Origin of the sequence: Curtobacterium sp. 22159 (assembly GCF_052045775.1) — a bacterium.
Taxonomy (GTDB): domain Bacteria; phylum Actinomycetota; class Actinomycetes; order Actinomycetales; family Microbacteriaceae; genus Curtobacterium.
Map to the genome: position 1 here is coordinate 57,449 of NZ_JBQEPN010000009.1, position 55,784 is coordinate 113,232.

57 protein-coding genes (2 of these 57 running past the window's edge) are annotated in these 55,784 nt (G+C 71.3%); 35 read left to right on the forward strand and 22 right to left on the reverse strand.

From position 1 onward, the window contains the following. On the reverse strand, positions 1–74 hold the 5' end (the start) of the coding sequence (locus tag ACTJKO_RS11685; protein WP_440688826.1) for a PucR family transcriptional regulator. The gene continues 1,462 nt to the left of window position 1, outside the view; only the first 74 of its 1,536 coding nucleotides appear in the window; its start codon is at positions 72–74; its stop codon lies beyond the left edge, outside the window. Between the two features lie 92 nt (positions 75–166). Here ACTJKO_RS11685 and gabT point away from each other — a divergent pair, with 92 nt between their 5' ends. The 4 genes from gabT to ACTJKO_RS11705 all read left to right on the forward strand — a co-directional run bounded on the left by gabT (position 167) and on the right by ACTJKO_RS11705 (position 4,707). Continuing rightward, positions 167–1,528 carry a 4-aminobutyrate--2-oxoglutarate transaminase gene (gabT, locus tag ACTJKO_RS11690; RefSeq protein WP_440688828.1) on the forward strand — a complete coding sequence of 454 codons (1,362 nt, stop codon included), beginning with the start codon at positions 167–169 and terminating at the stop codon, positions 1,526–1,528. Next, positions 1,525–3,087, forward strand: a complete 1,563-nt coding sequence (locus ACTJKO_RS11695; protein WP_440688830.1) for an NAD-dependent succinate-semialdehyde dehydrogenase — start codon at positions 1,525–1,527, stop codon at positions 3,085–3,087. The genes gabT and ACTJKO_RS11695 overlap by 4 nt, the downstream gene beginning before the upstream one ends. Continuing rightward, positions 3,084–4,451, forward strand: a complete 1,368-nt coding sequence (locus ACTJKO_RS11700; RefSeq protein ID WP_440688832.1) for a flavin monoamine oxidase family protein — start codon at positions 3,084–3,086, stop codon at positions 4,449–4,451. Before ACTJKO_RS11695 ends, ACTJKO_RS11700 begins: the two co-directional genes overlap by 4 nt. Before the next feature lie 94 nt (positions 4,452–4,545). Continuing rightward, positions 4,546–4,707, forward strand: coding sequence for a hypothetical protein (locus ACTJKO_RS11705; protein WP_440688834.1), 162 nt, complete (start codon positions 4,546–4,548; stop codon positions 4,705–4,707). A 20-nt stretch (positions 4,708–4,727) separates the two neighbouring features. Here ACTJKO_RS11705 and ACTJKO_RS11710 read toward each other — a convergent pair whose 3' ends face one another. After that, positions 4,728–5,180 (reverse strand): hypothetical protein, encoded by a 453-nt coding sequence (locus ACTJKO_RS11710; protein ID WP_440688836.1) that lies wholly within the window; start codon positions 5,178–5,180, stop codon positions 4,728–4,730. Positions 5,181–5,201: 21 nt separating this feature from the next. Then, positions 5,202–5,783: a TetR/AcrR family transcriptional regulator gene (locus ACTJKO_RS11715; RefSeq protein WP_440688838.1), complete on the reverse strand. Its 582-nt coding sequence runs from the start codon at positions 5,781–5,783 to the stop codon at positions 5,202–5,204. Positions 5,784–5,859: 76 nt separating this feature from the next. Between ACTJKO_RS11715 and ACTJKO_RS11720 the strand changes: the two genes are divergently transcribed. Next, positions 5,860–6,594, forward strand: a complete 735-nt coding sequence (locus ACTJKO_RS11720; RefSeq protein ID WP_440688840.1) for an SDR family NAD(P)-dependent oxidoreductase — start codon at positions 5,860–5,862, stop codon at positions 6,592–6,594. 64 nt (positions 6,595–6,658) lie between these two features. On the opposite strand, the gene ACTJKO_RS11725 is transcribed toward ACTJKO_RS11720, so the two are convergent. Continuing rightward, entirely contained in the window at positions 6,659–8,029 is a 1,371-nt protein-coding gene (locus ACTJKO_RS11725) for an NAD-dependent succinate-semialdehyde dehydrogenase (RefSeq protein ID WP_440688842.1), read from the reverse strand. 9 nt (positions 8,030–8,038) lie between these two features. Beyond that, entirely contained in the window at positions 8,039–9,451 is a 1,413-nt protein-coding gene (locus tag ACTJKO_RS11730; RefSeq protein WP_440688844.1) for an APC family permease, read from the reverse strand. A gap of 515 nt (positions 9,452–9,966) precedes the next feature. Between ACTJKO_RS11730 and ACTJKO_RS11735 the strand changes: the two genes are divergently transcribed. Next, entirely contained in the window at positions 9,967–10,884 is a 918-nt protein-coding gene (locus tag ACTJKO_RS11735) for an alpha/beta hydrolase (RefSeq protein WP_440688846.1), read from the forward strand. On the opposite strand, the gene ACTJKO_RS11740 is transcribed toward ACTJKO_RS11735, so the two are convergent. From ACTJKO_RS11740 to ACTJKO_RS11775, 8 genes are all read right to left on the reverse strand, one after another. Continuing rightward, positions 10,881–11,900, reverse strand: coding sequence for an agmatine deiminase family protein (locus ACTJKO_RS11740; RefSeq protein WP_440688848.1), 1,020 nt, complete (start codon positions 11,898–11,900; stop codon positions 10,881–10,883). The two genes, ACTJKO_RS11735 and ACTJKO_RS11740, sit on opposite strands and share 4 nt — an antisense overlap. Continuing rightward, positions 11,897–12,928 (reverse strand): nitrilase-related carbon-nitrogen hydrolase, encoded by a 1,032-nt coding sequence (locus tag ACTJKO_RS11745; RefSeq protein ID WP_440688850.1) that lies wholly within the window; start codon positions 12,926–12,928, stop codon positions 11,897–11,899. The genes ACTJKO_RS11740 and ACTJKO_RS11745 overlap by 4 nt, the downstream gene beginning before the upstream one ends. 58 nt (positions 12,929–12,986) lie before the next feature. Next, positions 12,987–14,753 (reverse strand): hypothetical protein, encoded by a 1,767-nt coding sequence (locus tag ACTJKO_RS11750; protein ID WP_440688852.1) that lies wholly within the window; start codon positions 14,751–14,753, stop codon positions 12,987–12,989. 130 nt (positions 14,754–14,883) lie between these two features. Beyond that, entirely contained in the window at positions 14,884–15,537 is a 654-nt protein-coding gene (locus ACTJKO_RS11755) for a hypothetical protein (protein ID WP_440688854.1), read from the reverse strand. A 48-nt stretch (positions 15,538–15,585) separates the two neighbouring features. Beyond that, a complete protein-coding gene (locus tag ACTJKO_RS11760; protein ID WP_440688856.1) occupies positions 15,586–16,926 on the reverse strand; it encodes a flavin monoamine oxidase family protein in 1,341 nt (446 codons plus the stop codon). Then, positions 16,926–18,290 (reverse strand): NAD(P)/FAD-dependent oxidoreductase, encoded by a 1,365-nt coding sequence (locus ACTJKO_RS11765; RefSeq protein ID WP_440688858.1) that lies wholly within the window; start codon positions 18,288–18,290, stop codon positions 16,926–16,928. Before ACTJKO_RS11765 ends, ACTJKO_RS11760 begins: the two co-directional genes overlap by 1 nt. 1 nt (position 18,291) lies before the next feature. Further along, on the reverse strand, positions 18,292–19,722 hold the full coding sequence (locus tag ACTJKO_RS11770) for an aspartate aminotransferase family protein (protein WP_440688862.1): 1,431 nt from the start codon (positions 19,720–19,722) through the stop codon (positions 18,292–18,294). Further along, positions 19,719–20,189 (reverse strand): Lrp/AsnC family transcriptional regulator, encoded by a 471-nt coding sequence (locus ACTJKO_RS11775; protein ID WP_440688864.1) that lies wholly within the window; start codon positions 20,187–20,189, stop codon positions 19,719–19,721. The genes ACTJKO_RS11770 and ACTJKO_RS11775 overlap by 4 nt, the downstream gene beginning before the upstream one ends. Before the next feature lie 125 nt (positions 20,190–20,314). On the opposite strand from ACTJKO_RS11775, the gene ACTJKO_RS11780 reads away from it, so the two are divergent. The 12 genes from ACTJKO_RS11780 (at position 20,315) to ACTJKO_RS11835 (ending at position 33,635) form a co-directional block, all read left to right on the forward strand. Then, positions 20,315–21,760 (forward strand): gamma-aminobutyraldehyde dehydrogenase, encoded by a 1,446-nt coding sequence (locus ACTJKO_RS11780; RefSeq protein WP_440688866.1) that lies wholly within the window; start codon positions 20,315–20,317, stop codon positions 21,758–21,760. 34 nt (positions 21,761–21,794) lie between these two features. After that, positions 21,795–22,982, forward strand: a complete 1,188-nt coding sequence (locus tag ACTJKO_RS11785) for an ABC transporter ATP-binding protein (protein ID WP_440688867.1) — start codon at positions 21,795–21,797, stop codon at positions 22,980–22,982. After that, a complete protein-coding gene (locus tag ACTJKO_RS11790) occupies positions 22,979–24,190 on the forward strand; it encodes an ABC transporter substrate-binding protein (protein WP_440688869.1) in 1,212 nt (403 codons plus the stop codon). Before ACTJKO_RS11785 ends, ACTJKO_RS11790 begins: the two co-directional genes overlap by 4 nt. Then, the gene (locus ACTJKO_RS11795; protein ID WP_440688871.1) at positions 24,187–25,125 is read left to right on the forward strand and encodes an ABC transporter permease; all 939 of its coding nucleotides are present in this window, start codon (positions 24,187–24,189) and stop codon (positions 25,123–25,125) included. Before ACTJKO_RS11790 ends, ACTJKO_RS11795 begins: the two co-directional genes overlap by 4 nt. Continuing rightward, positions 25,122–25,991, forward strand: a complete 870-nt coding sequence (locus ACTJKO_RS11800; RefSeq protein ID WP_440688873.1) for an ABC transporter permease — start codon at positions 25,122–25,124, stop codon at positions 25,989–25,991. Before ACTJKO_RS11795 ends, ACTJKO_RS11800 begins: the two co-directional genes overlap by 4 nt. A gap of 139 nt (positions 25,992–26,130) precedes the next feature. Next, the gene (locus tag ACTJKO_RS11805) at positions 26,131–27,186 is read left to right on the forward strand and encodes a LacI family DNA-binding transcriptional regulator (RefSeq protein WP_440688875.1); all 1,056 of its coding nucleotides are present in this window, start codon (positions 26,131–26,133) and stop codon (positions 27,184–27,186) included. A gap of 113 nt (positions 27,187–27,299) precedes the next feature. Then, complete coding sequence (locus ACTJKO_RS11810) at positions 27,300–28,619, forward strand: ABC transporter substrate-binding protein (RefSeq protein WP_440688877.1); 1,320 nt, start codon at positions 27,300–27,302, stop codon at positions 28,617–28,619. Positions 28,620–28,734: 115 nt separating this feature from the next. After that, positions 28,735–29,589: a carbohydrate ABC transporter permease gene (locus ACTJKO_RS11815; protein ID WP_440689061.1), complete on the forward strand. Its 855-nt coding sequence runs from the start codon at positions 28,735–28,737 to the stop codon at positions 29,587–29,589. Then, positions 29,589–30,497 carry a carbohydrate ABC transporter permease gene (locus tag ACTJKO_RS11820; protein WP_440688879.1) on the forward strand — a complete coding sequence of 303 codons (909 nt, stop codon included), beginning with the start codon at positions 29,589–29,591 and terminating at the stop codon, positions 30,495–30,497. Before ACTJKO_RS11815 ends, ACTJKO_RS11820 begins: the two co-directional genes overlap by 1 nt. A 53-nt stretch (positions 30,498–30,550) precedes the next feature. Further along, on the forward strand, positions 30,551–31,648 hold the full coding sequence (locus ACTJKO_RS11825; protein WP_440688881.1) for a glycoside hydrolase family 172 protein: 1,098 nt from the start codon (positions 30,551–30,553) through the stop codon (positions 31,646–31,648). 31 nt (positions 31,649–31,679) lie between these two features. Then, a complete protein-coding gene (locus ACTJKO_RS11830; protein ID WP_440688883.1) occupies positions 31,680–32,579 on the forward strand; it encodes a carbohydrate kinase family protein in 900 nt (299 codons plus the stop codon). A gap of 141 nt (positions 32,580–32,720) precedes the next feature. Further along, complete coding sequence (locus ACTJKO_RS11835) at positions 32,721–33,635, forward strand: GNAT family N-acetyltransferase (RefSeq protein WP_440688885.1); 915 nt, start codon at positions 32,721–32,723, stop codon at positions 33,633–33,635. A 45-nt stretch (positions 33,636–33,680) separates the two neighbouring features. On the opposite strand, the gene ACTJKO_RS11840 is transcribed toward ACTJKO_RS11835, so the two are convergent. Further along, the gene (locus ACTJKO_RS11840; RefSeq protein WP_440688887.1) at positions 33,681–34,796 is read right to left on the reverse strand and encodes an NAD(P)/FAD-dependent oxidoreductase; all 1,116 of its coding nucleotides are present in this window, start codon (positions 34,794–34,796) and stop codon (positions 33,681–33,683) included. A gap of 143 nt (positions 34,797–34,939) precedes the next feature. Here ACTJKO_RS11840 and ACTJKO_RS11845 point away from each other — a divergent pair, with 143 nt between their 5' ends. From ACTJKO_RS11845 to ACTJKO_RS11885, 9 genes are all read left to right on the forward strand, one after another. Then, entirely contained in the window at positions 34,940–35,947 is a 1,008-nt protein-coding gene (locus ACTJKO_RS11845) for a matrixin family metalloprotease (protein ID WP_440688889.1), read from the forward strand. A 34-nt stretch (positions 35,948–35,981) separates the two neighbouring features. Further along, the gene (locus ACTJKO_RS11850) at positions 35,982–36,698 is read left to right on the forward strand and encodes a GntR family transcriptional regulator (RefSeq protein WP_440688891.1); all 717 of its coding nucleotides are present in this window, start codon (positions 35,982–35,984) and stop codon (positions 36,696–36,698) included. 89 nt (positions 36,699–36,787) lie between these two features. Then, a complete protein-coding gene (locus ACTJKO_RS11855; protein ID WP_440688893.1) occupies positions 36,788–37,786 on the forward strand; it encodes a sugar phosphate isomerase/epimerase family protein in 999 nt (332 codons plus the stop codon). Continuing rightward, entirely contained in the window at positions 37,783–38,736 is a 954-nt protein-coding gene (locus ACTJKO_RS11860) for a 3-hydroxyacyl-CoA dehydrogenase family protein (protein WP_440688895.1), read from the forward strand. Before ACTJKO_RS11855 ends, ACTJKO_RS11860 begins: the two co-directional genes overlap by 4 nt. Before the next feature lie 17 nt (positions 38,737–38,753). Beyond that, on the forward strand, positions 38,754–39,515 hold the full coding sequence (locus ACTJKO_RS11865; RefSeq protein WP_440688897.1) for an SDR family NAD(P)-dependent oxidoreductase: 762 nt from the start codon (positions 38,754–38,756) through the stop codon (positions 39,513–39,515). A 125-nt stretch (positions 39,516–39,640) separates the two neighbouring features. Then, on the forward strand, positions 39,641–41,020 hold the full coding sequence (locus tag ACTJKO_RS11870; RefSeq protein ID WP_440688899.1) for an MFS transporter: 1,380 nt from the start codon (positions 39,641–39,643) through the stop codon (positions 41,018–41,020). Further along, positions 41,017–42,744 (forward strand): dihydroxyacetone kinase family protein, encoded by a 1,728-nt coding sequence (locus ACTJKO_RS11875; RefSeq protein WP_440688901.1) that lies wholly within the window; start codon positions 41,017–41,019, stop codon positions 42,742–42,744. The genes ACTJKO_RS11870 and ACTJKO_RS11875 overlap by 4 nt, the downstream gene beginning before the upstream one ends. Then, a complete protein-coding gene (locus ACTJKO_RS11880; protein WP_440688903.1) occupies positions 42,741–43,220 on the forward strand; it encodes a ribose-5-phosphate isomerase in 480 nt (159 codons plus the stop codon). The genes ACTJKO_RS11875 and ACTJKO_RS11880 overlap by 4 nt, the downstream gene beginning before the upstream one ends. Continuing rightward, positions 43,217–43,975, forward strand: a complete 759-nt coding sequence (locus ACTJKO_RS11885; protein ID WP_440688905.1) for a triose-phosphate isomerase family protein — start codon at positions 43,217–43,219, stop codon at positions 43,973–43,975. Before ACTJKO_RS11880 ends, ACTJKO_RS11885 begins: the two co-directional genes overlap by 4 nt. Here the strand turns inward: ACTJKO_RS11885 and ACTJKO_RS11890 are convergent. From ACTJKO_RS11890 to ACTJKO_RS11905, 4 genes are all read right to left on the reverse strand, one after another. Further along, complete coding sequence (locus ACTJKO_RS11890) at positions 43,972–44,646, reverse strand: response regulator (protein WP_440688907.1); 675 nt, start codon at positions 44,644–44,646, stop codon at positions 43,972–43,974. The genes ACTJKO_RS11885 and ACTJKO_RS11890 overlap by 4 nt on opposite strands. Next, a complete protein-coding gene (locus ACTJKO_RS11895; protein WP_440688909.1) occupies positions 44,643–45,911 on the reverse strand; it encodes a sensor histidine kinase in 1,269 nt (422 codons plus the stop codon). The genes ACTJKO_RS11890 and ACTJKO_RS11895 overlap by 4 nt, the downstream gene beginning before the upstream one ends. Positions 45,912–46,125: 214 nt before the next feature. After that, entirely contained in the window at positions 46,126–46,749 is a 624-nt protein-coding gene (locus tag ACTJKO_RS11900; RefSeq protein ID WP_440688911.1) for a M15 family metallopeptidase, read from the reverse strand. Positions 46,750–46,913: 164 nt separating this feature from the next. Further along, positions 46,914–47,600, reverse strand: a complete 687-nt coding sequence (locus tag ACTJKO_RS11905) for an SDR family NAD(P)-dependent oxidoreductase (RefSeq protein ID WP_440688913.1) — start codon at positions 47,598–47,600, stop codon at positions 46,914–46,916. A 141-nt stretch (positions 47,601–47,741) separates the two neighbouring features. Here ACTJKO_RS11905 and ACTJKO_RS11910 point away from each other — a divergent pair, with 141 nt between their 5' ends. After that, a complete protein-coding gene (locus tag ACTJKO_RS11910) occupies positions 47,742–48,575 on the forward strand; it encodes an SDR family oxidoreductase (protein WP_440688915.1) in 834 nt (277 codons plus the stop codon). 31 nt (positions 48,576–48,606) lie between these two features. Then, the gene (locus ACTJKO_RS11915; RefSeq protein WP_440688917.1) at positions 48,607–49,488 is read left to right on the forward strand and encodes a manganese catalase family protein; all 882 of its coding nucleotides are present in this window, start codon (positions 48,607–48,609) and stop codon (positions 49,486–49,488) included. Positions 49,489–49,569: 81 nt separating this feature from the next. On the opposite strand, the gene ACTJKO_RS11920 is transcribed toward ACTJKO_RS11915, so the two are convergent. Together ACTJKO_RS11920 and ACTJKO_RS11925 are read right to left on the reverse strand one after the other, a co-directional pair. Further along, a complete protein-coding gene (locus ACTJKO_RS11920; protein ID WP_440688919.1) occupies positions 49,570–49,890 on the reverse strand; it encodes a hypothetical protein in 321 nt (106 codons plus the stop codon). Between the two features lie 10 nt (positions 49,891–49,900). Beyond that, complete coding sequence (locus tag ACTJKO_RS11925; protein WP_440689063.1) at positions 49,901–50,341, reverse strand: Hsp20/alpha crystallin family protein; 441 nt, start codon at positions 50,339–50,341, stop codon at positions 49,901–49,903. Between the two features lie 219 nt (positions 50,342–50,560). Between ACTJKO_RS11925 and ACTJKO_RS11930 the strand changes: the two genes are divergently transcribed. Further along, on the forward strand, positions 50,561–51,298 hold the full coding sequence (locus ACTJKO_RS11930; RefSeq protein WP_440688921.1) for an NYN domain-containing protein: 738 nt from the start codon (positions 50,561–50,563) through the stop codon (positions 51,296–51,298). Positions 51,299–51,351: 53 nt separating this feature from the next. Here ACTJKO_RS11930 and ACTJKO_RS11935 read toward each other — a convergent pair whose 3' ends face one another. Continuing rightward, a complete protein-coding gene (locus tag ACTJKO_RS11935) occupies positions 51,352–52,560 on the reverse strand; it encodes an MFS transporter (RefSeq protein ID WP_440688923.1) in 1,209 nt (402 codons plus the stop codon). Between the two features lie 55 nt (positions 52,561–52,615). Between ACTJKO_RS11935 and ACTJKO_RS11940 the strand changes: the two genes are divergently transcribed. The 5 genes from ACTJKO_RS11940 (at position 52,616) to ACTJKO_RS11960 (ending at position 55,522) form a co-directional block, all read left to right on the forward strand. Beyond that, positions 52,616–52,930, forward strand: coding sequence for an ArsR/SmtB family transcription factor (locus ACTJKO_RS11940; protein WP_440688925.1), 315 nt, complete (start codon positions 52,616–52,618; stop codon positions 52,928–52,930). 165 nt (positions 52,931–53,095) lie between these two features. Then, positions 53,096–53,278, forward strand: a complete 183-nt coding sequence (locus tag ACTJKO_RS11945; RefSeq protein WP_440688927.1) for a hypothetical protein — start codon at positions 53,096–53,098, stop codon at positions 53,276–53,278. A gap of 50 nt (positions 53,279–53,328) precedes the next feature. Continuing rightward, positions 53,329–53,886: a MarR family winged helix-turn-helix transcriptional regulator gene (locus ACTJKO_RS11950; RefSeq protein WP_440688929.1), complete on the forward strand. Its 558-nt coding sequence runs from the start codon at positions 53,329–53,331 to the stop codon at positions 53,884–53,886. Positions 53,887–53,954: 68 nt separating this feature from the next. Continuing rightward, positions 53,955–54,566: a TetR/AcrR family transcriptional regulator gene (locus tag ACTJKO_RS11955; RefSeq protein ID WP_440688931.1), complete on the forward strand. Its 612-nt coding sequence runs from the start codon at positions 53,955–53,957 to the stop codon at positions 54,564–54,566. A 35-nt stretch (positions 54,567–54,601) separates the two neighbouring features. Continuing rightward, positions 54,602–55,522 (forward strand): NAD(P)-dependent oxidoreductase, encoded by a 921-nt coding sequence (locus tag ACTJKO_RS11960; protein WP_440688933.1) that lies wholly within the window; start codon positions 54,602–54,604, stop codon positions 55,520–55,522. Between the two features lie 95 nt (positions 55,523–55,617). On the opposite strand, the gene ACTJKO_RS11965 is transcribed toward ACTJKO_RS11960, so the two are convergent. Next, positions 55,618–55,784: the 3' portion of a Gfo/Idh/MocA family protein gene (locus ACTJKO_RS11965; RefSeq protein ID WP_440688935.1), read on the reverse strand. The gene runs 937 nt beyond the window's last position; 167 of the gene's 1,104 nt are visible here — the last part of the coding sequence; its start codon lies off the right edge, out of view; it ends in the stop codon at positions 55,618–55,620.

Here is a 55,784-nt window from a genome sequence, read left to right on the forward strand (position 1 = left end):
GCGGCGTCGGTGCCGGTGAGCAGTCGGAGGTGCAGGTCGGCGCGGTGCAGCAGGGATCGGAGGGTCGCGGCCATGGAGGCACCCTATCCGCAGAGTCGATCAGCGACGGGATCGATGTACACGGTGGACAGTGGGGGGCGTCCTCGGACGCTCCTACCATCGCGGCATGTCCTCCACCGCTGCACCCTCGATCAGCGCCGCTGCCGGCGGCCCTGCGCTGCCCCAGGAACGACGGCTCGTCACGGCCGTGCCCGGCCCGCGCTCCCGCGAGCTGTTCGAACGGAAGACCGCCGCCGTGGCGTCCGGCGTCGGTGTCGCCGTCCCCATCGCGGTCGTCGCGGCGGGGGGCGGTGTCGTCGTCGACGCCGACGGCAACTCCCTCGTCGACCTCGGCTCCGGCATCGCCGTCACGAGCGTCGGCAACGCCCATCCCGGTGTGGTCGCCGCCGTGCAGGACCAGGTCGCCGCGTTCACGCACACGTGCTTCACGATCGCCGCCTACGACGGGTACGTGGCCGTGGCGGAAGCCCTGAACCGGCTCACGCCCGGGGACCACGAGAAGCGGACCGCGCTGTTCAACTCGGGTGCCGAAGCGGTCGAGAACGCCGTGAAGATCGCCCGGAAGCACACCGGACGGCAGGCGGTGGTGGTGTTCGACCACGCGTACCACGGGCGCACCAACCTGACGATGGCGCTCACCGCGAAGAACCAGCCGTACAAGAACGGCTTCGGTCCGTTCGCCCCCGAGGTCTACCGCGTCCCGATGTCGTACCCGTACCGCGACGGGCTGTCCGGCCCCGAGGCGGCGAAGCGCGCGATCTCCCAGATCGAGAAGCAGGTGGGCGCCGAGAACACCGCCGCCGTGCTCATCGAGCCGATCCAGGGCGAGGGCGGCTTCGTCGAGCCCGCCCCGGGCTTCCTCGCGGCCCTGTCCGAGTGGACGACGGCGAACGGCGTCGTCTTCATCGCGGACGAGGTGCAGACCGGGTTCGCGCGGACGGGCGCGATGTTCGCGAGTGAGCACGAGGGCATCGTGCCCGACGTCGTCACCACCGCGAAGGGGATGGCCGGAGGCCTCCCGCTCTCCGCCGTGACCGGCCGCGCCGAGATCATGGACTCCGTGCACGCCGGCGGCCTCGGCGGCACCTACGGCGGGAACCCCGTCGCGTGCGCCGCGGCGCTCGCCGCGATCGAGGCGTTCGAGCACGACGGACTGGTCGACCGCGCCGCCGCGATCGGCGACCTGCTGCTCGGTCGTCTCCGCCAGGCGCAGGCGAGCGACCCGCGCATCGGCGACGTCCGTGGTCGCGGGGCGATGGTCGCGATCGAGCTCGTCGACCCCGCCACCGGTGAGCCGGACGCCGCGCTCACGGGCAGCGTCGTCCGGTACGCCTACGAGCACGGCGTGATCGCGCTCACCGCGGGCACCTACGGCAACGTCGTGCGCTTCCTGCCCCCGCTCGCGATCAGCGACGAGCTGCTCCGCGAGGGACTCGACATCGTGCTGGAAGGACTGGCCGCCGCATGAGCACCACGACCCCGACGGCCCTGGGAGCGACCGCCTGGCCCACCGTCCCGGACGCGACCGGACCAGCCGCCGAGCAGGCGGTGCTCGACCGGGTCCCCACGGGCCTCCTGATCGACGGGACCTGGCAGCCGGCCAGTGTCGACGTGACCTTCCCCGTCGTCGACCCGGCCACGGGCGAGACGCTCCTCCGCGTCGCGGATGCAACCCCCGAAGACGGTCTCCGTGCCCTCACCGCCGCGGATGCGGCCCGTGCGGGGTGGGCGACCACCCCACCCCGTCAGCGCGCCGAGGTGCTGCGCCGGGCATTCGACCTGCTGCAGGAACGCCGGGAGGAGTTCGCGCTCCTCATGACGCTCGAGATGGGCAAGCCCCTCGCCGAGGCCCGTGGCGAGGTGACGTACGGCGGCGAGTTCCTCCGCTGGTTCTCCGAGGAGGCCGTGCGCATCGGCGGCTCGTACGGCCCGAACCCCGAGGGCTCCGGCCGGGCGATCGTCTCCCACAAGGCGGTCGGACCCGCGTTCCTCATCACCCCGTGGAACTTCCCGCTCGCGATGGCCACCCGCAAGATCGCGCCCGCGCTCGCCGCCGGGTGCACCGTCGTGGTGAAGCCCGCCGAGCTCACCCCGCTGACCACGCTGCTGTTCGCGGACCTGTTGCTCGAGGCGGGCGTCCCGGCGGGCGTCGTCAACGTCGTCCCCACCACGCACGCCGCGGCCCTCTCCGAGCCGCTGATCGCCGACCCGCGCCTGCGGAAGCTCTCCTTCACGGGTTCTACCCCGGTCGGCCGGACCCTCCTGCGCCAGGCGGCCGGGAACGTGCTCCGCACCAGCATGGAACTCGGCGGCAACGCCCCGTTCCTCGTGTTCGAGGACGCCGACCTCGACCTCGCCGTCGAGGGTGCGATGCTCGCCAAGTTCCGGAACACCGGTCAGGCCTGCACGGCGGCGAACCGGTTCCTCGTGCACGAGGACCTCGCCGACGAGTTCGCCCGGCGGATCACCGAGCGCGTCGCAGCGATGCCGGTCGGACGCGGGACCGAGGACGGCGTCGCGATCGGTCCGCTCATCGACTCCCGCGCGGTCGACAAGGCCCACCGGCTCGTCACCGACGCGCTCGACCGCGGTGCCACGCTCCGGACCGGCGGCCACCCCGTCGACGGGCCGGGCACGTTCTACGCGCCGACGGTCCTCACGGACGTGCAGCCCGACAGCGACCTGCTGCGGGACGAGATCTTCGGCCCGGTCCTGGCGATCCGGACCTTCCGAACCGAGGACGAGGCCGTGACGGCGGCGAACGACACCGAGTACGGTCTCGTCGGCTACGCCTTCACCGAGGACCCGGCCCGCGGACAGCGGCTCATGGAGCGGCTCGAGACGGGCATGCTGGGACTCAACACCGGCGTCGTCTCGAACGCGTCGGCGCCGTTCGGCGGCGTGAAGCAGTCCGGCCTCGGGCGCGAGGGCGGCGGCGAGGGCATCGCCGAGTACCTCGAGACCATGTACACGCTGACCCCGGACCCGTTCCGCAGCACGAGCACCACGACAGGAGCAGCACGATGATCGAGAGAGACGTCGTCGTCATCGGAGCCGGCGTGACCGGCCTGACCGCCGCGAACCGGCTGGTCGCCGAGGGCCGGACCGTCGCCGTGCTCGAGGCCCGCGACCGGGTCGGCGGTCGCACCTGGACGAACGACATCGAGGGCGTCACGCTCGAGATCGGCGGCCAGTGGGTGTCACCGGACCAGACCGCGCTGCTCGAGACCCTCGACGAACTCGGGCTCGAGACGTACGACCGCTACCGCGAGGGCTCCAGCGTCTACATCGACGAGCACGGCACCCGCACCGAGTACACGGGCGACATCTTCCCGCTGCCGGAGGCCACCGCGGCCGAGATCGAACGCCTCGTGGCGGTCGTGGACGAGTACGTCGCGAAGGTCGATCCGGCACGCCCGTGGGAGACCGAGGGAGCGGCAGCCCTCGACGAGACCTCGTTCCGTGCGTGGCTGCACACCCTCAGCAACGACCGGGTCGCGACCGACAACGTCGAGCTGTTCATCGCCGGCGCGATGCTGACCAAGCCCGCCCACGCCTTCTCGGCGCTGCAGGCCCTCCTCATGGCGGCGTCCGCCGGGAGCTTCTCGAACCTCGTCGACGCGGACTTCATCCTCGACAAGCGCGTCGTCGGCGGCATGCAGCAGGTCTCCGAACGGCTCGCGGCACGGCTCGGCGACGACGTCCACCTCGACGCGCCCGTGCGGACGCTCCGCTGGGACGACGAGGGCGTGGTCGCACTCGCCGACGGCGGCATCGAGGTCCGGGCCCGGCAGGCGCTCGTCGCCGTCCCGCCGCCCCTCTACTCGCGCATCTCGTACGAGCCGCCGCTGCCGCGCCGCCAGCACCAGCTGCACCAGCACCTGTCGATGGGCTTCGTGATCAAGGTGCACGCCGTCTACGACCGCCCGTTCTGGCGCGAGGCCGGGCTGTCCGGCACCGCGTTCAGCCCGTACGAGCTCGTGCACGAGGCGTACGACAACACCTCGTTCGGCAAGGAGCAGGGCACGCTCGTCGGATTCGTGTCCGACGTGCACGCCGACGACGTCTTCACGCTGTCCGCGGAGGAGCGCAAGGCCCGGGTCCTCGCCTCGCTCGCGCACTACTACGGCGACGAGGCGCTCCGGCCCGTCGTCTACTACGAGAGCGACTGGGGCACCGAGGAGTGGACCCGCGGCGCCTACGCGGCGAGCTTCGACCTCGGCGGTCTCGTCCGCTACGGCGCCGACCAGCGCGCTGCCGTGGGTCCGATCCGGTTCGCGTCGAGCGACCTGGCCGGGCACGGGTACCAGCACGTCGACGGAGCGGTCCGGATGGGCCGTGCAGCGGCCGCGGAGATCCTCGCTGCCCTGCCACAGCCGGCGGTGCAGTAGCGCCCGAGCACGGTGGACGCCAGGCGCGGTGCGATCCGGCACCGCGCCTGGCGTCCTGTGTGTGCCCGGCTCGGCCGCGCGTACCGTCGCGGCCATGAGCGACACCACACCCAACGGGACGAACGAGCCGACCGACGACGAACGGCAGTACACCGAGGACCTGCCCGACGGTTCGTCCACCGGTGACGCGACCGAGGACCCGGAGCAGGACAGCGACCGCGACTCGGGCGGCGAGCCGGTCGACCCGCAGCAGTAGCGGATCCGCCGAGGCGGCGGTCAGTCGCTCGCGCGGATCGGCTCCCCGGTCTCCGGGTCCCAGCCGACGACGCGGGGCGCCTGGGCCCCGGCCGCCCGTGGCACCCGCGGCGGGAAGAACCCGCGCGCCGCGGGGAGGTACGGCAGCGCCGCCGCGACCCCCGCGAGCACCGCGATCAGCGTGTGGAGGCCGTACGGCGGGGCGAAGCCGCCGATCACGGTGAGTGCGCCGAGCACCGCCATCCAGAACCGCGCGCGGCCAGAGCCGCGACCGACGCGGAACGCGCCGAACACGAACCACGCCAGGAACGCCAGGCCGACGAGGCCGGGCAGGACCATCCACGGGCCGTCGGCCGACACGCTGCGTGCGATCTGCACGGACGACGACACGAGCTGGAACGCGAACAACGCCAGCCAGAGCACGACGGCGGCCGTCACGACGGCGGGGCGGGGGCGTGGAGCACCTGTGGTCACGTCGTGATCCTACGGCCGGGCTCAGCCGGCGGCGATCACGCGCTCCGCTGCTGTCCGGGCCGCCGCGGCCCAGGGGCGGGAGGGGTCCGCCTGCGCACTCGCCATCGCGCCGTCGTAGAGCAGGCAGAGCTGCAGCGCCGTCCCTCCGGCGTCCGTGCTGCCGGCTTCGGCGAGCAACGACTCGAACAGTTCCCGTACCCAGGTGCGGTGTTCGAGGGTGACCACGTGCGTCGAGTGCCCGGCGCCGTACTCTGCCTCGACGTTGATGAACGGACAGCCGCGGTACCCCGGTTCCGCGAACCACTCCCCGAGCAGGTCGAAGACGGCCAGGATCCGCTCCCGCGCAGCGTCGCCGCGGCCGGGGAGCTCCTCGGCGACGTGCTCCTGCCATGACCGACTGCGCCCGCGGAGGTAGCCGAGCACGAGGTCGTCCTTCGTCCGGAAGTGCGCGTAGAGACTCGCTTTCGAGATCCCCGCTTCAGCGGCCACCTGGTCCACCCCCACGGCGTGGATGCCCTGCTCGTAGAAGAGCCGGTCGGCTGTCGCGACGGCGCGCTCGTACGCGGGACGTCGACGGGTGCGAGGTTCGGAGCTGTCGGGCACGGATTGACATTACTGCACTGATCTGTACAGTTACCAGCGTCAAACCAAACCGATCTGTTCAGTTAGGACATCGACCATGACCAAGACCGCACTCGTCACCGGTTCCACCAGCGGCATCGGGCGCGCCGCCGCCGAGCAGCTCGCCGCCCGGGGGCTGCACGTCGTCGTCTCGGGCCGCAACACCGAACGCGGGCAGGACGTGGTCCGTGCCATCCGCTCCGCAGGAGGGAGCGCCGACTTCGTGCGGGCAGACCTGGGGGACGCGTCGAGCGCGCGGGAACTCGCCAGCGAGGCACTCCGGCTCGGCGGCGGTCGGGTCGACGTGCTCGTGAACAGCGCTGGCATCTTCCCGTTCGGGGCCACCGCCGACACCACACCCGAGGGGTTCGACGATGTCTTCGACGTCAACGTGAAGGCGCCTTACTTCCTCGTCGCTGCACTCGCGCCCGGGATGGCCGAGCGCGGTGATGGTGCGATCGTGAACGTCACGACGATGGTCGCCGAGTTCGGCGCCGCTGGCATGGGTCTGTACGGCTCCACTAAGGCAGCACTCGTCCTGCTGACGAAGTCGTGGGCGGCGGAGTTCGGCCCGTCGGGCGTCCGCGTGAACGCCGTGAGCCCGGGGCCGACGCGCACCGAGGGGACCGCGGCGATGGGGGAGGGCCTCGACCAGCTCGCCGCGGCCGGCCCCGCAGGCCGTCCGGGCACGGCCGACGAGGTCGCCGAGGCGATCGTGTTCCTCGCGACCGACGCCGCGTCGTTCGTGCACGGGGCGGTGCTGCCGGTCGACGGCGGGCGCATCGCCGTCTGACGCGACGACGGAACGGACGGGAGGCGCGGTGCCGGGCCGCACCGCGCCTCCCGTCCGGCGGTCGTCAGCCGATGCGGATCAGCTTCTTGTTGACGAACTCGTCGGCCCCCAACGGGCCGAGTTCGCGGCCGAAGCCGCTCGCCTTGACCCCGCCGAACGGCAGCTCCGGGCTGTCCGCGCCGACGATGTTCACGTAGACCATGCCGGCCTCGATGCGGTCCGCGACGCGGAGCGCCTGGTCGGCGTCGGTCGTGAACAGGTACGAACCGAGGCCGTACGGGGTGTCGTTGGCGATGGCGACGGCGGCGTCCTCGTCGGCGACGCGGTACACGGCGGCGACCGGACCGAAGAACTCCTCGCGGTACGCGTCGTTGTCGGGCGTGACCCCGGTCAGCACGGTCGGCGTGAAGGCGTTGCCCCGGCGCTCGCCGCCGGTGACGACGGTCGCTCCCTGGGCGGTGGCGGCGGCGAGCTGCTCCTGCAGACGGTCGGCGGCGGCCGGCGACGAGAGCGGACCGAGTTCCGCGCCCGGCGTCGTCGGGTCGGTCGGGGAGACCGCTGCCATCGCCGCGGTGAACTTCGACAGGAAGTCGTCGTAGAGGTGGTCCGCGACGAGGAAGCGCTTCGCCGCGTTGCAGACCTGTCCGTTGCCCTCGAGCCGGGTGGCGACGGCGGACTCGACCACGGCGTCGAGGTCGTCCGTGGACAGCAGGATGAAGGGGTCGGACCCGCCGAGCTCGAGGACGACCTTCGTGAGGTTCCGACCGGCGACCTCGGCGACCGCGGCACCCGCGCGCGCGGAGCCCGTGAGGGAGACGCCCTGCACGCGCGGGTCGGCGATGACGTCGGCGGCCTGGTCGTTCGTGGCGAAGACGTTCGTGTAGGCGCCCTCGGGGAAACCGGCGTCGTGGAAGACCGCCTCGATCGCGAGCGCCGACTCGGGGCACTGCGGGGCGTGCTTCAGCAGGACGGTGTTCCCGATGAGCAGGTTCGGGCCGGCGAAGCGGGCGATCTGGTACGCGGGGAAGTTCCACGGCATGATGCCGAGCAGGACGCCGATCGAGGACTTCCGGATGAAGGCACTGCCCTCGCTGCCCTCGGCCAGCGTGATGGGCTGGTCGGCGAGGAACTCCTCGGCGTGGTCGGCGTAGTAGTCGTAGATGTCCGCGCAGAAGTCGACCTCGCCGACCGCCTGGTCGATCGGCTTCGCCATCTCGCGCACGATCGTCGCGGCGAGGTCGTCCCGCCGCTCCCGGTACAGCTCGGCGACGCGGTGGAGCAGGGCGGCGCGGTCCGCGACGGTGCTGGTCCGCGACCACTCGGCGTGGGTGCGGTCCGCGCTGTCGATCGCGGCCCGCAGCTCCTCGTCGGTGATGGTGGGGAAGGTGCGGAGCACCTCGCCCGTGGTGGGGTCGGTGACGGCGTAGTCGGTCATGCGGTCCTCTCAGAGCTGGTCGGTCAGCTGCTTGTTCACGCCCGTCACGGGCTGGTTCTCGTCGAAGCCCCTCGGCTGGATCCGGAAGCCCTTCGTGATGACGAGCAGGTACACGAAGCCGATCGCAGCCCAGACGCAGCCGGCGATGAGGGCGTCGGCGTGCAGCTGCGTCCAGAGAACACCCGTCAGGAGCATCGCGACACCGGGCATCAGGATGTAGGTGAACCGGTCGCGGGCGGTGTGCCGACGGCCCTCGCGCCAGGCGAAGTGCACGATGACCGTCAGGTTGACGAACGTGAACGCGATGAGCGCGCCGAAGTTGATGTACGACGAGATCGTGTCGAGCGAGAACGTCATCGCGAGGAGCGTGACGAGGCCGACGATGATGACGTTCGGGATGGGCGTGCGGGTGCGGGGGCTGACGTAGCCGAACACCTTCTTCGGCAGGACGTTGTTCCGACCCATCACGAGCAGCATGCGGGCGACGCTCGCGTGCGACGCGAGTCCGGACGCCAGCGCGGCGACGAACCCGGCGGCCACGAGGATCGCCTGGAAGACCTTGCCGCCGACGAGCAGGCCGATCTGGGGCAGCGGGTCGTCGGTGAACTCGCCGAACGGGGCGTTCGTCGGGAAGCGGAGCTGGGCGAAGTAGGCCGAGACGAGGAAGATGAGGCCGCCGATGAGCACGGTCAGCAGGATCGCCTTCGGCATGGTCCGGACGGACTTCGCCTCCTCGGTGTACATCGTGACCGCGTCGAAGCCGATGAACGAGAAGCAGACCACGGTCGCACCGGTCAGGAGCGCCGACATCGTCACGCCGTCGTGCACGAACGGTTCCGTGCTGACGATGGTGCCCGCTCCGGCGCCGCGGACGAGCTCGATGACGGCGAAGACCACGAACGCGATCATCGCGAGGATCGCCCCGATGAGCAGCACCATGTTGAGGTTGGACGTGCCGCGCATCGACAGGCAGATGACCGTCGTGACGAACACCGTGTAGACGACGACCGTCACCCACGCGGGCAGGGACGGGAACACCTGCTCGAGGTAGAGCCGGATGATGAGCGCGTTCACCATCGGCAGCAGCAGGTAGTCCAGGAGTGACGCCCAGCCGACCATGAACCCGGCGTTCGGGTGGATCGACTCCCGCACGTACGTGTAGGCGGAGCCGGCGGCCGGGTAGACGCGGACCATCTTCCCGTAGCTGACGGCCGTGAGGAGCATGATCACGAGCGCGATGACGTAGGCGCTCGGCACGGCCCCCTTCGTCTGGCCCGAGACGATGCCGAACGTGTCGAACACGACGGTCGGGGTCATGTAGCCGAGCCCGAGGCCGACGATCGCCCAGAGCCCGAGACTCCGCTTCAGCGAGCCGCCCCGCGCGGACGTGGGCGTCGGGGTGAGGACGGTGGGTGATGCCATGGGGAGTTCCCTCCTGCGCGCGACCTGGGCCGCGGGGCCGGGGTCCGCGCGGCACTGCGCGGACCGTGTCGGGTGGACCGGTGCGCCGACCCTACCGATGCCGTTGGCATACCGAGACCCGCCACCGGGTACACGATCGCGGACGTCGGTGTACGTGGTGGCGATTGCCGCGGATGCCACCGGTCCTGGCTGTGGGCAGCCCCGGAGGACGCTCAGCCCGTCCGGCCGTCCCGCAGCTGGTTCGCGGCCCCGCTCCCTACGCTCACGTCGGCGCGATCGGCGCCGTCACCCCCGTCGCACCTCGGCGGGCCGGACGAGGAGGACCGATGACCCGGACCCGCGGGAGCCGCAGCGGCCGTGGAGCACTGCTCGCCACTGCACTCGTGGCGGCGCTGGCGGTCGGCGGAGCCGGAGGGTGGACAGCTGCCCGGATCCGGTCCGCACCCGAGCCGTCGGCCGCGTCCACAGCTGCTCCGACCGCCGCGTCACCGCAGCCGGCGAGGACCACACCCCCCGTGGTGACGTCCCCCGAGGGGATCCCCGCGGCGGAGGCTCCCGGGACGGCCCCGGGGCCGACGGTCGACGACCTCGCCGGCACGTGGACCGCGCCGGCGGGCATGCCGACCGCGGGACGACTGCTCCGCGTGACGATCCCCGCCACCCGGTCGCACTTCACCGCCCGCCCCGCGCTGCTCTACCTGCCCCCGGCCGCACTGACCGCGGACCCGCCACCGCTGCCCGTCGACGTCCTGCTGTCCGGCCAGTCCGTCGGCGCCGGGCCGGACGACGTCGAGTCGGGCGGACACATCGAGCAGACGATGGACGCCCTGGCCGCCCTCGACCGGGGTCTCGCACCGATCGTCGTCGTGCCCGACCAACTCGGCCCCCGCTCGGCGAACCCGATGTGCGTGGACGGAGCGCTCGGCAACAGCCGCAGCTACCTGACCGAGGACGTCCCGGCGTGGGTCACGACGCACCTCCGGGTGCAGACGGGACCGTCGGCGTGGACCATCGGCGGGTTCTCGCAGGGCGGGACCTGCGCGATCCAGCTCGGAGCGGGCGACCCCGCCCGGTTCGGCAACCTCGTCGACGTCTCCGGCGAGGAGGGTCCCACCCTCGGCACCCCCGCACGCACGATCGCCGCCGGGTTCGCCGGGAACCGCGCCGCCTGGGCCGCAGCCCAGCCCGCCGCCGTCTTGCACGCCCACACTCCGTACCGGGCGTCGAACGCGTTCTTCGCCGCTGGCGCGCTCGACCGGGCGTACGGTCCGGTGATGCCGCGGATGGCCGCACTGGCGCGGGCGGCGGGCATGCACGTCGCGACCTGGGTGGTGCCGGGCGGACGGCACAACTGGACGACCGCGGGTGCCGCGCTCGCTGCGGGGCTCGCGTGGCTCCAGCCCCGCATCGGTCTGGCGCCCCCGGCCGGCTAGCGTCCGGTCGTCGGCTGCTGCTGGGTGATGCAGTGCAGGCCGCCGCCGCGAGCGAACACCTCGCGGGCGTCGACGGTGCGCACCTCACGTCCCGGGTAGACGTCCGCCAGGATGCCGCGGGCCCGGTCGTCCGCGGCCGGCTCGCCGAACCCGCACGCGACCACGGCGCCGTTCACCACGACGTGGTTGACGTAGTTCCAGTCGACCGGGCCGCCGTCGTCGGTCAGCGTCGTCGGTGCGGGCAGCTCCACGATCGTCGCGTCGGTCGCCGCCTCGAGCGCCCGGCGGATGATCGGCATCACGAGGTGGTCCGGGTGGGCCGGGTCCGGCTGCGCGTGCAGGAGGACGGTGTCCGGCGTCCCGCTGAAGGTGGCGACCATGTCGACGTGTCCACGGGTGCCGAGGCCGTCGTAGTCCCGCGTGAGTCCGCGGGGGAGCCAGACCACGTCGGTGGCCCCGATCGTCCGCGCGAGTTCCTCCTCGACGCGGGGTCGGTCGGCGTAGGGGTTCCGTCGGGGGTCGAGCTGCACGGTCTCGGTGACGAGGACCGTACCGGTGTCGTCGACGTGGATCGCCCCACCCTCGTTGACGAGCAGCGACGGGATGCGCTCGGCCCCGGCGGCGGCCGCCACCGTCGCGCCGATCTCCGCGTCCCGTGTCCAGGTCGACCAGGAGTTGGCGCCCCAGCCGTTGAAGATCCAGTCCACCGCGCCGAGCGCCCCTGACGCGTCGTCCACGACGAAGGTCGGACCGATGTCCCGCATCCAGAAGTCGTCGAGCGGGGCCTCGAGCACCTCGACGCTGCCGGCGAGGAGCCGGTCGGCGTCCGCGCGTGCGACCGGGTCCACGACGACGGTCACCGGCTGGTACTCGCTGATCGTGTTGGCGGTCGTCGCCCAGGCCCGCCGCGCCGCCTCGGCGCTCGCCGCGTCGTCCCCGAGGGTGGCGCCCGGTCGGGGGAAGGCCATCCAGGTGCGCTCCTGCGGGGCCGTCTCCGCCGGCATCCGCCAGGTCACGACCGCACCGCCGTGGCGTCGGTGTCGAGGTCCGCGATGGAGGCGCGGATCGCCTCGCGCGCGCCGTACCCGTCGCGCACGGGGTCGACCTCCTGCACCAGGGCGCCGTAGAGGTCGGGCCGTCGGGTCAGGTAGAACGGGAAGAGCCGGAGCCACTCCACCCGGGCGTCGAGGTCGAGGTCGGCGACGAGCACCGCGTCGGCGTCCCGCGGTGCCTCGACGAGCACCCGGCCGAACGGGTCGGAGATGAACGAGGACCCGTAGAAGGTGATGTCGCCCTCGTTCCCCCAGCGGTTCGGCACCACCATGAACTGACCGGCCGTGATCCCGTTCGCGACGATCACCTGCCGCCAGATGCCGGCGGTGTCGAAGTCGGGGAAGGTCGGCTCGGACCCGATGGCGGTCGGGTACGCGAGGACCTCCGACCCGGCGATCCCGTACGAGCGGGCGACCTCGGGGAACCACTCGTCCCAGCAGGTCGGCAGGCCCACGCGAGCGCCGAGTCCGGCGGGTTCGTACACGGGGAACGCGTCGTCGTCGGCGCCCGGGCGGAAGTAGGTGTCCTCGTAGTACCCGGCGCTGATCGGGATGTGGGTCTTGCGGGTACGGCCGACGAGGGTGCCGTCCGGGGCGACGAGCACGGCGGTGTTGTAGCCGCGCGGGTCGTCCGGTCGGTCGTCCTCGGCGGGACGTTCGTACAGCGACGCGTGCACGAAGACACCGTGCTGCCGCGCCCGCTCCCGCGCGAACGTGATCGTCGGTCCGTCCTCGAGCGACTCGGCCTGCTCCTTCGGTGCGGGTCCGGCCGGGGTGTCGCCCGGGTAGCGCGACAGTGTGAGCTCCGGTAGGAACACCGCGGTGGCGCCGGCCGCCGCGGCTGCGGTGATGCCGTCGGCGAGGGTGCGCCGGTGCTCCGCCGGGTCCTCGTGCCACCGGGTCTGCACGAGGGCGACCCGGACGGAGCGACGGTCGGTGCCCGTGTCCTGGTGGAGCGGCGAGGGGAGGTGCGCGGCGGTGATGACGTCCATGCCGACATTGTTGATCACATGATCAACACGCACAACCCCTCGTCGCTGCTCCTCTGGCTCAGTTGTACGAGGCGAGCCGGTTCGGGGCGGTGTTGCCCGCCGGTGTCGGCACGGCCCCGCCAACGCCGTTGATGACGCTCGAGATGGTGCCCGTGTCCCCGAGCGACACCGTGACGAGCCCGTGCGCGCGCACGCCGGCGGTCTGCGGGACCTCGAAGGCGCGGTCCGCGTGGACCGACGGGTTCGTGTTGAAGAAGCAGTAGACCCCGCCACCCCAGATCTCGTGGCTCGTCACGTTCGCGGCGACCTTGTACGCGGCGTACCCGGCACCGGTCGGACTCTGCCACGAGGCGTTGTCCGGCACGTCGTACGGCATCTCGTTCTGGAAGAAGATCGTCTTCCCGTTGTTCCCGTTCCACTGCACTTCGTACTTCTGGTAGTGCTCGACGAAGAGGCCGGTGGCGAGCACGTCGTTGCCGTTGACCTCGACGCCGGTCGCTCCCGTGTTGACCGTCCACCCCGTGGCGGCCCCGCCGTGGTCCGCGCGCCACGCCCAGATGTGGTCGACCAGGGTGTCGTCGGCGTTCACCTGCAGGGTGGTCGAGGCCTTCCCCTGGATGCTCGACCCGACGCGGAAGAACACGTCCTGGATGCTCTGCGGGTCGGCGGCGTGGTCGACGTGCGAGCCGGAGACTCCCAGTCGTACGAGCTGCGCGCTGTTCTGCGTGCCGGCGTCCACGACGAGGTTCGACACGTTCACCCCGGCCACGTCGTTCGAGGTCAGCACGGCGTTGCCCCGGGTGGGGACGAGCGTCGGGAACCCGATGCCCGTCACGACGGTGTCGGCCCGCGTGACGTTGATCGCTGCGTCGAGCTGGTACGTGCCCGGCGTGATGAACAGGTTCAGGCCCTGGGACAGTGCCGCGTTGATCGTCGCGGCGGAGTCACCGGGATGTGCGACGTAGAAGTTCCGCATCGGGATGTCGGTCCCGCTCGTGTTCGGCCACGTGACACCGGACGAGTTCTGCCGGAGCGACGGGACGAACACGTGGTACTTGTTCGACGAGTCGACGTACAGGTACGGCTTCTCGCGGGTCGTCGGCGTGGTGGCGAGCGTCGTGTAGCTCTTCGAGAAGTCGTTCGCCGGGGCGCCGTTCACCCCCGAGAACGTCATGTTCCAGTTGCCGCCCTGCCACGACCCGATGGCGGAGTTCCGCGTGTACCACTGCTGCTGCGAACCGCTCGTGACGGTCCCGTCGACCTTGCTGTCGGCGATGTAGCCACCGGAGGAGTAGCCCTGCCCGCCGTCCTGGTTCGACGGACCCATGGTGAGGTTGCCCTTGATGTGCACCCGTCGCATCGGCGCCGCCTGGGACACCGCCCACCGGTCGGTGCCGCCCTCGGGGACGATCGCGAGGTTCTCCACCGACCGCCAGAAGTTCTGGGTCGCGTTCTTCTCGTCCCCGGCGTTCCAGCCGGAGTCGACGTTCACCGCGCCGTTGATCGTGACGTCGTCCGGGTTCTTCCCGAGGCCCTGGACCGCGGTGTAGAAGCCGAGGTTCGCCCAGACGCGCCCGTACGTCCCCGGCTTGAACAGGAACGCGTACCGCTGGGACCCGAACTGCGCCGTCGTGCTCCGGAGCTGACTGTTGAACGCGGCGTCGACGTCGGCCTGGATGGTCGACGCCGGGACCGATGGATCGTAGATCTTGACGTTGCTCCCGAAGTCCGGGGTGTCGCTCGTCGTGACCGCCTGCGCGGAGATCCCCGGGACCAGTGCCCCCACGACCCCCAGGCTCACGGCCGCCGCGAGCAGTGTGCTCATCCGTCGTTGCATGATGCTCGATTCGTCCTCGTACGGCGACGTTGCCGTACGAGGACCGACGGTAGACCTGATCGGGCGCTCAGACAGTCGGCGGAACGACCGACGGACACGTCCCCCGAGCGAGGGTCGATCAGCTGATGATGTTCACCGCGCGGGAGATCACCAGGGCCAGCAGGATGAACCCGCCGAGGGACTGGTACGCCATGATCATCTTCGCCCGGACGCTCATCGGCATCGTGTCGGTCGGGCTGAAGGCCATCATGTTCGTCAGTGCCACGTAGAGGTAGTCGAGGTACACCGGTCGCCAGGACGCGGTCTTCTCGTCGGTCTCCTGCGGGAACTGGAAGTCGCCCTCGGCGTGCGAGAAGAGCTCCGGGCGACGCCGGGCCACCGGGCCGCCCCGGTCGAGCTCCCAGTAGACGAGACCGAACGCGATGATGCTGCTCACCCACACCTGCAGCGCGGTGAGCAGCACCGCGCCGCCGTTCGCGTGTCCGGTGAGCAGCTCGACGATCGTCCGGACGACGGTCAGCTGGTTCGCGACGGTCAGCAGGATCGCCAGGGAGAACGACAACCACCGCGACCAGGTGGTCTCACGGGTGAGCCGCCTGGGGTTGAAGACGATGAGCGGGACGAGGAGCAGGACGCCGATCGACGGCACGACCCAGGACGGGAAGAACAGCACCTGTTCGGGCAGGAGCAGGCTGAGCGCGAGGTTCACGAGCACGGCGATCGCGACCGGCGCCCGGTGCTCGTGCTGGGGACGCGTCCTCGTCGTGCTCACGGCCCGAGTGTAGGGCGAGGGCCGCGGCGGCACGCTCGACCGCGCGGTTCAGTCCACCAGGTCGGCGGCCACGACCGGGCGACCGAGGACGCGCGACGCCGCCCGCAACCCGGACAGCAGGGCGCCGTGCACGGTCGCGGGGTCGTCGCCCCAGGTGGCCTCGCCGGCGAGCTGCACGGGGCCGACCGGGGTGGCGAGGAGGTCGTGGTCGTCCGGGGACGCACCGACGTGCAGGTACGAGTACGACCCCCGGGCGAAGGGATCGGCCGCCCACCGTGTCATCCTGACGGCCTCGGGGTCGGGCACGGCGTCCCCGAACATCCGCCGGAGTGCCGCGAGCGCCTCCTCGACCACCATGCCGTCGGGGAGCTCCTCGATCCGGCGGGCACCGTGCCCGCCGAGCAGTGCGGCCAGCACGGGCTCGCCGGTGACCCGGGACATGTCGTACCAGGAGTGCCAGTCGACGCCGGCGGAGCCCTGCTGCCGGATCACCCAGTCGTCGCCCCAGAACCGGGTGGGGAAGCGGAGGAACACCTTGTCGTAGACGCCCATCCCGAGCCGCCCCACGGCCCCGAGGACTTCCGCCGACAACGGTGGTTCGAACACGACGTCACCGGCCTGCAGCACACCGAGCGGCACCGTGACGATCGCCTGCCCCGCGCGCACCGAGGCCCCGTCATCGAGCCGGACGACGACCCCGCCGTCGGTCGTGGTCACGGAGCGCACGACGCTGCCGAGCCGGACGTCGAGGCCGTCGGCCAGGGCGGTGGCGTACTGGCCGTACCCCCGCGGGAACACGACCTCGTCGCCGGGGACGTGCTCCTCGTCGAGCCCGTGCGCGTCGAGCACCGTGACGGGCGCCCCGCAGAGGTCCTCCGACCGGTGCGCGGTGTACTCGCGGACCCGGACGGCCCGGTCGCCCTCGATCCCGAGACCACGGAGCGTCGTGTCGACCGCCGCGGCGTAGGTCGAGGGTGGCGGGGCGTGCTCGACGACGGCGGGCAGCGCCGCGTCGAGGGCGTGCAGGTCCGCCTCGAAGGCCGCCACGGCCGTCGGCGCGACGCGACGTCCGGTCGGGTCGTGCCAGGCGATCGGGCGGCCGTCGAACTGGAAGCTGCCGACGGTGAACTCGACCGTGTCGATGCCGAGGGCCGACGCCAGCTCCCAGAGCGGGTTGCCGTCGATGCCGTGGATCCAGGACGCTCCGAGGTCGACGGGCACGCCGAGCGCCGTGTCGGTCCAGGTGCGACCGCCGATGCGGTCCCGCGCCTCGAGCACCACCACGGTCCGGCCGGCGCGTGCCAGCGCCCGGGCGGCGGCCAGTCCGGCGACGCCGGCCCCCACGACGACGACGTCAGCGGGAGCAGCGGGAGCAGCAGCGGGAGCCATCAGTGTCCTCCGGTCAGTGGTGCCGTGATCCGTGCGGCGAGGCTCGGGCGGCCGGTCAGCGCCTCCTCGCGGTCGGCGAGGTCGGTGGCGACGAGTCCGGCGTTGGCACCGAGGAAGCGCAGGGGTTCGGGTTCCCAGTCGGGCGAACGGTGGTTCACCCAGGGGAGTGCCGTGCGGGGCGAGACCACGCCGCGCACGAGGTCGGCGAGCGTCCGTCCCGCCAGGTTCGTCGTGGACAGTCCGTCGCCGACGTAGCCGCCGGCGGTCCCCACGTGTCCGTCCCACGTGACGGAGGCACACCAGTCGCGAGGCACTCCGAGCGGTCCGCCCCAGGTGTGCGTGACGGGGGCGTCGGCCACGGCGGGGAACAGGTCGACGAGCGCCGAGCGCAGGTGGGCGAACACCCGCGGCACCCGGTCGTACCCGGGCCTGATGGCGGACCCCCAGTGGTAGCGGGCGCCGCGACCGCCGAACGCGAGCCGGTCGTCGGCGGTGCGCTGCCCGTACACGAGCAGGTGCCGGTAGTCCGAGAACGTCTGCCCGTGGTCGAGCCCGATCCGGTCCCACACCGCCGCAGGCAGGGGCGCCGTCGCGATCATCAGCGAGTACAGCGGCAGGACGCGCCGCCGCGTCTGCGCGAGTTGCGCTCCGTACCCCTCCACCGCGACCACGACGGCACCGGCCGTCACGGTGCCGCGCGAGGTGACGACGCGGCCGTGGTCCCAGGACGAGGCGGGCGTGTGCTCCGCGATCCGGACGCCCCGCGCCTCCAGGGCAGCCGCGAGGCCGCGGACCAGTGCTGCCGGCTGGACCCGCGCGCAGTCCGGTGTCCACGCGACGCCTGCCGAGCCGGCGGCGTCGCCCGGGCGTGCCTCGCGCCACGTCATCGCGTCGCCCCACTCGGCGGACGACGCCACCTCGTCCAGCGCAGCGCGTTCCTGCACCGCGGAGCGGGCGTACAGGACGGTGCCGCCCTTCACGTAGTCGCAGTCGACGTCCGCCTCCGCTGCTGCGCGTCCGACCTCGTCCACGGTGTCGCGCATCGCCGCCCGCAGGGCGAGGGCCGCGTCGCGTCCATACTGCTCGGCGATCGACGCCGCGGACCGCGGGAACAGGGCGGAGCACCAGCCGCCGTTCCGGCCGGACGCGCCGAAGCCGGCGATCTCGCGTTCCACGACGACGATCTGGAGGCGCGGGTCGGCCTGGTGCAGGTACCACGCGGTCCAGAGACCGGTGAGTCCGGCACCGACGATGCACACGTCCGCCGTGGTGTCGCCGTCGAGCGGGGGCCGGGGCGTCAGGTCGTCGCGTCCGGTGGAGACGAGCTGGTCGAGCCAGAACGAGACGCCCCGGTAGGCGCTCATGTCAGATCTTCGTCCAGGCCTCGGACAGGACGCTCCGCAGGATGGAGGTGATCTCGCGGAACTCCGGCTGCCCGATGGTCAGCGGCGGGGCGAGCTGCACGACGGGGTCGCCGCGGTCGTCGGCGCGGCAGTACAGGCCCGCGTCGAAGAGTGCCTTCGACAGGAACCCGCGCAGCAGGCGCTCGGACTCGTCGTCGTCGAAGGTCGTCTTCGTCGCCTTGTCCTTGACGAGTTCGATGCCGTAGAAGTACCCGTCGCCGCGGACGTCGCCGACGATCGGCAGGTCGCGCAGGGTGTCGAGTTCGGCTCGGAAGAGCGGGGCGTTCTGCTGCACGTTCTGGAGCAGCCCCTCCTCCTCGAAGATGTCGAGGTTCTCCATGGCGACGGCGGCGGAGACCGGGTGACCGCCGAACGTGTAGCCGTGGTAGAAGGTCGTGTCGCCGTGCGAGAACGGTTCGAACAGCTTGTCGCTGATGATCGTCGCGCCGATGGGGGAGTACCCGGAGGTCATCGCCTTCGCGCACGTGATCATGTCGGGCACGAAGTCGTACGTGTCGCACGCGAACATGGTCCCGATGCGGCCGAACGCGCAGATGACCTCGTCCGAGACGAGCAGGACGTCGTACTCGTCGCAGATCTCGCGGACCCGCTGGAAGTACCCGGGCGGCGGGGTGAAGCAGCCGCCGGAGTTCTGCACCGGCTCGAGGAACACCGCGGCGACCGTGTCGGGTCCCTCGAACTCGATCATCTCGCGGATGCGCTCAGCCGCCCAGGAGCCGAACTCCTCCTCGGTCTCGCCGCCGAAGCCCATCTCGGCCGCCCGGTAGTAGTTGGTGTTCGGGACGCGGAAGCCGCCGGGCGCGAGGGGTTCGAACATCTGCTTCATCGCGGGGATGCCCGTGATCGCCAGTGCTCCCTGCGGGGTGCCGTGGTAGGCCACCGCCCGCGAGATCACCTTGTGCTTCATCGGCTTGCCGCGGAGCTTCCAGTAGTACTTCGCGAGCTTGAACGCGGTCTCGACGGCCTCGCCGCCGCCCGTCGAGAAGAACACCTTGTTGAGGTCGCCGGGGGCGTGGTCGGCGAGGCGGTCGGCGAGCTCGATGGCGGCGGGGTGGGCGTAGGACCAGATCGGGAAGAACGAGAGCGTCTCCGCCTGCTTCGCGGCCATCTCGGCCAGGCGCTTCCGACCGTGGCCGGCGGCGACGACGAACAGGCCGGACAGCCCGTCGATGTACTCCTTGCCGTGGCTGTCGTACACGTGGTGCCCCTGGCCGCGGACCATGATCGGCACGTCGGCACCGGCCTGGTTCGCGCCGTGCCGAGCGAAGTGCATCCACAGGTGGTCGCGGGACTTCTGCTGCAGGTCGGCGTCGTCGACCGCAGCGAACGGGTCGTACGAGCCGAGTCGTGTGGTCTGGTCGGAGATGGTCATCGCGTTCCCCAGTCGTAGAGCTGTTTGCGGAGTTGCAGGTAGACGAAGGTCTCGGTGGCGGTGACACCCGGGATGGCCCGGATGGTGCCGTTGAGCAGTTCGATGAGGTCGTCGTCGTCCTCGCAGACGACCTCCACCATGAGGTCGAAGCTGCCGGCCGTCATCACGAGGTAGTCGACCGACGGCAGCTTCTCGAGTTCGTCGGCGACCGTGCGGGTGTCGCCGTTCACGCGGATGCCGATCATCGCCTGGCGGTGGAACCCGAGCTGCAGGGGATCCGTGACCGCGACGATCTGCATGACGCCGGTCTCGGTGAGCTTCTGCACCCGCTGTCGGACCGCCGCCTCGCTGAGACCGACCGCCTTGCCGATCTCGCCGTACGGGCGGCGACCGTCGGCCTGGAGTTGCTCGATGATCCGCTTCGACGTGTCGTCGATCGGTCCCGGACGTCGTGGTGCTGCCGCCATGCCGCACAGCATGGCAGCGGCATCACCGGGAATGCAAGGGATTCCGTTGTGAACGTCGTGTTTCACGACGATTTCCGTTGTTACGGTTCTTCCGAACCAGCAGATTCCGTGCAAGTATCGCCGCCATGCTGGACATCGACACAGCCACGCACACCCTGCGGAACTTCGTCGGGGGCGAGCACGTCGACGCCCGCGGCGACCGCACCATGGACCTCGTCGACCCGACCGACGAGCACGTGTACGGCACCTCGCCGGTGTCCACCGCCGACGACGTGGACGCCGCCTTCGCCGCTGCGGACGCCGCGTTCGACTCCTGGCGTCGCACCACGCCCGGCGAACGCCAGCTCGCACTGTTCCGGATCGCCGACGCCCTCGAACAGCGTGCGGACGAGTTCGCCGACCTCGAGTCCCTCGACACCGGCAAGCCGCGCGCCACGCTCGTCGAGGACGAGATCCTGCTGTCGGTCGACCAGATCCGCTTCTTCGCCGGGGCAGCCCGCAACCTCGAGGGTCGGGGCGCAGGGGAGTACCTGGCCGACCACACGTCCTTCGTCCGGCGGGAACCGATCGGCGTCGTCGCTCAGGTCACCCCCTGGAACTACCCGCTCAACATGGCGGTGTGGAAGTTCGCCCCGGCGCTCGCCGCGGGGAACACGACCGTGCTGAAGCCGAGCGACACCACCCCGCTGTCGACCCTGCTGCTCGCCGAGGTCGCCGCGGAGTTCCTGCCGGCGGGCGTGCTCAACGTCGTACTGGGGGACCGCACGACGGGTGCCGCGATGATCGACCACCCCACCCCGCAGATGGTCTCCGTCACCGGCTCGGTCCGCGCCGGCACCGAGGTCGCACGCGCGGCCGCCGGCGACCTCAAGCGCACCCACCTGGAGCTCGGCGGCAAGGCACCCGTGATCGTGTTCGACGACGCGGACATCCCGTCCGCCGTCGCCGGGATCGTGGCCGCCGGCTTCTTCAACGCCGGACAGGACTGCACCGCCGCGACGCGGGTGCTCGTCCAGGACGGCATCCACGACGAGTTCGTGGCGGCGCTCGCCACAGCGGCGCGCGAGACCGCGACCACCGGGCCGGGAGCGGCCGACCCGTACTTCGGGCCCGTCAACAACGCCGGGCAGCTCGCCCAGGTGCGGTCGTTCCTCGAGGACCTGCCGGACCACGCGACGATCGAGCTCGGCGGTCGTCGAGCGGGCGCCGTCGGGTACCACCACGAGGCGACGATCGTCTCCGGCCTCCGTCAGGACGACCGGATCGTGCAGCAGGAGGTCTTCGGACCCGTGCAGACCGTCCAGCGGTTCGGCACCGAGGCCGATGCCCTGCGTGCGGCGAACGGGGTCGCGTACGGCCTGGCGAGTTCGGTGTGGACGACCGACCACGCCAGGGCGATGCGCTTCGCCCGCGACCTCGACTTCGGCTGCGTGTGGATCAACACGCACATCCCGATCGTCGCCGAGATGCCGCACGGCGGCTTCAAGCACTCCGGCTACGGCAAGGACCTGTCCCAGTACGGGTTCGACGACTACACCCGCATCAAGCACGTCATGTCCTACATCGGCTGACCAGCCGGACCCGACCCGAAACCCAGGAGGCACCATGGCAACGACCGGCACCTTCGCCGAGTCCGGGGCGGATCTCCGGCTCGACCGGATCACGAAGTCCTTCCCCGGACACACCGCGGTCGACGCGCTCGACCTCACCGTCCCCGCCGGCTCGTTCTTCGCCCTGCTCGGGCCGTCCGGCTGCGGCAAGACCACGACCCTCCGGCTGGTCGCCGGACTCGAGGAGCCGACCAGCGGCACGATCACGATCGGCGGCCGGGACGTCACCGACACGAAGCCGTACCAGCGCCCGGTCAACACGGTCTTCCAGAACTACGCGCTCTTCCCGCACATGAGCGTGCTCGACAACGTCGCGTTCGGGCTGAAGCGCCGCCGCATCCCCGACCCCATGACGAAGGCGCGTGAGGCGCTCCGGCTCGTCGAGCTCGAGGGCTCGGCGTCGAAGCGTCCCACGCAGCTGTCCGGCGGGATGCAGCAGCGCGTCGCCCTCGCCCGGGCGATCGTGAACCGGCCCGCACTGCTGCTCCTCGACGAACCGCTCGGCGCCCTCGACCTGAAGCTCCGCCACCAGATGCAGCTCGAGCTCAAGACCATCCAGGCCGAGGTGGGCCTGACCTTCCTGCACGTGACCCACGACCAGGAGGAGGCGATGACGATGGCCGACACGGTCGCCGTCATGAACGGGGGTCGCATCGAGCAGATGGGGAGCCCCCAGGACCTCTACGAGCTGCCCCGCACCGCCTTCGTCGCGAACTTCCTCGGGCAGTCGAACCTGCTGGAGGGCGAGGTCCGCGGCACCGACGGTGGGCTCCTCGTCGTCGCGACCCCGGCCGGCACCCTCGCCGTGCCCTCCGCACGGGCGGTCGCGACCTCCGGCCGCGTGGTCGTGGGCGTCCGCCCCGAGAAGCTCAAGATCCGCACCGTCGAGCCGGCCCCCGAGGCAGGACGCAACATCCTCGGCCCGGGACGTGTCGTCGACGTCTCCTTCTCCGGTGTCAGCACCCAGTACCTCGTCGACGTCCCGGGCGCGGGACGGGTCTCCGTCTTCGCGCAGAACTCGAAGGGCGGACCCCGGATCGCGACCGGCACCGAGGTGTGGCTCACGTGGGGCGTCGACCACGGGTTCGGCCTGGAGGCGCACCCCGCGTCCGACGCGGCCGTCACCGCCGGAGCCGACCCGCGCCTCCAGTCCGCACCCGCCACCGCGGGAGCGGTCGCGTGAGCAGCCGTCCCGACCTGGTGCGGGGCCTGACGTCCGCGCGCATCAGCCGACGCGGCCTGCTCGCCGGCGGAGGGGCCGCCGCGCTCACGGCGTTGCTCGCCGGCTGCAGCATCAAGGGCTCTGCGGCGTCGCTCGCCGAGCACCCGGTCGACTGGGAGCGCTTCTGGGCGGACGCGAAGGCGACCAAGGAGCTGAAGTTCGCGAACTGGCCGCTCTACATCGACTCCGACCACGGCAAGTCCGAGTCCTTGGAGCTGTTCCGGCAGGAGACCGGGATCGCGGTCGACTACCAGGCGGTGATCCAGGACAACGCGACGTTCTACGCGACGGTCTCCCCGATCCTCCGGGCGCAGGGTTCCACCGGCTACGACCTCGTCGTGATGACGAACGGGTACGAACTCACCGAGATGATCAAGAACGGGTTCGTGTGCGAGCTCGACCACTCGCGGCTGCCGAACTTCGCGAAGTACGCCAGTGACTCCGTGAAGGACCCGACGTACGACCCGGGCAACAAGCACTCCGTGGTGTGGCAGACCGGGTTCACCGGGCTCGCCTACAACCCGAAGTACGTCGACCGCGAGATCACGTCGTTCCAGGACCTCCTCGACCCGGCCTTCCGTGGTCGGGTCGGCCTGATGAGCGACAACACCGAACTCGGCTCGCTCGGGCTCCTCGCGAACGGGATCGACCCCGAGACGTCGACACCGGCGGACTGGCGCACGGCGCAGGCGTGGCTGCGGAAGCTCCGGCCGAGCGTCACCGGCTTCTACGACCAGAGCTACATCAACAAGCTCGAGAACGGTGACACCTGGATCACGCAGGCGTGGTCGGGAGACGTGTTCCAGGCGCAGCAGTCCGGGTTCGAGCACCTGGAGTTCGTCACACCGGAGGAGGGCCAGATGATGTGGCACGACAACCTCATGATCCCGCGGCAGGCGGCGAACCCGGTCTCGGCGCTGGCGTGGATGGACTTCTACTACACGCCGAAGATCGCCGGGATCGTCGAGGACTACGTCAACTACGTCTGCCCCGTCCCCGGAGCCGAGGCCTACGTGCGGGACGAACTCGACGACCCGACGGTCGCCGACAGCCCGCTCGTGTTCCCGTCCCAGGACGTCCTCGAACGCTCGCACGAGTTCCGGGTCTTCCGGAACTACGACGAGTACTCGGAGTGGAACGGCCTCTTCAACGCGGTGGTGCAGTCGTGACCGCCGTCGGTGCCGCCCGGGTCGCCGGCCTCGGAGCCGGACCCGGTGCCGGCCCCGCTCCCGTGCGCCGGGGGCGTCGTCGCAGCACCCCGTTCCTGCTCGCCCTGGTCGGCACGGCGTACCTGTGCGTGTTCTTCGTCATCCCGCTCGTCTCGGGGCTCGTCGTGTCGCTCATGTCGGGCAACCCGGACGACGGGTACACGTTCACGTGGAACTTCGGGATCTACTCGTCGCTCTTCGTCGACCCGCAGGTGCCGTACCTCACCTTCCTGCTCCGATCGCTCTGGTACGGAGCCGCGGCCACGGTCGTCACCATCATCGTCGGTTACCCGGTCGCGTACTTCATCGCGTTCTGGGTCTCGCCGCGGTGGAAGAACCCCCTGCTCATGCTCGTCTTCGTGAGCTTCCTGGTGTCGTTCGTCATCCGGACGGACATGTGGGCGTTCGTGCTCGCCTCGCAGGGGCCGGTCGTCACGACACTGCAGGCGATCGGCCTCGTCGGGAAGGACTTCCACATCCTGGGCACCGGCGGCGCGGTGGTCTTCGGCGACGCGTACAACGACCTGGCCTTCATGGTGCTGCCCGTCTACGCAGCGCTCGAACGGATCGACCCGCGGCTCGGTGAGGCCGCGCACGACCTCTACGCGGGGAAGGCCCGGGCGTTCTGGCACACGACCCTGCCGCTGTCCCGCTCGGGCATCTTCGCCGGGGTGCTGCTCGTGTTCATCGACTGCGTGGGCGACCCGGTGAACTCCGCACTGCTCGGCGGGACGAACACGTACACGATCGGGCAGGCGATCCAGGACGCCTACTCCGGCAACCAGCAGTACAACGTCGCCGCCGCGCTCTCGACCGTGCTCATGGTGGTGCTCGGCATCATCCTCTTCATCTACGCCCGCGTGTCCGGCACCGACGACCTCGAGGACCTCGTATGACCGCCGTCGCACCGCCCCGCTCGTCCGCAGCCCCCGCGTCGCCGGCGACCGCCCCCGCCGTCCGTCGGCGCGGGGTGAACCGACGAGGGCCCTGGCTCGCGATCGTCTACTGGGTGGTCATCGCGATCACCCTCGTGCCGATCGTGTACATGATCGTGTACTCGTTCAACGACGCCCCGACGAACCGGCTGTCGTTCGCGTGGAACGGCTTCACGACGTACTGGTACGCCAACCTCGTGAACGTGTCCGGGCTCGGGTCGGCCTTCGCCACGTCCGTCGTCGTGGCACTGCTCGCCGCCGTCGTCTCGGTCGCGATCGGCCTGCCGCTGGCCCTCGCGCTCGAGCGGTACCGGTTCCCCGGGCGCGGTGCCGTGAACGCGGTCGTGTTCGCGGACATCGCGGCGCCGTCCATCGTCGTGGGATCGGCATCGCTGTCGTTCTTCCTGTCGATCGGGCTCGGCACCGGCTTCCTCACGGTGCTCATCACCCACGTGGCGTTCGACGTCGCGTACGTGGTCGTGGTGCTCCGGGCACGCATCGCCGGGTCGTCCCGGGCGCTCGAGGAGGCGGCGGGCGACCTCGGCGCGACCCCGTTCCAGGCGTTCCGGCTCGTCACCCTTCCGCTGTTGGCACCGGGCATGCTCGCCGCAGGGCTGCTGGCCCTGGCGATGTCGATCGACGACTACGTGATCACCTCGTTCGTCGCCGGACCCTCGGTCACGTTCCCGCTGTTCGTGTACGGGGCCGCCAAGGCCGGGATGCCGCCGCAGGTCCTCTGCTTCGGCACCCTGGTGTTCGCGGTGGGGCTGCTCGTCGCCCTGCTCAACGGTGCGCTGAACCGCCGGCTGGCGCGGACGCGGGGGTGAGCCGTTGATCCGCAGAACGCCGCGACGAGGCGTTCTCGGACGATCCGATCCGGAGTTTTTGCGTCAACGCGTTTGACGCTCCTACCGTCACATCAATCGATTGACGAGCCGCGTCGATCGATCGACGCGAGGGAGCGACATGCTGACGATGAAGGACATCGCCGCACAGGCGGGCGTGTCCGTGTCGTCCGTCTCGCTCGTCCTCAACGACCGCGACACCGGCCGCGTGAACCCCGAGTCCGCGCGTCGCATCCGTGAGCTCGCCGAGACGTTCGGCTACGTCCCGAACCACCTCGCCCGGTCCCTGAAGTCCAAGCAGACGCAGACCATCGGACTGGTGTCCGACCGGGTCGCGACCGTGCCCTTCTCGAGCGCGATGCTCGCCGGGGCGCAGGAGGCCGCCTGGCGCAGCGGGTACGTCCTCATGCTCGTGGACACCGGCGGGAACGAGGAGATGCAGACGACGGCGGTGCAGTCGCTGCTGCAGCGGAACGTCGACGGACTGATCGTCGCGGCCACGTACCACCGCACCGTCGAACCGCCGAAGGTCCCGTCGACGACCCCCGTCGTGCTGCTCGACGGTCGACCGGAGGGTGCCGACGGCGACCCGGGCACGACCGCGGACTTCGTCGTCCCGGACGAGGAGCGCGGTGCGTACGACGCCGTCCGACACCTGATCGATGCCGGGCACCGGCGGATCGGCTTCTGCACCGTCGCCGCCTACCCGATCGCGGACGCCCTGCGCACCCGCGGGTACCGTCGCGCCCTGGCCGAAGCGGGTCTCGCGGCGGATCCCGCGCTGATGGTGACCGCCGTGGACGCTGCGACGGCGTGCGCCATCGACCCGGCACGTGCTCTGCTCGACCGTCCCGGGACCGAACGGCCCACCGCCGTCTTCTGCTTCGGCGACCAGATCGCCATGGGCTTCTACCAGGTGGCGCGGTCCCTCGGTCTGCGGGTGCCGACGGACCTCTCGATCGTCGGGTTCGACAACCAGGAGTTCGTCGCCGAAGCGCTCGATCCGGGACTCACGACCGTGCAGCTGCCCCACCGTGCCATGGGCGAGTGGGCGGTCGACCGCGTGCTGCAACGGATCGACGGCCGAACGGCACCCCGGGCCGAACCGATCGGCCACCGCATGCACTGCCCCATCGTCGTGCGGAGCTCGGTTGCTCCGCCCCGCGACCCGCCCTGATCCCGGGTCGACCCCTCCCCATCCCATCCCGACGCGCCGTGCCCGAGCACGACGCGGTGGTCGAGTGCGCCCTCGGGCCGTCGTCCACGGAACACCAGCAAAGGAGCTGCACCATGCACCGCACCACGCGTAGACGGACCCTCCGGACCGTCGCGATCGCTTCGATCGCCCTCGCGGCCGCCGCCCTCACGGGCTGCAGTGCCGGATCCCAGTCGGACGCCAAGACGTTCACGATCATGCAGTACGAGGACCCGAGCACCCCGCAGGGACAGGGGTGGAAGACCGCACTCCAGATCTTCCGGAAGAAGCACCCCGACGTCGACGTGAAGTTCCAGACGACGAGCTTCGACGGCTTCCGGAAGAACGCGAAGCTCGTCCTCGGCGGCAACAAGGTCCCCGACGTCGTCGAGTTCAACAAGGGCAACGCCGACGGTGGACAGCTCGCCAGCCAAGGCCTCCTCGAGAACCTCGACGATGCCGTGAAGCGGTACCACTGGGACGACAAGGTGTCCGGCGCCATGCAGTCGTTCGCCAAGTACGACGAGCAGGGCAAGGCCGGGTCCGGTGACTGGTACGGGATCCCGAACGTGGGCGAGTACGTCACCTTCTACTACAACAAGGACAAGTTCCGGCAGGCCGGCATCAGCGGCGAGCCGAAGACGATGGCCGAGTTCACCGCCGACCTCCAGAAGCTCAAGGACGCCGGGATCACGCCGATCTCGTCGTCCGCGGCGGTGAACCAGGGCTTCAACCAGATGTGGATCTGGTACTCGCTGGTGGCTGCGGCAGCCGATCGGAAGCAGATCGACGACTTCATGTTCCTGAAGGGGAAGGTCGACTTCTCGAAGGACCCGTGGAAGACTGGGACGAAGGAGTTCCAGGACTGGATCGACAAGGGCTACGTCGGCTCCGATCTGGGCGGCCTGAACTTCGAGCAGGCGAACGTCAACTTCCTCAGCGGCAAGACCGGCATGCTCATCTGGAACAACGGGGTGTTCTCCCGGATCAAGGACCAGGCGTCCTTCGACTGGGGGTCCTTCACGCTCCCCGGTGCCGCGATGACGATGGGCTCCTCGGGTCACCTGTGGGGCGTCCCGGCGAAGTCCGGCAACAAGGACCTCGCCTACGACTGGATCAACACGACGCTCAGCGCGAAGGTGCAGAACCAGATCGGGAGCCTCGGCGGCCTGCCCCTGGCCGGGGACACGGCGAAGATCTCGGACCCCGTCACCAAGGCGTACACCCAGCGCTTCGATGAGGTGGTGCAGGACGACACCCTCGCCTTCTACCCGGACTACCCGGTGCCCGGATTCCTCGACTTCATCCAGAACAACATGTCGGCGATGTCCAACCGCAACGAGACCGCGGACGAGTACCTGACCAAGCTGCAGGCCTTCTACGACGACGGCAAGAAGACCGTCGACCAGGGCTGACCCGACAACGAGGGGACGGGCGCCCGACGGCGCCCGTCCCGTCAGGAGATCCGACATGACGACAACCGCGCTCCGGCGCCGACGCCAACACTCCTACTGGTGGTACCTCCTGCCGATGAGCATCGGCACGCTCGCCATCGTGCTCGTACCGTTCGCGATGAACGTCTGGTACAGCCTCTTCCAGTGGAAGGGCGGTCTCGCCCCGATGCGATGGGCCGGCCTGGGGAACTACGCGGAGCTGCTCGGTGACGCGCAGTTCTGGCTGGCCTTCAAGAACTCCGTGTTCATGATCGTGGGCATCGTGGTGGTCCCCACGCTCATCGGGCTCGTCCTCGCGGCGATGCTCTTCGACCACATCGGTCGCGAGTTCGGGACGAAGGTCGCCGCGACCCTCCGCGCCGTCTACTACCTCCCGCAGATCCTGCCGATCGCGGTCGCGGGCTTCGTCTGGAGCTGGGTCCTCGCGACCCAGAACGGACTGCTCAACAGCGTCTTCGCCGCACTGGGGAACACCGATCCACCGGACTGGCTCGGCAATCCGGACATCGCGATCTACGCCGTGATGCTCGTGCTCGTCTGGTTGCAGATCGGGTACCCGGTCGTCGTGTTCATGGCCGCGCTGCAGCGCGTGGACCCGGAACTCTACGAGGCTGCCTCACTCGACGGTGCGGGCTGGTGGCGCCGGTTCACGGCGATCACGCTGCCGCAGATCCGTCCGGAGGTCTTCGTCGTGGTGATCACCGCCACCGTCGGGGCCCTCAAGGTCTTCGCACCGATCCTCATCCTGACCGGGGGCGGCCCCGAGGGCTCCACGGTCGTGCCGTCGTACTACTCGTACCGGAACTTCTTCGAGCTGTCGAAGGTCGGCTACGGGTCCGCGATCGCCACCGTGATGTCCATCGTCATCTTCGTCATCGCCGGGGTCCTGATGTGGCTCCAGCGGCGCGACACCGAAGGGGAGAACGCCTGATGAGCACCGCAACGACCGAGCCGGACCGGATCGCCGCGACGCCGGGCCCCGCTGCGCCCGCCGGCGTCCGCCAGACCCGGCGACGCCGACGGGGCGTGACGCGGTGGATCGTCCTCGCGATCGCCGTCGTGTTCGCGCTCCTGATGCTGGCGCCGCTGCTCCTCCTGGTGCTCAACGCCTTCAAGACGGGCGCGGACTACTCGGCGCACGGGCCCCTGGCGCTCCCGGAGCGGTTCAGCATCGAGGCCTTCCAGCAGTACCTGTCGCTCGTGGACTACCCGCGGGCGCTGGTGAACTCGATCGTGATCGCCGGACTCGTCGCCGTGCTCGGGACGGCCCTGGCCCTCGTGACGAGCTACGCGCTCGGCATCGGGAGGATCCGCGGACGCACCTGGATCCTCGCCGTGTTCCTGCTGGCCACGATGCTGCCGCAGGAGTCGCTCATCTACCCGCTCTTCTACGGCGCGCAGGCGACCGGGCTGTTCAACACGATCTGGAGTGTCGTGATCGTGTTCACGGTGCTGCAGGCGGCCTTCGGCACCTACCTGTTGTCGAGCGTGATGAGCACCATCCCGCAGTCCCTGCTCGAGGCCGCCGCGCTGGACGGTGCCGGACGCTTCCGGATCCTGTGGTCCGTCGTCTTCCCGGTGCTCCGCCCGACCCTGTCCGTCCTGGTCGTGTTCTTCTTCGTCTGGACGTGGAACGAGTTCTACATCCCGCTCGTACTGCTCACGGACCAGTCCGCGCAGACGGTGCCGATCGCGCTCGCGACCCTGCAGGGACAGAACAGCATCAACCTCACGGCCCTGAACGCCGGCTCGCTGCTCTCCCTGCTGCCGACGCTGGTCTTCTTCCTGGTGTTCCAACGAACGCTCAGCCGTGGTGTCACCGTCGGCGCCGTGAAGTGAACCCGCCCGCAACCCCGACCACCCACCGATCGACCACGAACCCCGGAGGATCCATGCTCCCCACCCTGTCCGAACTCGCCCCGCCGCGCGGCGTCCGCTCCCGGTCGATCAACGCCGAGAACCCGACCGGCGCGTTCGGAGCCGCAGCCTCCGCGTCGTCGCACCTCGGGCCCGGCCGGAAGGGCAGTGCGTGGGGCTCGCTGCCGGCGGGCGGGACCCTGGAGCTCGTCGACATCGACGGACCGGGCGTCATCCGCCACATCTGGATCACGGTCACGGACCGCACGGAAGCCGGACCGTTCGTGCTCCGGGACCTGGTCCTCCGGGCGTACTGGGACGACGAGGACGAGCCGTCCGTCGAGGTGCCGCTCGGGGACTTCTTCTGCAACGGTTTCGCCACGAGGGCGCTCGTCACGTCGGAACCCATCACCGTCGCCCCGACCGGTGGTATGAACAGCTACTTCCCGATGCCGTTCCGGCAGCACGCCCGCATCACGCTCACGAGCGAGCACGGCGCGGACCTGGAGCACGTGTTCTTCCAGGTCGACCTGACCACGGGTGACGACATCGCCGCGGACACGCCGTACTTCCACGCGCAGTGGCGTCGGTCGAACGGGAGCACGGCGCTCGGCGAGGACCACGTCGTGCTCGACGGCGTCCGAGGTCGGGGCCGGTACGTCGGGACGTACGTCGCGCTCGCGTCGCTCCAGCGCTTCTGGTGGGGGGAGGGCGAGGTCAAGTTCTTCGTGGACGGCGACGACGAGCTCCCCTCGCTGTGCAGCACGGGGCTCGAGGACTACGCGGGAGGAGCGTGGGCCTTCCAGGACGAGCTCCGGGCCGACCCCGAACCCGTCCCGCTGACGTTCAATGCGCCGTACTTCGGCTACCCGTTCTGCAGCTCGCGTGACAGCACCGGCGCCTCGGAGTTCATCCACGCGGTGGCCCCGATGCACGCCCTGTACCGCTGGCACCTCCCCGACCCCATCTGGTTCGAGCAGGACCTGCGCGTCACCGTCCAGCAGATCGGCACGTGGGACCACGGCCTGTTCGAACGGTCCGACGACATCAGCACCGTCGCGTACTGGTACCAGTCGGAGCCGCACGCGCCGTTCCCGGTCCTGCCCTCGGCCTCGGAGCGGACCCCGCGGTGACCACTGGATCGGCCGCACGCAGGGGTGGTGCATGACCGGCGGCGTCCTCGTGGTCGGTGAGGCGCTGGTGGACGTCGTCGAGCGGCCGGACGGACGCACCGAGCACCCGGGCGGGGGTCCGATGAACGTCGCGGTGGGGATGGCGCGGCTCGGGGAACGGGTGCGCCTCGTCTGCACGCTGGGAGACGACACCCGGGGGCGGGCCGTGCGTTCGCACCTCGAGGCGAGCGGGGTCGTGGTCGACGCGACCCCGATCCCGCAGACCTCGACAGCGGTGGCGAGGATCGCCGGCACCGGAGCGGCATCGTACGAGTTCGACCTCGACTGGCGACCCGGACCCGTCACCGTGCCGGCGACGACCGCGCTCCTGCACGTCGGGTCGATCGGTGCCGTGCTGCGCCCGGGGTCCGACGCCGTCCTGGAGGCGGTGCGCAACCGGTCGTCCTCGACGCTCCTGTCCCTCGACCCGAACGTGCGTCCGTCGATCACCCCGGACCAGGACGTCGTCCGTGCTGCGCTGGATCCCCTCCTGGACGCGGCGGACGTCGTCAAGACGAGTGACGAGGACGCAGCCTGGCTCTGGCCGGGACTCGACGTGGACGCGGTGCTCGACGAGTTGTTGCGCCGCGACACCCGGCTGGCGGCGGTGACCCTGGGGGCAGCCGGGTGCGTCGTCGCGACCAGGGGTGCCCGGGTGCGGCTCCCGGCGCCGGCCGTCGACGTCGCCGACACCATCGGAGCCGGTGACTCCTTCATGTCGGGACTCGCCACGGCGGTGCTGCGGACACCGGAAGCGCTCGACACGGCGGACGGGCACGTCCTCGAACGGGTGGCGGACATCGCGCTGCGGAGTGCCGCGATCACCGTGACGCGGGTCGGCGCGGACCCGCCCACGTCCCAGGAGCTGTCGCTCGGCCCGGACCGCCGCTGACCCGGCCGCGCCCGGCCGCGCGGGGATCGCGCGGCCATGCGGTGATCGCGCGCCACGTGGGAACGCATGGCCGCGCGGGGTCGCCCCGTCACGCGGGGCAACGCGGACCGGTCGCGGCGCGCACGGTCGCAAGATGGACGCATGACGACCAGCGCCCGACCCGCCACCCCGACCCGACCCGGTGAGGTCGGCCTGACGAGCGTCACCGACGTGCAAGACGTCGTCGAACGGGCACGCGACCGGTACCTCGCCGCGGTCGTCGCCGACACGAGCGGGTGGTCCGACGGTGACCGCCGCCGGCTCGAGGACCTCGGGTTCCGCGGCGGTGACGCCCGCGGCGAGGCGGTCCGGACACTCGACCTGACGATCGCGGAGGACGGGACGCCGACCCGGCTGCTCGACAACCCGGCGCTCGCCTCGCTGAACAGCCACCACGCCCGGTTCGCCGAGCGTCGTGGGGAGGTCGCGCGGTACCTGCCGGACGTGTCCGTGTGGACCGGCGTGCCAGCACGTCCCACCCCGCAGGACTGGGACGACGTCCGGACGCTGCTCGGCACCGGCGCGGTGTTCGGTGTGGGGGCCGACGCCGTCCTGCCCGACGGGTGGCAGACGGTCGAGAGCGCCGGCGGGGTGCAGCTGACCGGCGAGGCCGTGCCGGGAGCGCCGGACCCCGAGGCGGTGGAGCTCACGCCCGAGGACGTCCCGGAGATCCTCGGGCTCATCGCCCGCACGAAGCCCGGGCCGTTCCTGCCACGGACGATCGAGCTCGGTCGGTACGTCGGCATCCGTCGCGACGGTCGCCTGGTCGCCATGGCCGGGGAACGGCTGCACCCGCCGGGGTGGACCGAGATCAGCGCGGTCTGCACCGACGAGCGGTTCCGCGGGCAGGGGTTCGGGCGTCGGCTCGTGCTCGACGTCGCGTACGGGATCCGACAGCGGGGGGAGACGCCGCTCATGCACGCCGCTGCGGGCAACACGGGCGCGATCGGGCTCTACCAGCACCTCGGGTTCCGGCTGCGGGAGCGCGGTGCGCCCCTGTTCGTGCAGGTGCCCTGACGCGCGGTGTCGGACGGGGCCGACCGCGCCATCACCCGACGGCCCTCAGACGCCGGCCACCGGGCGGAGCGCGTCGAGCTCGGCCGCCGGCGCACCGAGCACCAGGCGGGCGAGGGCATCCCCGAGGAGGGGACCCATCGTGAGGCCGGCCGCACCGTAGCCCGTGGCGACGAACAGCCGGTCGTGCCCGGGCACGGCGCCGACGACGGGCATCGAGTCGTCGGCGAGCGGGCGGAGCCCGACGCGGGTCTCGATCACCGTCGCGTCGGCGAGGCCCGGGGCGACGGACAGCGCATCACGGAGGACCTGCAGCTGCCCCGCGGCGGTGACGCGGGCGTCGAACCCGCTCCCGGTCTCGCGGGTGGCCCCGACGGCGACGCGGGACCCGTCGAACGCGACGAGGTAGTGGTGCGAGAGCGGGTGCACCGAGGGCCAGTGGGTGGTGTCCACGCCGGGGAGCGCGAGGTGGGTGATCTGCCCGCGCTGCGGTGCCACCGGGACCCGGAGCCCGAGCACACCGAGCAGGTCGTTGGTCCACGCGCCGCCCGCGACCACGACGGCGTCGGCGTCCCGCACGTCCTCGCCGCCCGGGCCGGTCAGCCGGACGCGGCCGTCACCGACGAGCGTCGCGTGCGCGGTCTCGGTCCGACCCCCGCGGCGCACCCCGGCCTCGACCAGCGCGTCCCGCACCGTCCGCCCGTCGACGCGACCGCCACCCTCGATCCAGAGCGCTTCGAGGCCGGCGGCGAGCGGCGGGAACAGCTCGCGGGCGCGTTCGCCGCTGACACGCTCGACACGACCGACGACGTCGGGCTCCGCCGCCCGACGTCGCTCGACCCGCGCTTCCGCCTGGTCGACCGCCGCGGGATCGGCGTTCACCACGAGCGCGCCGCTCCGCCGGTGGTCCGTGCGGGTGACGCCCGCTGCCGCCAGGTCCGCCAGGAGCTCGGGCAAGAACGCCGCTCCCCGCACGTACAGGTCGGCGAACGGTCCGTCCACGGCGGACGACCACGGTTGCAGGATCCCGGCGCCCGCCGCGGTCGCCTGACCGGGAGCGCCGTCGTCGACGAGCGTGACGTCGACGCCGCGTCGTGCCAGTGCGAAGAAGGTGGCGGCGCCGGCGATGCCGGACCCGATGACGACCGCAGAGCGTGGACCCATGCACCGATCCTGACGGTCGACGGCACGGATCGCCAACGAGCGCACCTGCCAGTTCGGGGGGTTGACCCCTCCGGACGCCGCTCCGCACACTGACTGGCGCCGCGCAGGGGCCGCGCGGATCAGGGAACCTCGGAGGAATCATCGTGCGGACGTCGTCCGCGACCGCAGGGGCGGTCGCACTCGGGATCGTGCTCACCGCGGTCGTCACCACGTCGGTCGGCGTCCAGCAGGCGGAGGCGGCACCGTCCTGTCACGGCGACGGGATCACCGTCGCCGCACTCGCGTCCGGTTGCGCCGTCGGGACGGGCACCGTGGTCCTGCCCGACGGTCGTCACGTCGCGGTCCCGCCGGTCGGGACCACCGTGACGGCGATGCCGGCAGCGGCGTCGGGAGCGACGGACCCCGGCGACGTCTCCGTCACGAACACCGGTCGGACCGGCGTCGCGGTGCTCGTGGACGACCACTGGGCCGGAGCACCCGCCGCCGTCCAGCACGAGCGGGCCGCACTGCAGCGTCGGACCCGCTCCGATGCGGCCGGATCGGGCGCGACGGCGGGCCGGGCGTCGGCGACGGCGGCCGCGAGTGCTCCGTCCAGCTGCTCCAGCCGGGCGTACACGAAGCTCGGGTTCCGGTGGACGGGACCCGTCGCGTGGAGCTACGACCCGGACGGCCAGAAGGTGTCAGGAGCGGCCGCGATCGCTGCCGGAGCGAACACCTGGACCGGGTCGATCTCCGCGTGCGGCAGGACCGTGGCGTCGTCGGCCGTGGCGCAGTACCGCGGCACGCTCAAGCAGGCGCCGGGCGTCACGGCGACGGGGGGCTGCGGCACCTCGAGCGGCTCGAACGTCTCGGGGTGGGGCGCGCTGCCGTCCGGGACGCTCGCGGTCACCTGCGTGTGGTCACGGTCGGGCGTCGCGGTCGAGGTCGACCAGCGGTACTCGACGTCGGTGACGTGGTCGGTCGCCTCGACCTGTTCGGGCGCCCGGTTCGACCTGCGTGGGGTCGCCACCCACGAGTGGGGGCACGCGTTCGGGCTCGGACACACCGCCCAGAACACCGGGCTCGTCATGAAGCCGGCGTCCACCACGTGCGAGACCGGGCAGCGCACCCTGGGGCTCGGGGACCTCATGGGCATCGACGCGCTGTACTGACCGGGCGGGATCGTCGATTCCGTAGGATCGGTCCATGTCGATCACGATGTCGGGCTTCGGGACCGAGCGCATCACGCAGCTCGGGCTGCGCGACCGGGTCTACGACCGGGTGCTCGAGGTGCTCATGGGGCACGACGTCGAACCCGGCATGCGGTTGTCCATCGACGGTCTCGCTCGGACGCTCGGGGTGTCGCCGACGCCGGTCCGCGAGGCGCTCGTCCAGCTCGAGCGAACCGGGCTCGTGACGCGCGAGGCGAACAAGGGGTACCGGGTCGCCCCGCCCCTCGCCGGGGACCAGCTCGAGGCGCTGTTCGACGCCCGGCTCATCGTCGAGAGCGGTGCCGTCGAGCTCGCCGCCCGCGGGGACGTCGACGCCCTGCGCTCCCGCCTGACCGCGGCGCTCGAGGAGCAGGCGGCCGTGGCGGCCGAGGTCGCGGCGGCCGGTGCCGACCACGCCTCCGAGGAGCTCATGGCCCGGTTCTTCCGGAGCGACTGGCAGTTCCACCAGCTCATCTTCGACGCGACGCGCAATCCGTTCCTCGAGGAGATGTCCGAGATCATCACCACCCGCGTGCACCGGATGCGGCAGATCGTCGAGGGCGGTGGTGACGACACGGCCCGTGCGGTGGCCGAGCACCGGGCGATCCTCGACGCCCTCGCCGACGGGCCGGCGGGCTCGGTCCGTGCGATGCGCGACCACCTCGAAGCGGTGCGGGTGCGGTCGCGGGCGGACGCGACACACACGGCCTGACGCTCGAGCGGTTGCAATTCGCGCTCGCATGGGTATATTTCCTATAGGAAAGAGGTTCAACGCCGAACCGACATGCGAAGGAGCATCCCGTGAGCACACCGCAGGACTGGGTCGACCAGGACTGGAACCCGGACACCTGGACGGCCGAGACGTGGCCGATCGCCACCTGCCTGCACGGGTTCCCGCAGGTCGGCCGCGACGGCGTGGCCTTCCACGACGCCGACCCGAGCGTCTGGGACGACGTGTTCTCCCAGATCGAGGCCGTCGGCTTCTCGCTCGCCGAGCTCGCCGACAGCCACATCCGGCCCGCCGACCTCGAACGGTCCCGCCGGGACGAGCTGTTCGCGATCGCCGCGGCGCACGGCGTCGGGATCCCGTCCGTGCACCTCCAGCGGAAGAGCGTCATCCAGCCCGGGCACGAGGAGGACAACCTCGCCTACGCCCACCGCACGATCGACGCTGCGGCCGAGTGGGGCATGCAGGTCTTCTCGACCGGGCTCCACCAGCCGTTCAACGAGGCCCAGCGGAAGGCGCTCTGGTTCTGGACCGCGCAGGGCCCGAAGGACCCGGACGACCCGGACGTGTGGAACGCCGCCGTCTCCCGGCTCCGCGAACTCGGCCAGCACGCCGCGAGCGTCGGCCTGCCGATGGCGCTCGAGCTGTACGAGGACACCTACCTCGGCACCGCCGACAGCGCCGTCCGGCTCGTCGAGGAGATCGGCCTGGACAACGTCGGTCTCAACGCCGACGTCGCGAACCTCGTCCGCCTGCACCGTCCGGTGGAGGACTGGAAGGAACTGTTCGCCAAGACGCTGCCGCACACCAACTACCTGCACGTGAAGAACTACACGCGGGACGAAGCCGGCGACGGGAGCTGGGCGACGAGTGCGCCGAGCACCATGGAGGCGGGTCTCATCAACTACCGCCAGGTCCTCCGCGACGCGGTCGCCGACGGGTTCCGCGGCATCGTCATGACCGAGCAGTACGGCGGGGACAGCCTCGGCGTCTGCGCCACGAACCAGCAGTACATCCGTTCCGTCCTCGCCACGTCGGTGGTCGGGACGACGAAGCAAGGAGTCAACCGATGAGCACCCTCGACATCGCCGTCGTCGGGTCCGGCTACATGGGCGGCGGGATCGCCCAGGTCCTCGCCCTCGCCGGCCACACCGTCCGGATCGCGGACGTCTCCGCCGAGGTCGCGGCCTCGAACCGAGCCCGGCTGATCACCGAGACGGAGCAGTTCGTCGCGGACGGTCTGTTCCCCGCGGACGCCGTCTCGCGTGTGGACGCCCACCTCAGCGCCGCCGCCTCCATCGAGGAAGCGGTCGCCCACGCCGACTTCATCGAGGAGGCCGTCCCCGAGAAGCTCGAGATCAAGCACGCGACGCTCCGACGGATCAGCGAGTCCGCCCGTCCGGACGCCGTGATCGGCTCGAACACCTCGACGATCCTCATCGAGTCCCTCGCCGAGGCCGTGGTCGGCCCGGAACGGTTCCTCGGCGTGCACTTCTCGAACCCGGCCCCCTTCATCCCCGGCGTCGAGCTCATCCCGCACCCGACGACGGACGAGCACGCGATCGAGGTCGGCGAAGCCGTCGTCGCGGCGACCGGCAAGCAGTCCGCCCGGGTGAAGGACTCCACCGGCTTCGTCCTCAACCGCCTGCAGTACGCCCTGTTCGAGGAGGCGACGAAGATCGCCGACGAGGGCATCGCCAGCCCCGACGACATCGACACGATCGTCCGGACCACCTTCGGCTTCCGTCTGCCGTTCTTCGGCCCGTTCGCCATCGCCGACATGGCCGGGCTCGACGTCTACGCGTTCTGCTTCGAGTCGCTGCAGACCCGCTGGCCCGAGCGCTTCGCCACACCGCCGTCGCTGCAGCAGCACGTCGACGCCGGCGAGCTCGGCACGAAGTCCGGCGCCGGCTACCTCGACGTCCCCGCCGACCGCACGCCGGAGCTCGTCGCCTACCGCAACCGGGCGTACGTCGCCATGCAGAAGCTCCTCGACGAGCTCGGCCCGGCCCCGATCCACTGACGCGACAGGAGACGACCATGAGCAACCAGGACCGGACCGTCGTCCTCACCGGGGCCGCCTCACCGCGGGGCATCGGCCGCGCCACCGCCCACCACCTCGCCGAACAGGGGTGGAACGTCGGCATCATCGACCTCGACCAGGCCGCGAGCGAGACCGTCGCCGCGGAGATCCGCGAGCAGCACGGCGTCCGTGCCGTCGGTGCCGGAGCGGACGTCGCGGACGAGTCGGCCGTCCGCGCGGCCTTCGACACCATCGAGGCGGGACTGCCGGACATCGCCGCGCTCGTGAACCTGGCGGGGGTCTCGTCGGCACACGCGTACCTCGACCTCCCCGTCGGCGAGTGGCACCGGGTGCTGAGCATCAACCTCGACGGCGTGCACTTCGCGAGCCTGCGTGCGGCGCAGTCCATGGTGCGGCACGGGTACGGGCGCATCGTGAACCTGTCGTCCGTCTCGGCCCAGCGCGGGGGCGGCACCTTCAGCAAGACGCCGTACTCGGTCGCCAAGGCCGGCGTGATCGGACTCACCCGTGGTCTCGCCCGCGAGCTCGGCCACCAGGGCGTCACGGTCAACGCGATCGCCCCCGGTCCGATCGACACCGACATCATGGGCGGGACGCTCTCCGAGGAGCGGAAGGCCGCGATGGCGGCCGACGGGGTGCTGCCCCGCATCGGCACGCCCCGCGACATCGCCGCCGCGATCGCCTACCTCATCAGCGAGGACGCCGGGTTCGTCACCGGGCAGACGCTGAACGTCGACGGCGGCCTCTACATGCACTAGCCGGTCCGCGCAGCCGGCACCGCCCGCCCGCCGCGCGCCGACCGCGAGAGCCGAGCCGCGCCTCCAGTCCGGAAGGCCGGCCCCGGCCACCCCTGAACCCTCACCATGATCGCGAAGGAGCGACCGTGTCCTCATCCGTCCCCGCCCTGGGGTCCACCCACGACCCAGCCCTGCGATCGGCGATCCGCAAGGCGACGACGCACCTCATGCCGATGCTCGTCATCCTCTACTTCGTCGCGTTCCTGGACCGCACGAACGTCGGGTTCGCCGAGGAAGCGCTGAGCGTCGACCGGAACATCTCCGACGCGGCCTTCGCGCTGGGCGCCGGGATCTTCTTCATCGGCTACGCGATCTTCGAGATCCCGTCGAACCTGCTGCTGAAGCGTTTCGGTGCGCGCTTCTGGCTCGCCCGCATCGCGATCACGTGGGGCATCGTCGCCGCACTGTTCTCGTCCACGACGAACGACACGATGTTCATCATCCTGCGCTTCGTCCTGGGCGTCACCGAGGCGGGCCTGTTCCCGGGCGTGATCATGTACCTCTCGGAGTGGTTCCCGAACAAGGTCCGCGTGCGGATGTTCGCGATCTTCTACCTCGCGCAGCCGTTCTCGCAGATGATCGGCGCCCCGCTCTCCGGCGGCCTCATCAGCTTCGGCGACCAGGCCACCCCGTTCCACGGCTGGCAGGTGATGTTCGCGGGCGAGGGCATCCTCGCGGTCCTGGCCGGCATCGCGGCGCTCGTGTTCCTGACGAACAGCCCCCAGCAGGCCCGGTGGCTCGAACCGGGGGAGAAGGACTCGCTCACCGCCGCGATGGCCCGCGAGGACACCGCACGCAGCGAGGACGGCCCGACGGGCATCTGGAAGGCGATGGCCAGCGGCCGCGTCTGGTACTTCACGATCATCTACTTCTGCCTCCAGGTCGCCGTGTACGGCACGACGTTCTACCTGCCGCAGCAGGTGTCGGCCCTCCTCGGGCAGGACGTCGGCTGGCAGGTCGGACTCGTCGCCGCGATCCCGTGGCTCGTCGGTCTCGTCGCCTGCTACCTCGTCGGGTCGCGCGCCGACACGGTCACCCGCCGCCGTCGCTGGGGCACCTGGTTCTACATCACCACGGGCCTGTCGATCCTCGGGTCGGCGTGGGCCGGGGCGAACGGGCAACCGGTGCTCGGCATCCTCTTCATCACCCTCGCGGTCGCGAGCTTCCTCGCGGTCGGACCGATCACGTGGGCGTACCCGACGGCGTTCCTCACCGGGGCCGCAGCGGCCGCGGGCATCGGCCTGATCAACTCGCTCGGCAACCTCGGCGGGTTCGTCGCACCGATCATGCGCACCGCGATCAACGAGGTCGTCCCGACGGAGAGCGGCGCGTTCGGCATCGTCTCGCTCGGGGTGCTGGCGTTCGTGGCCGGCCTGATGATCTTCTGCACGAAGTACTTCCGAGGCGCGAAGGCGGATGATCTGCTCGACACCTCGCACGTGGCGACGAAGGAGACGACACGATGACCAGGCTCTTCAACGACCCCGCGGACTTCGCGGACGAGGCGGCGGACGGCTTCGTCCTCGCGAACCAGCGCTGGGTGCGGCGGGTGCACGGTGGCGTGGCCCGCGCGACGACGAGCCCCGACGGGACCGTCGCGGTCGTGATCGGCGGTGGTTCCGGTCACTACCCGGCGTTCGGCGGTCTGGTCGGTCCGGGTCTCGCCGCCGGTGCGGCGATGGGCAACCTGTTCGCCAGCCCGTCCGCCCAGCAGGTCGCCGGGGTCGCCCGGGCCGCCGAGCACGGCGGCGGGGTGCTCTTCTCGTACGGCAACTACGCCGGCGACGTGCTCAACTTCGACGCGGCGGCGCGAGCGCTGGAGGAGGACGGCATCCCGGTGCGGACCGTCGTCGTCACGGACGACGTCGTGAGCGCACCCGCCGACCGTGCGGCCGAGCGTCGTGGCATCGCCGGTGACCTCTGCGTGTTCAAGATCGCCGGGGCCGCCGCCGAGGAGGGCCGCACGCTCGACGAGGTCACCGCCGTCGCGTCCCGCGCGAACGACCGCACGCGCTCCTTCGGGGTCGCGTTCTCCGGATGCTCCCTGCCCGGGGCGTCGGAACCCCTGTTCGAGGTCCCCGAGCGACGGATGGCGATCGGCATGGGCATCCACGGCGAACGCGGCATCGACGAGGCCGACGTGCCGACGGCGGACGGTCTCGCGTCCCTGCTGGTCTCGCGCCTGCTGGACGAGGTACCGACCGGCGTGGCGACGGCCGGCGCGCGCGTCGTGCCGATCCTCAACGGGCTCGGCAGCGTGAAGTACGAAGAGCTGTTCGTCGTCTACCGCTCGGTCGCGCGGCTGCTCGACGAGGCCGGCGTCGTCGTCGTCGAACCCGAGGTCGGCGAACTCGTCACGAGCTTCGACATGGCCGGGGTGTCGCTCACCCTGCTCTGGCTCGACGAGGAGCTCGAGCGCCTGTGGGCCGCCCCCGCCGACACCCCGGCCTTCCGCAAGGGCGGCGCCATCGCCACCGAGCGACTGCCGGAGTCCGAGCTGGAGGCGGCGCACGGGATCGAGGTCGGCACCGGGACGGCGGAGTCGCACGAGGTCGCCTCGCGGATCGCCGCGGCGCTCGCCGCCGCCCGCCGTGTGGTCGACGAGCACGTCGACGAGCTCGGCGAGATGGACGCGATCGCCGGTGACGGTGACCACGGCATCGGCATGCAGCGCGGTGTGCACGCGGCGGACGATGCGGCCCGGGAGGCGCTCGGTCGCGACGTCGGGGCCGGTGGCCTGCTCGCGGTCGCCGCGGACGCGTGGTCCGACAAGGCCGGCGGGACGTCCGGCGCTATCTGGGGAGCGGCCCTGGAGGCGCTGGGCCGCGTCGTCGGCGACGCGTCACGCCCGTCGTCGGCGCAGGTCGCGGAGGCGGTGCACGCCGCGACCTCGGCGGTGCTCGCGTTCGGGGCGGCGCCCGGCGACAAGACGATGGTGGACGCCCTCGTGCCCTTCGACGAGGCCTTCGGGTCCGCCGTGCGCGACGGTGCGTCCACCGCGGACGCCTGGCGCTCGGCCGCGTCCGCCGCCCGCGAGGCCGCTGACGCCACGGCGGACCTCGTGCCCCGGAAGGGCCGCGCCAAGACCCACGCCGAACAGGCGGTGGGGACGAGGGACCCGGGTGCGGTGTCCTTCGCGTTGATCGTCGAGACGGTGACCTCGGTCATCGAGGAAGGAGCAGCACGATGACGCTGCGTCTGGTGGTCGGTTCGGACGATGCCGGCTTCGAGTACAAGGAGGCGATCAAGCGCGACCTGTCCGACGACGACCGCGTCGCCTCCGTCCACGACGTCGGGGTCGACGCCGAGGGGCACACCGCCTACCCGCACATCGCCGTCGACGCGGCCCGGATGGTCGCGAACGGCGAGGCCGACCGCGCGATCCTCATCTGCGGCACGGGCCTCGGGGTGGCGATCAGCGCGAACAAGGTCCCAGGCATCCGCGCGGTGACCGCCCACGACAGTTACAGCGTCGAGCGGTCGGTGCTGTCGAACGACGCGCAGGTGCTCTGCATGGGGCAGCGGGTCGTGGGGCTCGAGCTCGCCCGCCGTCTCGCGAAGGAGTGGCTCGGCTACGAGTTCGACCCGTCGTCGGCCAGCGCCGAGAAGGTCGCCGCGATCTGCTCGTACGACGGCTCGTCGGCCGAGGGGATCGACGCGCCGTGACGCTCGTCGGGGTGTCGCTCAAGATGTACTTCTCGCACGCCCGGACGCGCGCGTGGTCCCGGGAGGTCGTGCACATCGCCGAGCGGCACCCCGCCGTGCGGTCCGGCGCCGCGCAGCTCTTCGTCGTCCCGACGTTCCCGGCACTCGTCCCGGTGCGGGAGGTGATCGGTGACGCCCCCGTGCTGCTCGGCGCGCAGGACCTCGCGTGGGCGGACGAGGGCGCGTACACCGGCGAGGTGTCGGGTGCCGAGCTCCGTGAGATCGGCGTCGACCTCGTCGAGATCGGCCACGCCGAACGGCGCTCCCTGTTCCACGAGACGGACGACGTCATCGCGCGGAAGGTGCTCGCGGCGTACCGCAACGGGCTGCGTCCGCTGCTCTGCGTCGGGGAGCCGACCCGCGCCTCCTGGACGGACGCCGTCGCGGAGGTGACGGCCCAGCTCGGACGAGCCCTGTCCGCGGCCACGGCGGCCGGCACCGCTGGTCCGCTCGTCGTGGCCTACGAACCGGTGTGGGCGATCGGGGCTCCCGCCCCCGCGCCCGACGGGCACGTCCTCGCCGTGCTGGACGGCATCGAGCGGTTCCTGGCGTCCCGACCCGAGCTCGCCGGCAGCGTCGCGATCTACGGCGGGAGCGCGGGACCCGGCCTCCTCACCCGGGGGCGTGGTCGGATCGGCGGCCTGTTCCTCGGACGGTTCGCGCACGACCCCGCCGCGGTCGCGGCCGTCCTCGACGAGGTCGCCGCGCTGGCCTAGGTCTCGTCGCGGGCACCCGCCAGGCCGTGGTCGTGGGCGTACACCACGAGCTGGACCCGATCGCGGAGCGCGAGCTTGCCGAGGATGCTCGAGATCTGCGTCTTCACCGTGGACTCGGTGACGAACTCCTTCGCCGCGATCTCCGCGTTCGAGAGCCCACGCGACGCCCAACCGAACACGATGCGCTCCCGGTCCGTCAGCGACTGGAACTCCGGCGGCTGGGGCGCCGGGGCGCGCTCGACGTCGGCACCGAACAGCTGCGACAGGTCGTTCGGCGCGATCACCGAGCTGCCCTCGTGCACGGCCCGCACCGCCGCGAACAGGAACGGCGGCGTCGTGTCCTTGAGCAGGAACCCGCTCGCACCGAGGCGGATGGCCGTCGCCGCTGCCGGGTCGAGCCCGAAGGTGGTGAGGACCACCACGCGCGGGAGCGGCCCCTCGACCGCGCCGGAGAACAGCCGCCGGACGGTCTCGACCCCGTCCATGCCGGCCATCCGCATGTCGAGGAGCACGACGTCCGGCCGCAATGCCGGGATGAGCGCGAGCGCCTCCGCGCCGTCGGACGCCTCGCCGACGACCACCATGTCGTCCTGTGCGTCGAGCACGACCCGGAGGCCGGCGCGGAACAGGGCCTGGTCGTCGGTGAGCAGGATGCGGATCGGATCGGTCATCGGATGGTCCCCCCATGGACGTCGAACGGGATACGGGCGCGTGCTGCGAACACGTCGTCCAGGACGGCGGCGTCGAACGACCCGCCGAGCGTGTCGAGCCGGGACTGCATCCCGGCGAGCCCACGGCCGGACCCGCGGGTGCTCGGGACCGGGCCGGTGCCGAGTGTCACGGGGCCGGTACCGACGACCCCGGTGGTCGCGGGCGCGGGGACGACGTTCTCGACCTCGAGCACGAGGTCCGCTGACCGCCAGGTCTCCCGCACCACGACCGGCATCCCCGGCGCGCCGTGACGGAGCGCGTTCGTGAGCATCTCCTGCAGGACGCGTCGGGCCGCGGTCCCGCTCGCGGGGCCGAGCGTCACCGGCGTCCCGCGCACCGCGTGGTCGACGTCGACGCCTGCCTCGCGGATGCCCTGCACGATCTCGTCGAGCGAGCCCGGGTCCGTCGAGTCGGTCGACCCGTCGATCTGCCCGAGCACCTGTCGGACCTCGACGAGTGAGCTCCGGGCGGTGCTGGCGATCGTCGCACTGACCTCGCGGATCCGCGCCTCGTCGGCGAGGAACGGCACGGAGTCGGCCTGCGCGATGATCACCGCGAGGGAGTGGCCGACGATGTCGTGCACGTCCCGCGCGATGTCCGCTCGGATGCGTTCCGACTCCGCCTCGTCGATGGCGCGGGTCGCGGTCGCCTCCGCCTCGGTGGCGACGGCCTCGGCACGGGAGGCCGCGGCCTCGGCGTCCGCGCGGCGTTCCGACTCGCGGTCACGGGACCGGAACGCACGGAGGGCCACGCCGCCCGCCCAGACCCCGAGGAGCGCCGTCACCGGAGCCGCCATCGCCAGGAAGGCCTGGTCACGAGGGCCGTTGATGAGCACGAGGAACCGGAAGCCCGTGAGCGCCAGGTACACGGTCGTCCCGATCCCGGCCACGAACGCCAGCAACCCGGAGAGGATGACCTCGGTCCGGGTGCCGACGACGGCCGCGGTCCCGATCACCACGAAGATCGCGAGGTCCACGAGGGAGGGGCGCTCGCCGCCGCCCACCTGGACGATGCCGAGCACGATCGCCATGAGCATCGCCGCCGACGGGGACACCCGTCGCAGCGCGATCGCACCGGCGGCCGCGAGGACGGCGAAGAAGCTCGCGTGCTCGAGTTCGAGGTCGATCGGGAGCAGGAACACGAACGCCGCGAAGACCGCCCAGGCCACGTCGACGACGATCGAAGCGGTGGCGAGCGGCCGGATGAACGTGCGCCGTTCCGTCACGGCACGATCATCGCACGGGGCCGCGGGACACGGCTCACGGGACGGGTGACATCGCGACGAGCGCGGCCGCGGTGACCGCGACGATCGCGGCGCAGAGCACCAGCGTGGTGATCGTGTGCTTCCTCGAGGACTCCATGACACCAGGTTCGCCGAACGCGGGCGCCGGCACATCGGACCAGGGGACGAGGGGCCTCGTCCCGTCGGGTGAAAGCGCTCACCCCTCGGAGCTGTCCCGGAGCAGCTCCGGGCACGTCCCACCCGGGGTCGTGCGGAGCTCGTAGTGCCACGCCTCGTTCGCGTAGACCTGGCACAGCCCGTACGCGCGGCCGTGCTCCTGCATCCACGCCATCGCGTCCCACTCCCCGACGTCCACCGCGCGCCCGGTGACGTGCGAGGACCGCTCCGGCGTGCTGACCCACCGGAGTGCCTCGGCCCGCGAGCCGTGGTCACGGATGCCCTCCTCGAGGAGTGCCCGCTGGTACCGCGTGCTGCGCCAGCCGGACGTGATGCGCACCTCCACGTCGTCCGCGGCAGCGGCCTCGGTCGCCCGCTCCACGGCACGGCGGAGGTCGGGGTCCAGCCGCGAGACCGCCGGCCTGCCGCGCAACTGGTCGATGGCGGTGCTGTCGCTGACGTAGCCGTCCGCGCCGCTGACCGCCGTCCCGCCGACGTCGGCGGTCCCGCCGGAGGACGCGTCGTCGGGTGCGCCGGTCGAGATCGTCGTGCCGTCACCGGCAGGGGCGTCGCCGGGGATCGCGGCGGCTGCGCAGCCGGCGACGGTCAGCGTGGTGGCCGCCACGACGAGCGTGGCGAGGACGTGGAGGCGTGACTGGTGCATGCTCCCAGCGTGCGGACGCCGACGGTCCCGCACATCGCGCGCTGGACCGAAGCGTCTCGGTCGGGGGTGCCGACCTGCTCACCGTCGCGACGTGCCGCGGGGCGGACGGGAGGCGCGGTGNTGCCTGCCCGCACCGCGCCTCCCGTCCGCTCCGGGGTGGCGCCTCAGATCGTGATCGACCCGAGCACGCGGTGGGCGATCGAGATGGACTCCCCGGAGACCACGGAACGCGGTGACACGAGGAACGCGATGAGGTCCGCGATCTGCTCCGGGCTGGAGTCGCCGGGGCCGCCGCGCTGCACCTCCGCCTTCGGGGTGTCGGTCACCAGGCCGGGGTTGACGACGTTCACGGTGACGCCGGTGCCCGCGGACTCGTCCGCCAGGTTCTTCGCGATGACGCTCACCGCCGTGTTGCGCAAGGACGCCGTGATGTTCCCGGACAGGTACGCGTTCTGGCCGCTCACCACCACGACCCGGCCGAACCCGGCCGCACGCTGCACCGGGAGCACGGCGTTCGCCACGCGGAGGAACCCCAGGGCCTTGCCGTCGACGGCGGTGAGCACCTGTTCCGGGTCCGACTTCTTCGCCGGGTCCAGGGTGCCGGCACTCGGGGCGGCGGTCACGACCAGCGCGTCGATTCGCCCGTGGCGTTCCATGACGCGGGCGATGCCGGCGTCCACCGATGCCTGGTCGGCGGTGTCGATCGCGACCCCGTCCTCCGATCCGGCCGCGCTGCGGGAGGCGACGACGACGGTCGCCCCCTCCGCCCGGAGTCGGTCCGCGACTGCGGCGCCGATGTACCCCCGTCCACCGACGACGAGCGCGACACGGCCAGTGAGTTCGAGGTCCATGACGCCACGCTATGCCGTCCGCCCGGACTGCGTGATCCGGCCACCGGCGGCGCGTGATCCGTCCAGTCCGGACGGGCACCCAGTCGCAGCGGCCGACCATCTCCGGTGCACGCACGACCAAGCCACGACCAGGGGAGTGACATGAGCGAGCAGCAGCAGCCACCGGGGAGCGACCAGCAGCTCACACCGCAGGCCGACCACGGGGAGGAGTCCTACCGGGGGGCCGGCAAGCTGACCGGCCGACGGGCGGTGATCACCGGCGGGGACAGCGGCATCGGCAAGGCCGTCGCCATCGCCTTCGCCCGGGAAGGGGCGGACGTCCTCATCAGCTACCTCCCAGAGGAGGAGGACGACGCGCAGGACACGAAGCGCTGGATCGAGGAGGCCGGCCGGAAGGCGGTCCTGCTCCCCGGCGACGTCAGTGACCCGGCCTACTGCCGGAACGTGATCCAGACCGCCGTCGACGAACTCGGCGGACTGGACGTCCTCGTGAACAACGCGGCCTACCAGATGACGCACGAGACGCTCGAGGAGATCAGCGACGAGGAGTGGGACCACACCCTCGCGACGAACCTCAGCGCCTACTTCCACCTCGTGAAGGCCGCGCTGCCGCACCTCGGCCCGGGGTCGTCGATCATCGGGTCGAGCTCGGTGAACTCCGACAACCCGAAGCCCGACCTGGCGCCGTACGACGTCACGAAGGCGGGCGTCGCGAACCTCTCCGCAGCGCTCGCACAGCTGCTGGGCTCGCGGGGCATCCGGGTGAACAGCGTCGCGCCCGGGCCGATCTGGACACCCCTCATCCCGTCCACCATGCCGCCGGAGGAGGTCGAGCAGTTCGGCAAGCAGTCGCCGCTCGGACGCCCCGGGCAGCCGGCGGAACTCGCTCCCGTCTACGTCCTGCTCGCCAGCGACGACGGCAGCTACGTCTCCGGGGCGCGCGTCGCCGTGACCGGCGGCACCCCGATCCTCTGACCGAACGACCGAACCGAAACAGGAGAACGATTTGTACTTCCACAAGCAAGAGCTCCAGTTCAAGTCCACGCCCGACAAGCCCGACGCCGTCTACGCGCGGAAGCTGCAGGAGGTGCTCGGCGGTCAGTACGGTGAGATCTCCGTCGCCTTGCAGTACCAGTTCCAGGCGTGGAACATGCACATGCCCGGCAAGTACCGCGACCTCGTCTTCGGCATCGGCGCCGAGGAGATGGGGCACGTCGAGATGCTCGCGACGATGATCGCGCAGCTGCTCGAGAAGTCGCCGCTCGGCATCACCGAGGACGCGGTGCAGGACGACCCCACGGTCGCGGCCATCGTCGGCGGAACGGACGTGCAGCACGCCATCGTCGCCGGCGCCGGAGCGCGACCCGTCGACAGCAACGGGAACCCCTGGCAGGGCTCGTACATCACCGCCAGCGGCAACCTGCTCGCCGACTTCACGGCGAACGAGAACGCCGAGATGCAGGGACGTGTCCAGGCTGCGCGGCTCTACCACATGACGGACGACCACGGCGTGCGGGACCTGCTCGGCTTCCTCATCGCCCGTGACACCATGCACCAGAACATGTGGGCGTCGGCGGCTGCCGAACTCCGCGAGGCGGGGATCGAGGACTTCCCGGTGCCGAACAAGTTCCCGGAGTCGAAGCAGGCGAACGAGGTCGCGTACCAGTACCTCAACTTCTCCGACGGCGCGGAGGCCGGCAACGGCCCCTGGGCGAGCGGCCCCTCGTTCGACGGCAAGGGCGAGTACTCGTACCACGACGGCCCCACCACCTCGGTGCCGATGCCGCCGCCCACCCACCCGGACTCGCGCTTCTACGGCACCACCGAGCTGCCGAACATCGTCGAGAAGACCGCGGGCGTGGTGCAGGACAAGCTCAACAAGGAGTGACCGCACGACGACGGCGGGCGGTCGGACCTCGGTCCGGCCGCCCGCCGTCGTGTGTGTCTCCGGTGTGGGTACCGCTGGGCGTCAGCGCCCGGACCCGACGAGTTCGCGATCGTCGTCCGACGGGTCACGGTCCGGCTCCTGGTGGTCCACGTGGAACAACCCGGAGTACGCCCGCACCGCGCTCCACCCTGCGACCACCGCGATGGTGCCGACGACGCTCGACACCCACGGCAGGGCGAGCGAGTGCTCCCACGCGCCGGGCACGGTGACCCACGCGAGGAACGTCCCCGTCAACCCGCCGGTGAGCCCGAGGAGCATCGCGATCTGCCGGTCGAGGCTCGTCAGGGTGAGCGCGACCGTCACGGCGATGACCGCTGCGAGGGCGTTGAGGATCTCGAACAACGGCGAGCTCCTAGTCCCCGCCGTTGCCCGCGCCGACCGCCAGCTGCTCCTGGCCGCCGTTCACCGAGACCGCGATCTTCCGCGGCTTCGCGGACTCCTTGACCGGGATGGTGATGCTGAGCACGCCGTTGTCGTAGCCGGCCGTGATGCGCTCGGCGTCGAGCCCGTCGCCGAGCGTGAGCTGCCGGACGAACGTGCCGGGCTGCCGCTCACGCGTGATCCACTGCGAGCCCTCGGGGGCGCCGAGGGTGCGCTCCGCCCGGATGGTCAGGACCGAGCCGTCCACGTCGATGTCGACCGAGCCCGGGTCGATGCCCGGCAGGTCGACGTCGAGGACGTAGTGGTCGCCGGTGCGGTACAGGTCCATCGGCATCGAACGGGGTCCGGCGGAGCCGAGCAGGGAGCCGGCGAGACGGTCCAGCTCGCGGAACGGGTCGAAGTTCATCGTCATCGGAATCAACTCCTTCGTGTCTGTCATTGAGTCCCCTCGACTCAACTGTCTTCGTTTTAGCACTCGACCCTCAGGAGTGCCAAAAGATCGCTCGGAATCCGCTCGGAACCGGGCTCGGGCGACGGCGGTCAGTCCTCCCCAGTGGGTGGGGACGGAGTCGGTTCTGACAGCGACGCATCAAAGGGACGGCCCGCGCTCTGGCGCCGCTACGGTCTGGCCATGCGGGTCGGGGTCTACATCGACGGGTTCAATCTCTACTACGGAGCACGCAGCATCTGCGGGCGGTCCACTCCAGGCTGGCGATGGTTGGACCTCCGCGCACTGTCCGAGCGCGTACTCGCCGGGCCGGGTGCCTGCTGGGTCGACGACCCCGAAGTCGAACGCGTGGTGTACTGCACGGCGCGGGTGAACGGTGCGGACAACGTGGGCGGACAGCGAGACCAGGACACCTACCTCCGCGCACTGCACCGGCACGGGGCCGTCGACGAGGCCGCCATGGGCCAGTACGTGTCTCGCGTCGCGACCGCACCCTTGGCGACACCGGACCGGCGGGGACGCCCGCAACTCGCGCGCGCGAGCTGGCCGCTCCAGGTCCGTGACGACGAGGGCGTCGACGTGCCCGGGGCGACCTTCATGGCTTCGGTGGCACGTCGCGAGGAGAAGGGGTCAGACGTGAACGTCGCTTCGCACCTGCTCATCGACGTCCTGACGGGACGTGTTGACGCAGCGATCGTCATGAGCAACGACAGCGACCTCGAGTTCCCGATCCGGTTCGCTCGGGGGCACGTGCCGCTCGGACTCGTGAATCCGACGCCGGGGTACCCGGCGGGGAAGCTGAGCGGCGATCCCGGCGACGGGGTCGGAGGTCACTGGTGGTACCGGCTCAACGCGACGGACCTCCGTGCAGCGCAGCTACCAGAGCAGATCGACCACATCCGGAGACCCCGCGGCTGGTAGCGTGTACTCATACCGCTCGGCCCCTCTGGGGCCGAGTTTTCTTCTTCCGGCGATCAGTTCGACCGCCGTATGCGAGGGGTCGCAGCGGTGCGGACGCCGACGAGGACCGCGAGTACGGACCCGACCGTCAGGACCGCGCCGGCGACCGGGACGACCACCGGGCCACCCGACGGACCGGACGACAAGGCGGCGGAACCGATCAGCGGCGCGAGGGCGATCCCGACGTACATGGCCGTGGAGTACCAGGACAACGAGATCCCGGCTGCCTCGGGGCGGAGCTCCACGAGGAGGTGCTGCAGCGGCACGACCGCCGCGAACGCCACGACGCCGACGGCGAAGTACGTCAGGGCGGCACCGATCGGGGTGCCGTCCGTGGCGGAGAGCACGGCGAGCACGACCGCCTGCGCCGTCAGCGTCCCCACGAGCACGCGCGTGGTCCCGAGCCGGTCCACCAGGCGGCCGGCGACGAGGTTCCCCACGACGCCGCCCGCTCCGTAGACGAGGAGCAGGACGGCGAGCATGCCCGTGTCGGAGCCGACCGCCCGCGACGTGACCGCAGCGCTGAACAGGTACACGAGGTTGAACGCGGTCGTCAGGAGCACCGATCCGACGAGGGCCGCGCCGACGCCGGGACGCCGGAGGACGCCGAGCCGCTCGGTCATCCCGACCGCGGTACCGCTCGGGACGTTGCGCACGAGCACGAGGATCGCCGCGGCCACCGCGAAGGCGCCCACCGCCAGGACGGCCAGCGGGAGCCGCCATCCGCCGACGCCGGCGAGGGCCGTGCCTGCCGGTGAACCGACGGCCGTGGCGAACGTGAACCCGAGCGCGACCGTGCCGATCGCGCGGCCGCGTCGCTCCGCCGGCACCATGGTCGGCGCCGCGGCGGTGGCCGTCGGGACGAGTGCGGCGCCGCCGACGGCTGCCAGCGCTCGACCGACGTCGAACACGCCGACGCCGGACGCGGCGGCCGCGACGCCGGTGCCGACCCCGATCAGCACGAGGCCGGCCGCCATCAGGTGTGCGCGGTCGACGCGGGCGAGCAGGATCGAGACCGCGGGGGACCCGAGGGCGACGATGACGGCGTAGAGGGTGATGGACAGGCTGACCTGGGACTGGGGCGCCCCGAGCGAGCGGGCGATGTCGGGCAGGACGCCGGCGATGACGAAGGCGTTGGTGCCCACGACGAAGAGTCCGGCCGCGAGCACGCTCAGCCGGACGGTGGCCGAGCCGGAGTCGTACGATGGTTCGACGGATGTCATACGGTCAGCGTACGTCCTCCGTTCGATGATTGTCGAACTGTTTTTCGGAGGACGTGTGCCCGACTACCCCGTGCCGTCGATGGACGAGGTGCAGCTCGTCGACGTGATGCGCGCGCTCGCCGACCCGACGCGGCTCCGCATCGTGCAGATCCTCGCCGACGGGAAGCCTCGACCGAAGGCCGTCGAGCTGTGGGACGTAGACGTCACGAAGGCGACGATGTCGCACCACTTCCGGATCCTCCGCGAGGCCGGACTGACCCGGACGATCGTCGATGGCCGTTCGCACGCCATCCAGCTCCGGCGCGACGAACTCGACGCCCGGTTCCCAGGGCTGGTCGCGGCGGTCACCGGTGGAGGCGCCGGTCACTGAGCCGCCGGCGCCGGGGTGAATTACACGGAAGTAGTTCACGTGCTCGAACTGTTCGATGCGCGAACCGTACAGAACACGAATAGTTCGTTGCGCTGATCGTTCAGTTCGTGAAAGTCTTCTGATCGTCCGCAGGGGACAGCAAGGAAGCAGGAAGGCGGTATCGAAATGCACAGCACGTACACCGGGATGCCGCGACAAGCACGCCTCGGCGGGACGCACACCCGCGTCGGCCTGACCGACCCCGCCGTGATCGACGCGTACGTCGAGCGCCGCATCCAGGACCCGTCGCTGCTGTCGAGCCGCGCCGAGCCGTCCTACGCGGACTTCTTCACCGCACCCGCAGCGTAGGGTCCGGCCCACCCGACCCCGACCTCCAGGCAGAGAGAACACCTGACCAGATGCCGCTGACCGTCGTCCGCCGTGAGCACATGCACCTCTACGCCCGGGAGCCCCGGTCGCGTGCCGCGAAGAGCGCCGTCGACGCGCTCCTCCGGCTGCAGCACGCCGAGGAACAGCAGCTCGAGCAGGCCCGGTCCGAGAGCGGCCTCACCAAGAACGAGTTCCTCGCCGTCCGGTACATGCTCCAGGCGCACCGTGACGGACGTCCGATGGGGCCGAAGGACCTCGCCGTGATGCTCAACGTGTCCAACGCGTCCGTGACGAAGATCGTCGACGGACTCGTGGACAAGGGCGACTTCGTCCGCGCCCCGCACCCGACCGACCGCCGGGCCCAGGTGCTCGAGCCCACGGTGCAGGCAGCGGAGAAGATCGACGCGTCGTACGCCCGCTTCCACGAGGCCGTGGTCGAGGTGATGGACCACCTCTCCACCGAGGAGAACGACGTCCTCGCACGTTGTCTGTCGCAGATCACCGAGGCGCTCGCGGACGGTGCGCCCGTGCCGGTCGACGAGTACACGGTCGATCCGGACGGGATCGCGGAGCCGTACGACTCCTGATCCGACGGCCGGGTGGCGGGGTCGAGCCGCGCCTCCCGGAAAAAACCTTCCAGCGGTAAGTTGGGGGGATGACGCAGCCTGCCGACGACGAAGCGGCCGCACCGCGACGCGGTGGGTACCGGAAGGGTGCCGAGCGTCGGGCGCAGATCCTGGACGAGATGATCCGGATGGTCGCCGACCAGGGGGTGGACGCGTCCTCGCTCCGATCGGTCGCGGAGGCGCTCGGCATCACCCACGCCGCGCTCAGGCACTACTTCCCGAGTCGTGACGAACTGCTGCTCGCCGTCTACCGCGAGCACGAGGTGCGGGAACAGAGCGCTCCGGACCGCATGAAGTCGGCCATCGGGGACATGCGGGAGAGCGCCTCCCGGAACCGGGCGGTCCCAGGGCTCGTGCAGCTCTACACGACGCTCGCGGCCGACGCGGTGCAGGAGGGGCACCCGGCCACGCGGGAGTTCATGCGCGAGCGGTTCACCCGACTCCGAGCGGACCTCGCGACGCTGATCGAGGCGGACCAGGCCGCCGGACGGATCCGGGCGGACCTCGACCCCGCCGACCTCGCGAGCCTCAGCATCGCCGCGTCCGACGGCTTGCAGGTGCAGTGGCTGCTCGACCCGGACGCCGTCGACGGCGAGCGGGTGCTCCGCCTGCTCGAGCAGATCGTCCCTCCCGGCCGCTGACCCCGCCACCGTCAGCGGTCTGCCACACTCCAGGCATGAGCACGGAGCCAGCACCGGACGGCATGGTCCGTCCGCGGATCGGGATCGTCGGTGTCGGCCGCATGGGCTCCGCGGTCCTGCGCCGACTCCTCGGTACCGGGTGGACGGTCGCGGCGCACGACCTGGACCCCGGGCGCGACTCGGAGGTCACCCGGGCGGGAGGCCGGTGGTGTGGCGACCTCGTCGAGCTGGTGCGGTGGGCCGACGTCGTGCTCACCGTCCTGCCCGACGGCGACGTCGTGCGCGACGCACTGACGGGGGAGGTGCTCGCCGCTGCCGGGCCCGGAACGGTCTGGGTCGACCTGACCTCGGGAGCCCCCGACACGACACGGGCCCTCGCGGAGCGTGCCGCCGCGCAGGGGGTGCTGCTGCTCTCGGCGCCGATCGGGGGATCGCCCGACGACGCCCTGCACGGCCGGCTGCAGTTCTTCGCCGGTGGCCCGCCGGAGGCGCTCGTCGCTGCGCGTCCCGTGCTCGAGACGCTCGCCCGCCCGGGTGGGATCCGTGTCGTCGGCGAGGACGCGCCCGCGACGCAGACGGTGAAGCTGCTCGTGAACGCGCTCTGGTTCGCCTCCGCCGTCGCCACCGGCGAAGCGCTCCTCGTCGCACAGGCTGCGGGGATCGAACCCGGGCGGATGCAGGAACTCCTGTCCGGGACGGCCGGGGCGAGTGCTTTCTCCGACGACCACTTCGGCCGGTACCTCGGCGGCGACGACCTCGAGACCTTCGGCATCGACGGTGTCGTCACGGAGCTCCGGAACCTCCGGGCTGCTGCGGGTGACCTCCGCACGCCGGTGCTCGACACGTCCCTCCGACAGCACGAGGACGCCCTCGCGCACTTCGGGCCGGCGCTCGGTGAACTGCTCGGTGTCCGGCTCCTCGAAGAGCAGAACGAGCGGTCGCTCCGCGGCTGCTGACCCGGGCCGTCGTGGCGGAGGTGAGCCGCGCCTCCTGGCTCGTGCACGTGGAAGGGCCGGCCCCGACGGGACCGGCCCTCCCACGAAGTGAGGGACTACGCCGTGAGCACCGCGGCCGACGGATCGAAGTCCTCCGGCAGCGGCGGGATCGCGTCCACCGTCGACGTGATGTCCACCGCGGACCCCGACTCCGCCGCGTCGCGGATCCCCAGGAGCACGTCGAGGACGTGCAGCGCGACCGCACCCGAGGCGCGTTCCGGCC

Bases quoted from the DNA above. Each gene is read 5' to 3' on its own strand.
- ACTJKO_RS11775 (WP_440688864.1), bottom strand. From the start codon at position 20,189: ATGGCGGCAGCACCACGACGTCCGGGACCGATCGACGACACGTCGAAG.
- ACTJKO_RS11930 (WP_440688921.1), top strand. From the start codon at position 50,561: ATGCGGGTCGGGGTCTACATCGACGGGTTCAATCTCTACTACGGAGCA.
- ACTJKO_RS11910 (WP_440688915.1), top strand. From the start codon at position 47,742: ATGAGCGAGCAGCAGCAGCCACCGGGGAGCGACCAGCAGCTCACACCG.
- ACTJKO_RS11945 (WP_440688927.1), top strand. From the start codon at position 53,096: ATGCACAGCACGTACACCGGGATGCCGCGACAAGCACGCCTCGGCGGG.
- ACTJKO_RS11900 (WP_440688911.1), bottom strand. From the start codon at position 46,749: ATGCACCAGTCACGCCTCCACGTCCTCGCCACGCTCGTCGTGGCGGCC.
- ACTJKO_RS11725 (WP_440688842.1), bottom strand. From the start codon at position 8,029: ATGACCGACTACGCCGTCACCGACCCCACCACGGGCGAGGTGCTCCGC.
- ACTJKO_RS11825 (WP_440688881.1), top strand. From the start codon at position 30,551: ATGCTCCCCACCCTGTCCGAACTCGCCCCGCCGCGCGGCGTCCGCTCC.
- ACTJKO_RS11950 (WP_440688929.1), top strand. From the start codon at position 53,329: ATGCCGCTGACCGTCGTCCGCCGTGAGCACATGCACCTCTACGCCCGG.
- ACTJKO_RS11890 (WP_440688907.1), bottom strand. From the start codon at position 44,646: ATGACCGATCCGATCCGCATCCTGCTCACCGACGACCAGGCCCTGTTC.
- ACTJKO_RS11960 (WP_440688933.1), top strand. From the start codon at position 54,602: ATGAGCACGGAGCCAGCACCGGACGGCATGGTCCGTCCGCGGATCGGG.
- ACTJKO_RS11830 (WP_440688883.1), top strand. From the start codon at position 31,680: ATGACCGGCGGCGTCCTCGTGGTCGGTGAGGCGCTGGTGGACGTCGTC.
- ACTJKO_RS11770 (WP_440688862.1), bottom strand. From the start codon at position 19,722: ATGACCATCTCCGACCAGACCACACGACTCGGCTCGTACGACCCGTTC.
- ACTJKO_RS11840 (WP_440688887.1), bottom strand. From the start codon at position 34,796: ATGGGTCCACGCTCTGCGGTCGTCATCGGGTCCGGCATCGCCGGCGCC.
- ACTJKO_RS11745 (WP_440688850.1), bottom strand. From the start codon at position 12,928: ATGGACGTCATCACCGCCGCGCACCTCCCCTCGCCGCTCCACCAGGAC.
- ACTJKO_RS11805 (WP_440688875.1), top strand. From the start codon at position 26,131: ATGCTGACGATGAAGGACATCGCCGCACAGGCGGGCGTGTCCGTGTCG.
- ACTJKO_RS11730 (WP_440688844.1), bottom strand. From the start codon at position 9,451: ATGGCATCACCCACCGTCCTCACCCCGACGCCCACGTCCGCGCGGGGC.
- ACTJKO_RS11925 (WP_440689063.1), bottom strand. From the start codon at position 50,341: ATGACGATGAACTTCGACCCGTTCCGCGAGCTGGACCGTCTCGCCGGC.
- ACTJKO_RS11700 (WP_440688832.1), top strand. From the start codon at position 3,084: ATGATCGAGAGAGACGTCGTCGTCATCGGAGCCGGCGTGACCGGCCTG.
- ACTJKO_RS11705 (WP_440688834.1), top strand. From the start codon at position 4,546: ATGAGCGACACCACACCCAACGGGACGAACGAGCCGACCGACGACGAA.
- ACTJKO_RS11835 (WP_440688885.1), top strand. From the start codon at position 32,721: ATGACGACCAGCGCCCGACCCGCCACCCCGACCCGACCCGGTGAGGTC.
- ACTJKO_RS11810 (WP_440688877.1), top strand. From the start codon at position 27,300: ATGCACCGCACCACGCGTAGACGGACCCTCCGGACCGTCGCGATCGCT.
- ACTJKO_RS11785 (WP_440688867.1), top strand. From the start codon at position 21,795: ATGGCAACGACCGGCACCTTCGCCGAGTCCGGGGCGGATCTCCGGCTC.
- ACTJKO_RS11850 (WP_440688891.1), top strand. From the start codon at position 35,982: ATGTCGATCACGATGTCGGGCTTCGGGACCGAGCGCATCACGCAGCTC.
- ACTJKO_RS11955 (WP_440688931.1), top strand. From the start codon at position 53,955: ATGACGCAGCCTGCCGACGACGAAGCGGCCGCACCGCGACGCGGTGGG.
- gabT (WP_440688828.1), top strand. From the start codon at position 167: ATGTCCTCCACCGCTGCACCCTCGATCAGCGCCGCTGCCGGCGGCCCT.
- ACTJKO_RS11820 (WP_440688879.1), top strand. From the start codon at position 29,589: ATGAGCACCGCAACGACCGAGCCGGACCGGATCGCCGCGACGCCGGGC.
- ACTJKO_RS11780 (WP_440688866.1), top strand. From the start codon at position 20,315: ATGCTGGACATCGACACAGCCACGCACACCCTGCGGAACTTCGTCGGG.
- ACTJKO_RS11720 (WP_440688840.1), top strand. From the start codon at position 5,860: ATGACCAAGACCGCACTCGTCACCGGTTCCACCAGCGGCATCGGGCGC.
- ACTJKO_RS11760 (WP_440688856.1), bottom strand. From the start codon at position 16,926: ATGGCTCCCGCTGCTGCTCCCGCTGCTCCCGCTGACGTCGTCGTCGTG.
- ACTJKO_RS11905 (WP_440688913.1), bottom strand. From the start codon at position 47,600: ATGGACCTCGAACTCACTGGCCGTGTCGCGCTCGTCGTCGGTGGACGG.
- ACTJKO_RS11695 (WP_440688830.1), top strand. From the start codon at position 1,525: ATGAGCACCACGACCCCGACGGCCCTGGGAGCGACCGCCTGGCCCACC.
- ACTJKO_RS11935 (WP_440688923.1), bottom strand. From the start codon at position 52,560: ATGACATCCGTCGAACCATCGTACGACTCCGGCTCGGCCACCGTCCGG.
- ACTJKO_RS11875 (WP_440688901.1), top strand. From the start codon at position 41,017: ATGACCAGGCTCTTCAACGACCCCGCGGACTTCGCGGACGAGGCGGCG.
- ACTJKO_RS11800 (WP_440688873.1), top strand. From the start codon at position 25,122: ATGACCGCCGTCGCACCGCCCCGCTCGTCCGCAGCCCCCGCGTCGCCG.
- ACTJKO_RS11750 (WP_440688852.1), bottom strand. From the start codon at position 14,753: ATGAGCACACTGCTCGCGGCGGCCGTGAGCCTGGGGGTCGTGGGGGCA.
- ACTJKO_RS11860 (WP_440688895.1), top strand. From the start codon at position 37,783: ATGAGCACCCTCGACATCGCCGTCGTCGGGTCCGGCTACATGGGCGGC.
- ACTJKO_RS11865 (WP_440688897.1), top strand. From the start codon at position 38,754: ATGAGCAACCAGGACCGGACCGTCGTCCTCACCGGGGCCGCCTCACCG.
- ACTJKO_RS11815 (WP_440689061.1), top strand. From the start codon at position 28,735: ATGAGCATCGGCACGCTCGCCATCGTGCTCGTACCGTTCGCGATGAAC.
- ACTJKO_RS11880 (WP_440688903.1), top strand. From the start codon at position 42,741: ATGACGCTGCGTCTGGTGGTCGGTTCGGACGATGCCGGCTTCGAGTAC.
- ACTJKO_RS11765 (WP_440688858.1), bottom strand. From the start codon at position 18,290: ATGAGCGCCTACCGGGGCGTCTCGTTCTGGCTCGACCAGCTCGTCTCC.